This window comes from Conexibacter sp. DBS9H8, from assembly GCF_023330685.1.
In the GTDB taxonomy this organism is placed as follows: domain Bacteria; phylum Actinomycetota; class Thermoleophilia; order Solirubrobacterales; family Solirubrobacteraceae; genus Palsa-465.
In genome coordinates this window covers 1752884-1809708 of record NZ_CP097128.1, presented here as the reverse complement: position 1 = coordinate 1809708, position 56825 = coordinate 1752884, and the positions used below count along the sequence as shown (strand labels likewise).

At 72.6% G+C, this 56825-nt stretch carries 52 protein-coding genes (1 of these 52 cut by a window edge); 27 read left to right on the top strand and 25 right to left on the bottom strand.

Annotated features, from left to right (window positions below):
* Positions 1–35: 35 nt before the first annotated feature.
* Both M3M55_RS08525 and M3M55_RS08520 read right to left on the bottom strand, forming a co-directional pair.
* The gene (locus M3M55_RS08525) at positions 36–1229 is read right to left on the bottom strand and encodes a HAMP domain-containing sensor histidine kinase (RefSeq protein WP_249012397.1); all 1194 of its coding nucleotides are present in this window, start codon (positions 1227–1229) and stop codon (positions 36–38) included.
* A complete protein-coding gene (locus M3M55_RS08520; protein WP_249012396.1) occupies positions 1229–1885 on the bottom strand; it encodes a response regulator transcription factor in 657 nt (218 codons plus the stop codon). Before M3M55_RS08520 ends, M3M55_RS08525 begins: the two co-directional genes overlap by 1 nt.
* 151 nt (positions 1886–2036) lie before the next feature.
* On the opposite strand from M3M55_RS08520, the gene M3M55_RS08515 reads away from it, so the two are divergent.
* The 3 genes from M3M55_RS08515 to M3M55_RS08505 all read left to right on the top strand — a co-directional run bounded on the left by M3M55_RS08515 (position 2037) and on the right by M3M55_RS08505 (position 5448).
* Entirely contained in the window at positions 2037–3335 is a 1299-nt protein-coding gene (locus tag M3M55_RS08515) for an acyl-CoA dehydrogenase family protein (RefSeq protein WP_371878757.1), read from the top strand.
* 5 nt (positions 3336–3340) lie between these two features.
* The gene (locus M3M55_RS08510) at positions 3341–4579 is read left to right on the top strand and encodes an acyl-CoA dehydrogenase family protein (RefSeq protein WP_371878756.1); all 1239 of its coding nucleotides are present in this window, start codon (positions 3341–3343) and stop codon (positions 4577–4579) included.
* Between the two features lie 239 nt (positions 4580–4818).
* Positions 4819–5448, top strand: a complete 630-nt coding sequence (locus tag M3M55_RS08505; protein WP_249012393.1) for a DUF2231 domain-containing protein — start codon at positions 4819–4821, stop codon at positions 5446–5448.
* 56 nt (positions 5449–5504) lie between these two features.
* On the opposite strand, the gene M3M55_RS08500 is transcribed toward M3M55_RS08505, so the two are convergent.
* The gene (locus tag M3M55_RS08500) at positions 5505–6710 is read right to left on the bottom strand and encodes a trans-acting enoyl reductase family protein (protein ID WP_249012392.1); all 1206 of its coding nucleotides are present in this window, start codon (positions 6708–6710) and stop codon (positions 5505–5507) included.
* A 108-nt stretch (positions 6711–6818) separates the two neighbouring features.
* Here M3M55_RS08500 and M3M55_RS08495 point away from each other — a divergent pair, with 108 nt between their 5' ends.
* A complete protein-coding gene (locus M3M55_RS08495; RefSeq protein WP_249012391.1) occupies positions 6819–7370 on the top strand; it encodes a GNAT family N-acetyltransferase in 552 nt (183 codons plus the stop codon).
* Positions 7371–7395: 25 nt separating this feature from the next.
* On the opposite strand, the gene M3M55_RS08490 is transcribed toward M3M55_RS08495, so the two are convergent.
* Positions 7396–9123, bottom strand: coding sequence for an AMP-binding protein (locus tag M3M55_RS08490; RefSeq protein ID WP_249012390.1), 1728 nt, complete (start codon positions 9121–9123; stop codon positions 7396–7398).
* Between the two features lie 58 nt (positions 9124–9181).
* Between M3M55_RS08490 and M3M55_RS08485 the strand changes: the two genes are divergently transcribed.
* Positions 9182–9967 carry a GntR family transcriptional regulator gene (locus tag M3M55_RS08485; RefSeq protein WP_249012389.1) on the top strand — a complete coding sequence of 262 codons (786 nt, stop codon included), beginning with the start codon at positions 9182–9184 and terminating at the stop codon, positions 9965–9967.
* 2 nt (positions 9968–9969) lie between these two features.
* Here M3M55_RS08485 and M3M55_RS08480 read toward each other — a convergent pair whose 3' ends face one another.
* Entirely contained in the window at positions 9970–11145 is a 1176-nt protein-coding gene (locus M3M55_RS08480; RefSeq protein ID WP_249012388.1) for a TIGR03364 family FAD-dependent oxidoreductase, read from the bottom strand.
* A gap of 53 nt (positions 11146–11198) precedes the next feature.
* Between M3M55_RS08480 and M3M55_RS08475 the strand changes: the two genes are divergently transcribed.
* The 3 genes from M3M55_RS08475 to M3M55_RS08465 are packed head-to-tail and all read left to right on the top strand — an operon-like array spanning position 11199 to position 14527.
* Entirely contained in the window at positions 11199–12500 is a 1302-nt protein-coding gene (locus M3M55_RS08475) for an alkaline phosphatase family protein (RefSeq protein WP_249012387.1), read from the top strand.
* A 6-nt stretch (positions 12501–12506) separates the two neighbouring features.
* Complete coding sequence (locus M3M55_RS08470) at positions 12507–13889, top strand: aldehyde dehydrogenase family protein (protein ID WP_249012386.1); 1383 nt, start codon at positions 12507–12509, stop codon at positions 13887–13889.
* Positions 13890–13945: 56 nt separating this feature from the next.
* Positions 13946–14527 (top strand): HD domain-containing protein, encoded by a 582-nt coding sequence (locus tag M3M55_RS08465; RefSeq protein WP_249012385.1) that lies wholly within the window; start codon positions 13946–13948, stop codon positions 14525–14527.
* Between the two features lie 55 nt (positions 14528–14582).
* Here M3M55_RS08465 and M3M55_RS08460 read toward each other — a convergent pair whose 3' ends face one another.
* The gene (locus M3M55_RS08460) at positions 14583–15209 is read right to left on the bottom strand and encodes a hypothetical protein (RefSeq protein ID WP_249012384.1); all 627 of its coding nucleotides are present in this window, start codon (positions 15207–15209) and stop codon (positions 14583–14585) included.
* A gap of 68 nt (positions 15210–15277) precedes the next feature.
* Between M3M55_RS08460 and M3M55_RS08455 the strand changes: the two genes are divergently transcribed.
* Positions 15278–15883: a glutathione S-transferase family protein gene (locus tag M3M55_RS08455; protein ID WP_249012383.1), complete on the top strand. Its 606-nt coding sequence runs from the start codon at positions 15278–15280 to the stop codon at positions 15881–15883.
* 7 nt (positions 15884–15890) lie between these two features.
* Here M3M55_RS08455 and M3M55_RS08450 read toward each other — a convergent pair whose 3' ends face one another.
* Positions 15891–16256: a hypothetical protein gene (locus M3M55_RS08450; RefSeq protein WP_249012382.1), complete on the bottom strand. Its 366-nt coding sequence runs from the start codon at positions 16254–16256 to the stop codon at positions 15891–15893.
* Between the two features lie 93 nt (positions 16257–16349).
* Here M3M55_RS08450 and M3M55_RS08445 point away from each other — a divergent pair, with 93 nt between their 5' ends.
* Together M3M55_RS08445 and M3M55_RS08440 are read left to right on the top strand one after the other, a co-directional pair.
* On the top strand, positions 16350–16859 hold the full coding sequence (locus M3M55_RS08445; protein WP_249012381.1) for a nitroreductase family protein: 510 nt from the start codon (positions 16350–16352) through the stop codon (positions 16857–16859).
* 10 nt (positions 16860–16869) lie between these two features.
* Entirely contained in the window at positions 16870–18135 is a 1266-nt protein-coding gene (locus tag M3M55_RS08440; protein ID WP_249012380.1) for a M28 family peptidase, read from the top strand.
* Between the two features lie 24 nt (positions 18136–18159).
* On the opposite strand, the gene M3M55_RS08435 is transcribed toward M3M55_RS08440, so the two are convergent.
* Positions 18160–18999, bottom strand: a complete 840-nt coding sequence (locus M3M55_RS08435) for a hypothetical protein (RefSeq protein WP_249012379.1) — start codon at positions 18997–18999, stop codon at positions 18160–18162.
* Between the two features lie 172 nt (positions 19000–19171).
* Between M3M55_RS08435 and M3M55_RS08430 the strand changes: the two genes are divergently transcribed.
* Both M3M55_RS08430 and M3M55_RS08425 read left to right on the top strand, forming a co-directional pair.
* Complete coding sequence (locus tag M3M55_RS08430; RefSeq protein ID WP_249012378.1) at positions 19172–19801, top strand: hypothetical protein; 630 nt, start codon at positions 19172–19174, stop codon at positions 19799–19801.
* A gap of 380 nt (positions 19802–20181) precedes the next feature.
* Positions 20182–21408, top strand: a complete 1227-nt coding sequence (locus M3M55_RS08425; RefSeq protein WP_249012377.1) for an MFS transporter — start codon at positions 20182–20184, stop codon at positions 21406–21408.
* A gap of 83 nt (positions 21409–21491) precedes the next feature.
* On the opposite strand, the gene M3M55_RS08420 is transcribed toward M3M55_RS08425, so the two are convergent.
* Both M3M55_RS08420 and M3M55_RS08415 read right to left on the bottom strand, forming a co-directional pair.
* Positions 21492–21902 carry an NUDIX domain-containing protein gene (locus M3M55_RS08420; RefSeq protein WP_249012376.1) on the bottom strand — a complete coding sequence of 137 codons (411 nt, stop codon included), beginning with the start codon at positions 21900–21902 and terminating at the stop codon, positions 21492–21494.
* A gap of 99 nt (positions 21903–22001) precedes the next feature.
* Complete coding sequence (locus M3M55_RS08415; RefSeq protein WP_249012375.1) at positions 22002–22520, bottom strand: GNAT family N-acetyltransferase; 519 nt, start codon at positions 22518–22520, stop codon at positions 22002–22004.
* Positions 22521–22713: 193 nt separating this feature from the next.
* On the opposite strand from M3M55_RS08415, the gene M3M55_RS08410 reads away from it, so the two are divergent.
* Positions 22714–24900 carry an MMPL family transporter gene (locus M3M55_RS08410; protein WP_249012374.1) on the top strand — a complete coding sequence of 729 codons (2187 nt, stop codon included), beginning with the start codon at positions 22714–22716 and terminating at the stop codon, positions 24898–24900.
* A gap of 83 nt (positions 24901–24983) precedes the next feature.
* Positions 24984–25433 carry an FHA domain-containing protein gene (locus M3M55_RS08405; RefSeq protein WP_249012373.1) on the top strand — a complete coding sequence of 150 codons (450 nt, stop codon included), beginning with the start codon at positions 24984–24986 and terminating at the stop codon, positions 25431–25433.
* Positions 25434–25491: 58 nt separating this feature from the next.
* Here the strand turns inward: M3M55_RS08405 and M3M55_RS08400 are convergent, their stop codons facing one another.
* On the bottom strand, positions 25492–27333 hold the full coding sequence (locus M3M55_RS08400) for an ABC transporter ATP-binding protein (protein ID WP_371878755.1): 1842 nt from the start codon (positions 27331–27333) through the stop codon (positions 25492–25494).
* 285 nt (positions 27334–27618) lie between these two features.
* Here M3M55_RS08400 and M3M55_RS08395 point away from each other — a divergent pair, with 285 nt between their 5' ends.
* The gene (locus M3M55_RS08395; RefSeq protein WP_371878754.1) at positions 27619–29523 is read left to right on the top strand and encodes a glycoside hydrolase family 15 protein; all 1905 of its coding nucleotides are present in this window, start codon (positions 27619–27621) and stop codon (positions 29521–29523) included.
* A 109-nt stretch (positions 29524–29632) separates the two neighbouring features.
* Here the strand turns inward: M3M55_RS08395 and M3M55_RS08390 are convergent, their stop codons facing one another.
* From M3M55_RS08390 to M3M55_RS08370, 5 genes are all read right to left on the bottom strand, one after another.
* A complete protein-coding gene (locus tag M3M55_RS08390) occupies positions 29633–30289 on the bottom strand; it encodes an HAD family phosphatase (protein WP_249012371.1) in 657 nt (218 codons plus the stop codon).
* A gap of 25 nt (positions 30290–30314) precedes the next feature.
* Positions 30315–30809: a MarR family winged helix-turn-helix transcriptional regulator gene (locus M3M55_RS08385; RefSeq protein ID WP_249012370.1), complete on the bottom strand. Its 495-nt coding sequence runs from the start codon at positions 30807–30809 to the stop codon at positions 30315–30317.
* Positions 30810–30823: 14 nt separating this feature from the next.
* A complete protein-coding gene (locus M3M55_RS08380; protein ID WP_249012369.1) occupies positions 30824–31534 on the bottom strand; it encodes an SDR family NAD(P)-dependent oxidoreductase in 711 nt (236 codons plus the stop codon).
* A gap of 4 nt (positions 31535–31538) precedes the next feature.
* Positions 31539–31802 carry a hypothetical protein gene (locus M3M55_RS08375; RefSeq protein WP_249012368.1) on the bottom strand — a complete coding sequence of 88 codons (264 nt, stop codon included), beginning with the start codon at positions 31800–31802 and terminating at the stop codon, positions 31539–31541.
* A 114-nt stretch (positions 31803–31916) separates the two neighbouring features.
* Positions 31917–33353: an acyl-CoA carboxylase subunit beta gene (locus M3M55_RS08370; protein WP_249012367.1), complete on the bottom strand. Its 1437-nt coding sequence runs from the start codon at positions 33351–33353 to the stop codon at positions 31917–31919.
* Between the two features lie 122 nt (positions 33354–33475).
* On the opposite strand from M3M55_RS08370, the gene M3M55_RS08365 reads away from it, so the two are divergent.
* A complete protein-coding gene (locus tag M3M55_RS08365) occupies positions 33476–34555 on the top strand; it encodes an LLM class flavin-dependent oxidoreductase (RefSeq protein ID WP_249012366.1) in 1080 nt (359 codons plus the stop codon).
* A complete protein-coding gene (locus tag M3M55_RS08360) occupies positions 34536–35003 on the top strand; it encodes a methylated-DNA--[protein]-cysteine S-methyltransferase (RefSeq protein ID WP_249012365.1) in 468 nt (155 codons plus the stop codon). The genes M3M55_RS08365 and M3M55_RS08360 overlap by 20 nt, the downstream gene beginning before the upstream one ends.
* A gap of 84 nt (positions 35004–35087) precedes the next feature.
* On the opposite strand, the gene M3M55_RS08355 is transcribed toward M3M55_RS08360, so the two are convergent.
* The 4 genes from M3M55_RS08355 to M3M55_RS08340 all read right to left on the bottom strand — a co-directional run bounded on the left by M3M55_RS08355 (position 35088) and on the right by M3M55_RS08340 (position 37676).
* Positions 35088–35528 (bottom strand): SRPBCC family protein, encoded by a 441-nt coding sequence (locus tag M3M55_RS08355; protein ID WP_249012364.1) that lies wholly within the window; start codon positions 35526–35528, stop codon positions 35088–35090.
* Between the two features lie 295 nt (positions 35529–35823).
* Positions 35824–36102 carry a type II toxin-antitoxin system VapC family toxin gene (locus M3M55_RS08350; protein ID WP_249012363.1) on the bottom strand — a complete coding sequence of 93 codons (279 nt, stop codon included), beginning with the start codon at positions 36100–36102 and terminating at the stop codon, positions 35824–35826.
* Positions 36103–36374: 272 nt separating this feature from the next.
* Positions 36375–37214 (bottom strand): SDR family oxidoreductase, encoded by an 840-nt coding sequence (locus M3M55_RS08345; RefSeq protein WP_249012362.1) that lies wholly within the window; start codon positions 37212–37214, stop codon positions 36375–36377.
* A gap of 6 nt (positions 37215–37220) precedes the next feature.
* A complete protein-coding gene (locus M3M55_RS08340) occupies positions 37221–37676 on the bottom strand; it encodes a hypothetical protein (protein WP_249012361.1) in 456 nt (151 codons plus the stop codon).
* 27 nt (positions 37677–37703) lie between these two features.
* Between M3M55_RS08340 and M3M55_RS08335 the strand changes: the two genes are divergently transcribed.
* Both M3M55_RS08335 and M3M55_RS08330 read left to right on the top strand, forming a co-directional pair.
* Positions 37704–38843 (top strand): hypothetical protein, encoded by a 1140-nt coding sequence (locus M3M55_RS08335; RefSeq protein WP_249012360.1) that lies wholly within the window; start codon positions 37704–37706, stop codon positions 38841–38843.
* A 106-nt stretch (positions 38844–38949) separates the two neighbouring features.
* Complete coding sequence (locus M3M55_RS08330; RefSeq protein WP_249012359.1) at positions 38950–39915, top strand: zinc-binding dehydrogenase; 966 nt, start codon at positions 38950–38952, stop codon at positions 39913–39915.
* A gap of 72 nt (positions 39916–39987) precedes the next feature.
* Here M3M55_RS08330 and M3M55_RS08325 read toward each other — a convergent pair whose 3' ends face one another.
* Complete coding sequence (locus M3M55_RS08325; RefSeq protein WP_249012358.1) at positions 39988–41040, bottom strand: ArsB/NhaD family transporter; 1053 nt, start codon at positions 41038–41040, stop codon at positions 39988–39990.
* Complete coding sequence (locus M3M55_RS08320) at positions 41041–41313, bottom strand: hypothetical protein (RefSeq protein ID WP_249012357.1); 273 nt, start codon at positions 41311–41313, stop codon at positions 41041–41043.
* Between the two features lie 173 nt (positions 41314–41486).
* Between M3M55_RS08320 and recC the strand changes: the two genes are divergently transcribed.
* From recC to M3M55_RS08295, 5 genes are all read left to right on the top strand, one after another.
* Positions 41487–44921 carry an exodeoxyribonuclease V subunit gamma gene (gene recC / locus M3M55_RS08315; protein ID WP_249012356.1) on the top strand — a complete coding sequence of 1145 codons (3435 nt, stop codon included), beginning with the start codon at positions 41487–41489 and terminating at the stop codon, positions 44919–44921.
* Positions 44918–48412, top strand: a complete 3495-nt coding sequence (locus M3M55_RS08310) for a UvrD-helicase domain-containing protein (RefSeq protein WP_249012355.1) — start codon at positions 44918–44920, stop codon at positions 48410–48412. Before recC ends, M3M55_RS08310 begins: the two co-directional genes overlap by 4 nt.
* Positions 48409–50367: an exodeoxyribonuclease V subunit alpha gene (gene recD / locus M3M55_RS08305; protein ID WP_249012354.1), complete on the top strand. Its 1959-nt coding sequence runs from the start codon at positions 48409–48411 to the stop codon at positions 50365–50367. The genes M3M55_RS08310 and recD overlap by 4 nt, the downstream gene beginning before the upstream one ends.
* Before the next feature lie 125 nt (positions 50368–50492).
* The gene (locus tag M3M55_RS08300) at positions 50493–50684 is read left to right on the top strand and encodes a hypothetical protein (RefSeq protein ID WP_249012353.1); all 192 of its coding nucleotides are present in this window, start codon (positions 50493–50495) and stop codon (positions 50682–50684) included.
* Positions 50685–50717: 33 nt separating this feature from the next.
* Positions 50718–51974, top strand: coding sequence for an MFS transporter (locus M3M55_RS08295; RefSeq protein WP_249012352.1), 1257 nt, complete (start codon positions 50718–50720; stop codon positions 51972–51974).
* 180 nt (positions 51975–52154) lie between these two features.
* On the opposite strand, the gene M3M55_RS08290 is transcribed toward M3M55_RS08295, so the two are convergent.
* Positions 52155–53618, bottom strand: a complete 1464-nt coding sequence (locus M3M55_RS08290; RefSeq protein WP_249012351.1) for a DHA2 family efflux MFS transporter permease subunit — start codon at positions 53616–53618, stop codon at positions 52155–52157.
* A 57-nt stretch (positions 53619–53675) separates the two neighbouring features.
* On the opposite strand from M3M55_RS08290, the gene M3M55_RS08285 reads away from it, so the two are divergent.
* Complete coding sequence (locus tag M3M55_RS08285) at positions 53676–54170, top strand: helix-turn-helix domain-containing protein (protein ID WP_249012350.1); 495 nt, start codon at positions 53676–53678, stop codon at positions 54168–54170.
* On the opposite strand, the gene M3M55_RS08280 is transcribed toward M3M55_RS08285, so the two are convergent.
* Entirely contained in the window at positions 54133–55371 is a 1239-nt protein-coding gene (locus M3M55_RS08280) for an RNA polymerase sigma factor (protein ID WP_249012349.1), read from the bottom strand. The genes M3M55_RS08285 and M3M55_RS08280 overlap by 38 nt on opposite strands.
* Positions 55372–55424: 53 nt before the next feature.
* A complete protein-coding gene (locus M3M55_RS08275) occupies positions 55425–56141 on the bottom strand; it encodes a YciI family protein (protein ID WP_249012348.1) in 717 nt (238 codons plus the stop codon).
* A gap of 407 nt (positions 56142–56548) precedes the next feature.
* Between M3M55_RS08275 and M3M55_RS08270 the strand changes: the two genes are divergently transcribed.
* Positions 56549–56825 carry the start of a bile acid:sodium symporter gene (locus M3M55_RS08270; RefSeq protein WP_249012347.1) on the top strand. 569 nt of this gene lie beyond the right edge of the window, so only the first 277 of its 846 coding nucleotides appear in the window; its start codon is at positions 56549–56551; the stop codon falls past the right edge of the window.

The window sequence follows — 56825 nt, the reverse complement described above, 5'->3', positions numbered from 1 at the left end:
GCGCACGCGGCGACCGACGACGGGGCCGACGCGCCTCAGCCGCGCACCGACACCGGGCGGACCCGCGCGTTGCGACCGCTCGGCTCGGCGGCGAGCTCGACGGTGACCTCGAGGCCACCCTCGTCGGGGGCGCGGAAGGCGAGCGTACCCCCGTGGGCGGCGACGACGGAGGCGACGATCGACAGCCCGAGCCCATATCCGGCGGTTTGGCGTGAGAGTCGCCGGAACGGTTCGGTGAGCGTTGCCACCTGGGCGGGCTCGATCAGCGCCCCGGTGTTGGCGACGACGAGCCGGACCCGGTCGGCGACCGTCAGCGTCGTCAGGGTGAGCCGACCGCCCTCCCGGTTGTGGCGGATCCCGTTGTCGATGAGGTTGGCGAGCAGCCGTTCCAGCAGCGCAGGGTCGCCGTGCACGACGGCCGGTTCGAGCCCTGAGCTGTCGATCGTGACCCCCGCCGCGGCGGCGCGGCGGCTGAGGTCGGTGACGCAGTCGCCGGCGAGAACGTCGAGCTCGACCCGCTGTTCGCTGCCGGCAACCGCCTCCGAGCGGGCGAGGGCGAGCAGCGCCGCGATCAGCCCCTCGGACCGGTCGATGCTCTCGCGCAGCGCCTCCCCCATCTCCCGCAGCTCCTCCGCGGTGGCGTCCGGGTCGGCGAGGGCGACATCGATCTCGGTCCGCATGATCGCCAGCGGCGTGCGCAGCTCGTGGCTCGCGTTGGCGACGAAGTGGCGCTGGCTGGCGAAGGCGCCATCGAGACGGCTGAGCATCCGGTCGATCGTGTCGGCGAGCTCCTTGATCTCGTCTTGGGGACCGGTGAGCGCGATCCGCTCCCCGAGGTTCTCCCCGGAGACCCGCCGGGCGGTCGCGGTGATCGCCCGCAACGGTGCGAGCGCCCGCCCGGCCAGCAGCCAGCCGGCGACGACCGAGAGCACGGTCAGTGCGGTGAGCGCGAGCACGTAGACGAGCAGCAGGTGCTGGAGCGTCTGGTGGATCCACTGGGTCCGCAGCGCGTTGTAGACGACGCGCTGAAAGACCCCGGTACCGGGATGGTGGCGATGCAAGCTGAGGCCGAGCTCACGCTGGAGGTCGACGCGGCGCAGCAGATTGCTGCGGACGAAGACGTAGCCGAGGGACAGCAGCACCGCGCCGCTGATCAGGAACACCACCCCGTACAGCAGGGACAGACGCGCCCGAATGGTGAACGACGACCGGGTTCTCAGCCGGCCCATCACGCCATGCGGTAGCCGACGCCGATCACCGTCTCGACCACCGGCGGATCCCCCAGCTTGCGCCGGAGGGTCATGATCGTCATCCGCACCACGTTGGTGAACGGGTCGGTGTGCTCGTCCCACACGCGCTCCAGGAGTTCCTCGGCCGAGACGGTCGCGCCGTCGGCTGACATCAGTGTCTCAAGGACCGCAAGCTCCTTGCGGGCGAGCTCGACGGGCTCCCCCGCCCGGGTGACCGAGCGGCGGGCCGGATCGAGCTCGAGGTCCCCGTGCACGAGCAGGGGTGGGCGGCTCGGCACCGCCCGCCGCGAGAGCGCGCGGATGCGGGCGACGAGCTCGGCGAAGCGGAACGGCTTGGCGAGATAGTCGTCGGCGCCGAGCGACAGCCCGCTGACGAGGTCGTCGAGCTCTCCGGCCGCGGTCACCATGATGATGCCCGCCTCCGGCCGGGCGGCGCGCACCTGCCGGCAGACCTCGTCGCCGTGGATCCCGGGGAGGTCCCGGTCGAGTACGAGCACGTCGTAGCGGACGATCCGCGCCTTATGGAGGGCCTCGTCCCCGTCCCCGGCGAGGTCGACGGCCATGCCCTCCCGCCGCAGACCGCGGGCGATCGCATCCGCGAGCCGCCGCTCATCCTCGACCACGAGCACTCTCATCTCGCCAGCATGATCGCCGACCCGTAAGAACCGCGTAATAGCTGACTCGTATACGCTCCCGGTTCAGGATTACATCAACTGACGTAACACCAAACAGGGATATCGTTCTTTCATGCCCCAGCAGAATCAGCCCACTCTGGCCGAGCGTGGGATGGCCTGGGGGCTCCAGGCCATCAACATGCTCGCGTCCTCGGACCTGCTCGACCGGCTCGGCGTCCGCGGGACCGCCGAGAAGATCCTCTTCACCGGCTCACGCCAGTCGGTCCGAGCCGCCGGCGCCGCCGGCCGCGCCTTCCAGGCGACGACGCGTCTCACCGCCGCCCAGCGCCAGCCCCGCGCGAGCCGCCCCCGCGAGCTCTTCGACATCACGCCCACGGAGGAGCAGCAGATGCTCACCGAGTCGGTGCGTGACTTCGCCCTCGCACGGATCCGTCCGATCGCCCGCGAGGCGGATCAGCAGCTGGCCGCTCCGCCGGAGCTGCTCGCCCAGGCCAACGAGCTCGGCGTTGCCATCGTCGGCGTGCCCGAGGCCCTCGGCGGTGTCGTCGAGGAACGCTCGGCGGTCACCGCCGTGCTGCTCGCCGAGGCGCTCGCCCAGGGCGATCTCGGCATCGCCGTCGCGGCCCTCGCCCCCGCCGGCGTCGCCACGGCACTCAGCCTGTGGGGCGACGCCGACCAGCAGGCGACCTACCTGCCCGCGTTCGTCTCCGACAATCCGCCGGCCGCCGCCGTGGCCGTCAGCGAGCCCCAGCCGCTGTTCGACCCGCTGCGGCTCGCCACGACGGCGACCCGTACCGCGGACGGCTACACCCTCTCGGGCGTCAAGTCGCTCGTTCCGCGCGCGGCCGAGGATGAGCTGTTCATCATCGCCGCCGACCTCGATGGCCAGGGACCGGCGCTGTTCATCGTCGAGTCCAAGACCCCCGGCCTCAGCGTCAGCCCAGAGCCGGCGATGGGCCTGCGGGCCGCCGCGACCGGCCGCGTCATCCTCGAGGACGTCCGCGTGCCCGCGGGCGCGCTGCTCGGTGACGGCGATCCGGATGTTTACCGAGAGCTGATCGCCCTCGGACGTCTCGGCTGGAGCGCCCTGGCGGTCGGGACCGGCCAGGCTGTGCTCGACTACGTGACAACCTACGTCAACGAGCGGGTCGCCTTCGGCGAACCGATCTCCAACCGCCAGGCGGTCGCCTTCAAGGTCGCCGACATCGCGATCGAACTCGACGCGATCCGACTCGTCACCTATCGGGCGGCGGGACTCGTCGATGCCGGCGAGGACTTCAGCAAGGAGGTCGCCCTCGCCCGCACGCTGACGGCCAAGTACGGAATGCAGATCGGCTCGGACGGCGTCCAGCTGCTCGGCGGACACGGATATACCAAGGAGCACCCGGTGGAGCGGTGGTATCGCGACCTCCGCGCCGCGGGTCTGATCGAGGGAGTGCTCGTCCTCTAATGCCCATCAGTCTCGAAGTTCCCAAGAAGTTCGGCGCGCTCGTCTACCAGGCCAACCAGGCCGCCGAGCACGTCTTCCGCCCCAACAGCCGCAAGTACGACCGGGCCGAACACGAGTATCCGAAGGAGCTCGACGCCCTCGCCGCGCTGCTCGACGGGATCGCCGCCGGCGACCCGGGGGCGATCGGCGGCGCCGGAGCGACCGCGGGGAGCAACGGCTCTGTCAGCGGAGCGGCTCCCAAGGATCCGAACGCGATCAAGAACGGGGGCAACCTCGCCTCCGTGCTCGCGGTCACCGAGATGAGCTGGGGGGACGTCGGCCTGTTGCTGACGATGCCCCGCCAGGGACTCGGCCAAGCGGCGATCGCCGCGGTCGCGACCCCCGAGCAGCTCGAGCGCTTCGGCGGCCGCTGGGCGGCGATGGCGATCACCGAGCCCGAGGCGGGCTCTGACTCGGCGGCGATCCGGACGACCGCCACCTTCGATGAGGAGGCCGGCGAGTACGTCATCAACGGCGAGAAGATCTACGTCACCTCCGGTGACCGGGCCGAGCTGATCGTCGTCTGGGCCACTCTCGACCGGTCCAAGGGGCGCGGGGCGATCAAGTCCTTCGTCGTCGAGCGCGACAACCCGGGCCTCCACCTCGACCGGCTCGAGGAGAAGCTCGGCTGCAAGGCCTCGGACACGGCGAACTTCTCGCTCGTCGACTGTCGGGTTCCGAAGGAGAACCTGCTCGGGTCCCCGGAGATCCAGACCGCCCGCGAAGGGTTCTCGGGTGTGATGAAGACCTTCGACAACACCCGTCCGCTCGTCGCGGCGATGTCGATCGGGGTCGCCAAGGCCGCCCTCCAGCGGGCCCGCGAGCTGTTCACCGACGCGGGTCTGGAGATCGACTACGACGCGCCGCTGCACGCCCAGTCGGCCGCGGCGGCCGAGTTCATCGAGCTCGAGGCCGAGTGGGAGGCCGCGCGCCTGCTTGCGCTGCGGGCGGCCTGGATGGCCGATAACAAGAAGCCGAACACGGTCGAGGCGTCGATGTCCAAGGCGAAGGCGGGCCGTGTGGCCACCGACATCTGCCTGCGCCTCGTCAAGCTCGCCGGCGCGGTCGGATACGCGGAGGAGGAGCTGCTCGAGAAGTGGGCCCGCGACGTGAAGATCCTCGACATCTTCGAGGGGACCCAGCAGATCCAGCAGCTCGTGGTCGCCCGCAACCTGCTCCACAAGAGCTCGGCGGACCTCAAGTAGCGATCGGCTCGGTGGCGGGGGTGGGTGGTCACCGGACCACCCACCCCCGGCGGGGCGCCCGGCCACCGGCGAAGCCCGCCGCCCGCACCGGGGGGCCCGCCCACCCGGCCACGCCGCCGCGAAGATTGGGTTCCTGATAAGGCAGAGTCGAAGAACTCAGTCGATTTGCAGGTATTCTGAGAAGTTATTCAGGTTTTCCTTACAACTCTCTTAGCCCCCTTCCCGAGACTCGCACGGCGATGACCGTCTCCACCTCTCCTGCGCCATTGCGGCTGACGGGCGTCAGTTGGCGCCGCGCCGAGTTCGTGCTCACCGGACTCGCCTTCCTCGGCTTCCTCACGGTGCCGATCAAGATCTCCACGATCTCCAACGACCTGCCCGCCCATCCGCTCTTCCTGCACGTGCCGGTCGTGCTCATCCCGCTGTCGATCCTCGGCGCGCTGATCATGCTCGCCCGGCCCCGGTTCTATGAGCGCCACGGGATCCTTCTCTGTCTGTGCGCGATCGTGGCGATGTCCTCGATCTTCCTGACCATGCAGGCGGGCGTCGCCCTGCTGGCGCTCCTGCACCTGCACGGCCAGGCGCTGACCCTGATCCTCAAGCACCAGGCAGCCGCCCATATCCTCGCGATCGTCTTCACCCTGTTCACCGCGGTTCTGATCCTCAACTTCGCCTCCCACCGGATCAGTGCCGGAAACCCGACCGGCCTGACGCTCGCCGACGCGCCGCTCGGCACGCCGGCGATCAACCTCGCTCTCAAGGGTCTGCTGCTCCTGCTCGCCGTCGTCTCCGCCTACTACGTCTTCCGGGTCGGCGATCTCGGCGCCCGGGCGGTGTGGGAGAGCCGGCTGCACGCGCTCGGCCGCTGAGGCGGTCGCGCCGGGCTCAGCGGGCAGGGGAGGCCGACACGCCGCGCCGCGCCGCGTCAGGCCGGCGTCGCCGCGGGCCTCGAGTCGGTTCCGAACTCGATCCCGGCGGAGATCAGCCGGTCGATCAACGGCCGCCCGAGCGCCTGGGCGGTCGTGACCTGCCCGGCACAGGCGGGCACGTCGTCGAAGGCGAGACACAGGGCCGCCTCCGCGAGCATCTTCGAGGTCTCGCCGTAGCCTGGGTCCCCGCCGGCGACCCAGGTGGTGAGGGTCTCACCGCCGCCCTCGGCGGCGAAGGTGACCCGAAAGCGTGAGCGGGCGCGGGTCGCCTCATCCGGACCGTCGCCGGGGAGGCGGAGCTTCAGCGCGAGCCGACGGGTCGGCCCGGCCTGGGCGGCGACCGCGAGGCCGCCTACGGCCGACAGGATGAGGGCGACGTTGGCGAGGGATCCGGCGGCGAGGTAGTGGCCGTAGCGGAAATCCGGGCCGTACTCGGGCAGCGCGCGGGCGGAGGCCAACACGATCTGAGCGTCGATCAGCGGCAGCGCGAGCACCCACCCGCCCGCCACCTCGACGCGGTGGGGCGGCCGTGCGGCTCCCCGCACGCGCCGCCCGTCAACGGGCGCGCCCGCCCGCTCCAGGGCTTGCCGCTGCCGGGCGATTCGGCCTGCCTCTCGCACCCGCGCAAGCGCCCCGATCGCCGAGTGGTAGGTGCCACCGGAGAACGTGCCGCGCGCCTGCACGTACCCGTTGACGGCAAGGGGAACGCCGGTCGGCATCTGGGCGACGGTGAAGAGGACGCCGAGGTCGTGGGGAATCGAGTCGAAACCGGCCGCGTGGATCAGCCGTGCCCCGGTGGCAAGCGCCTGGGCGTGGTAGCGCAGATACATCGTGTCGACGAACTCGGGTTCCCCAGTCAGGTCGAGGTAGCCGGTGCCGGCGGCGGCGCAGGCGGCGACGAGCGGCTCCCCGTAGCGCAGGTACGGCCCGACCGTGCTGATCACCACGCGGGCGTCCGCGGCGAGCCGCGCGAGGCTCACGGGGTCCCCGGCGTCGGCGGGGAGCAGCGCCGGCACCTCCACGCCCGGCGCACAGAGCCCGCCGAGTCGCTCGGCGACGGCGGCGAGCTTGGCCGGGTTGCGCCCGGCGAGGGCGATCCGGGTTCCCGCGGGAGCGTGCGCGGCGAGATAGTCGGCGGTGAGACCGCCGGTGAACCCGGTGGCCCCAAACAGGACGATGTCGTAGGCGCGCTCGGCGGGCATGGCCGCACTGTAGTGCCGCGGAGCCTCGTCCGGTCGAGCGGGCCTCACCCCGGGCAGACGCGGGTCCGCGGGGCCGGTGCGCGCGGCGTCCCTCTACCCTCCACACCGATGCAGATCCGCCATGCCGACCCGGACCGCGACGCCGCCGCCTGTGTCGAGATCTACCGGCCCTTTGTCATCGACAGCGCAGTCAGCTTCGACATCTCCGTCCCGAGCGTCGCCGAGTTCACCGCCAAGATCGCCCAGCTCTCACAGACCCACGCCTTCCTCGTCGCCGATGACGGCGGGACGGTCGCCGGGTATGCCTATTCGGGTCCCTACCGGGAGCGGGCGGCCTACCGCTGGTCGGCGGAGGTGAGCGTCTACGTGCACCCGGTGTACCGCGGTCGGGGAGTCGGCCGCCGGCTCTACGACGCGCTGCTGGCGTTGATGCGGGCCCAGGGGATGCGCACCGCGATCGCCGGTGTCACGCAGCCGAACCCGGCGAGCATGGCCCTCCATCACAGCTGCGGCTTCCGGACCGTCGGCGTTTTCGAGCGGGTCGGCTACAAGGCGGGCGCCTGGCGGGACGTGGCCTTCCTCTCCCTCGACCTCGCCCCGGAGCTCGACCCGCTCGCATCCCCGCCCGAGCCCCGCGCGGAAGTGCGTCTCGGCGACTGAGGACGCGCGGCCGCCCGTGGTCGCCCTAGCCGCCGGCGCCGAGTTCGCGGTGGAGCTCGCGGAGCCGGCGTTTGAGCACCTTGCCGGTCGGGTTGCGCGGCAACTCGTCGAGGAAGTGCACGTCCCGGGGCACTTTGAACCGGGCGAGGTTGCCCTTGACGTGGGCCTGGACCTGGTCGACGTCGAGGGTCGAGCCCTCAGAGCGGACGATGAACGCGGCGAGCCGCTGGCCGTACTCGGGGTCCTCGACACCGATCACTGCCGCCTCCTCCACCCCGGGATGGGTCGCCAGCAGCTCCTCGACCTCGCCCGGGAACAGGTTCTCGCCGCCGGAGACGATCATGTCGTCGTCGCGGCCGTCCACCCACAGCCGGCCGTGGGCGTCGAAGTGCCCGAGGTCGCCGGTACTCATCAGTCCGTCGATCACGGGCTTTGAGCCCCCGCCGGTGTAGCCGTCGAAGGGAAAGGAATTGCCGACGAAGATCCGCCCGACCCGATTGGGCTCCCGCAGCACGCGACCGTCGTCATCGTAGATCCGCACGACGGTGCCGAACGGCGGCCGGCCGGCGCAGCCGGGCGCGGCGACGAGGTCCTCGGGGGTGGCGAAGGTCGCGTAGGCGACCTCGGTCGAGCCGTAGAAGTTGTAGAGGACGCGGCCGATGCTCGCATGCGCACGGCGGACGAGCTCGGCTTCCAGAGCCGACCCGGAGACGAACACGATCCGCAGTGAGCTGAGGTCATAGAGGTTGAGGCGGCGCTCGAGCACCCCGACGATCCGGCGCAGCATCACCGGCACGAGCACGAGCGCGGTTGGCCGGTGGGCGGTGACGGCGGCGACGACCCGCTCGGCGTCAAAGCGGCGCTCGGTGATCAAGGTGCAGCCGAGCGACAGCGACAACAACATCTGCGAGAAACCGACCCCGTGGAACATCGGCGGGGCGAGATAGGTCGACTCCGCGGCCCGGTAGGGCACCTTCGACAGCATCGCCCCGATCGGGGCGATGCTGCGTGAGGCGCTCCGCGGCGCTCCTTTGGGGGTCCCGGTCGTGCCGCTGGTGAGCAGGACGATGCGGGCGTGCCGCTCGGGCGCACCGACAGCCGGCAGGGACAAGCCCGTCTGGATGAGGTCCTCGAGCGTGTCGCGGTCCTCGACGGGCCGGTCATGCCAGGCGATCACCGTCCCCTTCGGATGGGGGATGCTGGTGACGAGCGGGTCGTACTCCTCGTCGTGGACGAGCAGGCTCACCTGCTCGCGCCGGCAGACGTCGCGCAGCTGGGGTCCGCTGAAGTCGGTGTTGAGGTAGAGGATGCGCGCGCCGCGCTTGGCGGCGGCGAAGGTGATGTCGAGGAAGCCCCGGTGGTTGCGACAGAGCACCCCGACGGTGTCATCGCCGCCGATGCCCCGGCGGGCGAGCGCCGCCGCGAGCGCGTCCGAGCGGGCGTGCAGTTCGGCGAAGGTGAGCGAGCCGAGCTCGTCCACGAGACCGATCCGGTCCCCGTGCTTGAGGGCGGCGATGAGCACCGGCGCCCCGAGTTGCCCGTAGTCGTTGATCGCGCGCAGCTCAGCGAGCGTCTCAGCCGGATGGAGCCCGATCACCCCGGCCCGGCGGAGGGTCTGGACTGCGCGGGCCTCGCTGTAGCCGCGGCGGCCCAGGTTGGACATCCGCGTCGCGGCTCCGTGGAGGGTCTCGGCCGCCTCGGCGCCGATCAGGCGGTCGGTCCGCGCACGTATCCCCGCTGTCAGGCGTGCCATCGCAGCTGAATCTAGTACAGCGGCCGTCCGCGGGCCGGTGAGCGAGACTACGGCGGTGATGTCCGCCTCCCAACACGCCCAGATCGCCGCGCACCTGCGGGCGCGGATCGAGTCCGGTGAGATCCCGCCAGAGGCGGCGATCCCGTCGGAGGCCGAGTTGACCGCCCGCTTCGGGGTGAGCCGGGGGACCGTCCGCCAGGCGCTCGCGACCCTGCGCGCCGAGGGCCTGATCCGCGGCGGACGCGGCCGGCGCGCGGTCGTCGCCACCCCGGCCCTGTCTCAGAGCTTTGATGAGATGGTGTCCTTCACCGCCTGGGCGGACGCGCTCGGCCGGGTTCCGGGCGCCCGCACCCTCGACCTCGCCCACCGCCCCTGTCCCCCGGGCCTCGCCGGGCTGCTCGCAGTTCCCACGGGCGCTCCCGTCTTTCACTACCGTCGCGTCCGCCTCCTCGACGGTGAGCCGGTGATGGTGGAGGAGTCGACCTTCATCGAGTCGGTCGGGCGTCTCCTGCCCGACCTCGACCTGGACGGCGGGTCGGTGTATGGGCAGCTCGCCGCGCGCGGGGTCCGCCTCGCCGAGGCCGACCAGCAGATCTCCGCGACGGCCGCCGGGTCCGAGATCGCCGGGCTGCTCGGCGTCAGTCGCCGCGCTCCCCTGCTGAGCGTCCGCCGCCGGGTCCGGGACGGCGCGGGAACCCCCGTCGAGGTGTCGACGGACCGCTACCGGGCCGACCGCTTCAACCTGACCGTGCACCACCGGGTCACCCTGCCTCGTTCCGGGGTTTCCCTCACTGTCCGGGACGGCTCCGACGACCGCCCGCGCGGATGCGCGGCGGGCGAGTGAGCTCAGCCGCCCGCCTCGACCCCGTTGAGGACCTCGGCGGCGAATCCCATCGCGAGGGTCATGCCGATCCCGGCGACGTTCTCGACGACGCGTACGCCCCCGAGCGGGGCGGTGACCCGGAAGGGAGCGCCCGCCCCGCCGCTGCCCGCGGCGACACTCGGGTAGACCCCCAGCCACCGCTCCCGTACCGACAGGCGCTCGACCCCGAGCAACCGGGCCGCCTCGGCGAGCAGCAGCACGTCAATCGTCTCCTCACCGAAGGCGGTGAGCGTGTCGGCGTAGGTGTGGCTGTCTCCGACGATCAGGTCGCCGTCGGGCAGTTGGGTGACGAGCAGGTGGATGCCCCGCTCGATCAGTTCGGGCCGCTCGGCCTCCAGACGGGCCCGGAGAGCCGCCGTCTCGGGCCGATCGGCGAACGCCGGATAGCGGATCAGGCTGAGGCCGGTGGCCAGCGCGGGCGCGTACCGCCGTCCCGCGGGGGCGCCGACTCGCAGCATCTGCAGCCGGCAGCGGGTGAGGGGCTCGAGACCGGCGGCCAGTTCGGGCGCGAGGGTGCGGTAGTCCGGTCCGGGACAGACGATCACCCGCGGTGCGGTCACCTGCACGCGGGTCCGGGCTCCGTCGGTCGTCCACCCCTCCACCACCCCGGAGGAGACGGCGCCGAGCGTCGTGCTCCAGCACAGCGTCACCTCCGGGTCCCGGTCGAGCCAGTGGGCGAGGCGGGCGACCGCCGTCCGCGGATCGACCCGCAGGTCAAGTGGGGAGTGCAGGGCGCCGCTGAGCCCGTCGATGGGCAGCGGAGCGAGCCGGCCGGCCTCGATCGGGGTGAGCAGGCGGGCCCGGCGGGCCGGCTCGGCTGCGGCCGCCGCGGCGAGGACGGCGAGCTCGTCCTCGGCCCGGGCGACGATCAGCGTCCCGGCCGGGATCAGCGTCAGGCCCGCCGCGCCGGCGACCTCCAACCACCGTTCCCGCGAGCGGAGGGCGAGGCTGAGAGCGGGTCCGTCGGGTTGGGAGGCGAAGAAGAGGTGGCCGAAGTTGCGCACGCTCGCGCCGACGGCGGCGCTGTCTCGCTCGAGAACGACGACGCGGAAGCCGCGGCGGCGCGCCTCGATCGCGTGGGCCAGTCCGACCATTCCGGCCCCGATGACGCAGACGTCGGCCTTGAGATGTGTCAGCACATCCGGCATCTTGTCTATACAACCACACTCGGGAAACTTGTATAGTCATGTTCGTGAGCCCGTCGTGCTTCACCGCCAACGGCCGGCGTTACCGGATCCCCGAGACGCCGGTGCTGGCCGTCTGTGCGGACGGGTGGGACCCGGCCTACGTCGATGACGCCCTCACCCGCGGGCTGATGCCGCGGCTGAGCGCCGTGATCGCAGCGGGGGGACTGCACACGCACGCGCGCGCCCAGGTGCCGACCTTCACCAACCCCAACAACGTCGCGATCGTCACCGGCGTCAGCGCGGCCCACAACGGCGTCGCCGGGAACCACTACCGGACCAGGGACGGGACGGAGGTCCAGGTGACGGACCCGGGGCTGCTGAAGGCCGAGACGATCCACGCCGCCGCCCGGGCGGCCGGGGTCGGGGTGCTGTGCGTCACCGCCAAGGACAAGCTGCGCCGTCTACTCGCCAGCGGCGAGGTCCCGTCCTTCAGTGCGGAGAAGGCCCATGAGCAGCATCTCCCCGACGGCACGGAGGTGATCGCCGCCGCCGGCCTGGGACCCAACCCCGACATCTATGACTGGCGGCTCTCCCCCTACACGATCGATCTCGCCGTCGCCCTCGGGGTGCGGATGGGCGCCCGGATCGTGTACGCGTCGCTGACGGACTTCGTCCAGCACACCGCCGCGCCGGGGGATCCGCTCGCCGACAGCTTCTACCGGGCCGTCGATGTCTCGATCGGGGCCGCCCTGGAAGCGGGGTTCACCGTCGGGCTCGTCGCCGATCACGGCATGAACGCCAAGACGGACTCAGACGGTCGCCCCCGGATCCAGTTCCTCGACGACGCCCTCACCGCCGCCGGCGTGCGCTCCGCCCATACCCTCTGCCCGATCACCGACCCCTACGTCGCCCACCACGCCGCACTCGGCTCACTCGCCTGGGTTCACCTCGACGACCCGTCCGAGCGGTCCCGAGCCGCGGGGGTGGTCGCCGGCCTGGAGGGGGTGGAGGCCGTCCTCGATCGCAGCGCCGCCGCGGCGGCCTTTGACCTGCCCCCCGACCGGATCGGAGACCTGATCGTGCTCGGGGATGCCGGCACCGTGCTTGGCCGCTCCGCCGCCGGCCACGATCTCAGCCAGCTGCACGGGGCACTGCGCTCCCACGGGGGCCTGCACGAGCGCCGGGTTCCGCTCATCATCAGCCATCCGGTCGCCGCGGCGGGCCTCGAGGGGCGCGAGCTGCACAACCGCGACCTCCATGACCTGCTGCTCAACCACACCGCCCTCGCCGTGTCCCCCCACCCCGGGTCGACCCGCGGGACCGCCGTCACCGGCTCGACCGCAATGACCAGCGCGACCGCCGCCTGAGCGCCGATGGCCTCCCCCGCCACCCTGACGGTGAGCAATCCCCACACCGGCGAGCCGGTCGGGGAGGTTCCCGTCCACTCCCCGGAGGCGCTCGCCGCCGCACTCACCCGCGGCGCCGGCTATGTCAACGCGCTCACCCGCCACGAGCGCTCAGAGATCCTCTTCACGGTTGCCCGGCGGATCGCCGAGCGCGCGGACGAACTCGCGGCGCTGATCACCGCGGAGTCCGGGGTGTGTCTCAGCGACAGCCGTCATGAGACCGGACGGGCCGTCGACGTCTTCCGGTTCGCGGCGATGGAGGCCCTGCGCGATGACGGGGAGACCTTCTCCGGGGACATCTCCGCCCACGGCCAGCGGCGGCGGGCCCACACCCTCCGGGTTCCCGTCCGGCTCGTCGGCGCGATCACCCCGTTCAACCATCCACTCAACCAGGTCGCGCACAAGCTCGCGCCCGCGATCGCCGTTGGCGCCCCGATCGTGCTCAAGCCGTCGGAGAAGACCCCGCTCACCGCGCTCGCACTGTCGGAGATCATCACCGCCGCCGGTCTCGCACCGGCGGCCTGTCAGGTGCTCTGTGCCGAACCCGCGAGTGTGCTCGATGCCTTCCTTGCCGACCCGTCCGTCGAGCTGATCTCCTTCACCGGCGGCGTCGCGGTCGGCAAGCTGATCGCCTCCCGGCTCGGCTACCGCCGGGCGGTCCTCGAGCTCGGCGGCAACGACCCGCTGATCGTGCTCGCCGACGCCGACCTCGAGCAGGCCGCCGCCCTCGCCGTCACCGGTGCGTTTGCGAACTCCGGCCAGCGCTGCACCGCGGTGAAGCGGATCATCGCCGTGGAGGCGGTCGCGGACGAGCTCGCCGACCGGGTCCGAGCCGGGGCGGCGGCGATCCGGGTCGGCGATCCGGCCGACCCGGCCACCGGGATCGGCACCGTCATCGACGAGCCCGCCGCCGTGGCGATCGAGGCCCGGATTGCCGAGGCGATCGCGGACGGCGCCGCGCTCCTGTACGGCGGGGAGCGCCGCGGGGCCCAGCTCACCCCGGCGGTCCTCGATCACGTCTCGGTCACCACCCGGCTCGTGGCGACCGAGACCTTCGGGCCCGTCGCCCCGATCATCCGGGTCGCCGATCTCGACGCGGCGATCGCCACCGCCAACGCGACCCCGTACGCCCTGTCGGCCGGTGTCGTCAGCTCGCACTGGCCGTCGATCCAGCGCTGCGTCACCGAACTGCGGGCCGGGACGGTCAACGTCGGCGAGGTGCCGGGATGGCGGACGGAGCTGACACCCTTCGGGGGGATCGGGGACAGCGGTCTCGGGGTCAAGGAGGGCGTTCGGGAGGCGATGCGGGCGATGAGCTTCACCAAGCTCTACACACTGCCGTGGGGCTGAACCGGCACGCCCCGGCGCCGGGCGGCCCGGCAGGCTGCGGGCGAGCGGATGCGACGGTGTTCGAGACGCTCGCGGCGTGCGCGTCGATGGCCGGCCTCCCCTACGACGGTGAGCCCGTCGACCAGCTCGAGCACGCTCTCCAGTGCGCCACCCTCGCCCTCACGATGACGGGTCCCGGAGACGCTCATTCCCTCGGCGCCGCCGACCCGGAGTTCGTGATCGCCTGCCTGCTGCATGACATCGCCCGCGCCCCCGCGGTCGCCGGCATGGCCACCGACGCGCCCGGCGAGCACCACGGGGCGGCCGCCGCCCGCTGGCTGACCCCGCGCTACGGCGCCCGGGTCGCCTGGCTCGCCGCCGAGCACGTCCCGGCCAAGCGCTACCTCGTGACCACCGACCCGACCTACCGGGACTGTCTCAGCCCGGTCTCGGCGCGGACCCTCGCCGCCCAGGGCGGCGCGATGTCGCCGGCAGAGATCGCCGCCTTCCGCGCCCACCCCGACCACCGCCTCGCCGTCGCTCTGCGCCGCTACGACGACCAAGCGAAGGTTCCCGGGGCCCGTGTCTCCGGCCTTGACCGCTACCGACCCCTGCTCGCCTCGGTGGCGGCGGGCGGCATCAGTCGGACGCGGCGATAGCCGGGCTCGAGCGGACCCTGGCCGAGCACCGCCCGGGAGGGCAACGTCGCCGCGTTCATCGACTGGTACCTGCACCGGCTTCGGCGGCCGGCGTCCAGCTGAACGGCTCGGGCTCGCCGGTGTCCTCCCAGCGGATCGCAGGGCCGACCCGGTCCGGCGCGACCGTGAGCCACAGCGTCTGATCGGGATCCCAGCCGGCGAGCACGGTGTGGCCGGCACCCGCCGGGAGCGCCCGGCCGGCAGTGGTGAGGTACCCGGAGACGGTGAGGTGGAGGGCGTCGTAGCGCTCGGCGAGCCGGGCGTAGTCGGGGATGAGCCAGTCGGCGTCCTGCCCGGTGGCGCGCCACCAGTCCTGGCGGCGGCCCGAGGCGGGAGCGCGGCAGATCGCCTCCGCCACGGGGCCGAGCGCCTCGGCGACCGCGCGATCGCACAGACGGCGGTCCCACTCGTCGGGCTCCTGCCAGTACGACGCCCAGGTGACGCTGTCAGCGAGCGCGGCGAGCAGCGAGTCGGCTGCGCGGGCGACCGCGAGCGGGCCGACGTCGGCGCGGGCAACGGCGCCGGCGATTTCCCGAGCCAGCGGGGGCCCCTCCCACCCGCCTGCCCACGCCATCCGCGCAGGCGGCGTGTTCCCCGCCCAGGCGCCCGTGCGGACGTGAACCGGCACGGGAGTGTCCTCCACTCTCAGCGCGAGCCTAACCGACTCCCGAGCGGTTGGGCCGCCCGATTCGGACCGGAACGATCGCTTCAATGCTGGCCATGCGCCTCTACAACAGCATGGTCTCCGGGAACTGTTACAAGGTCCGGCTCGTCTGTGCCCAGCTCGGACTCGATCTGGAGCTGCACGAGCTCGATGTCGTCGACCGCTCGAACCGGCCGGAGGTGATCGGGGCCCTCAACCCGGCGCTGCGGGTGCCGACCCTCGTGCTCGACGACGGACGCCCGCTGGCGGAGTCCAACGCGATCATCGACTTCCTCGCCGACGGTACGCCGCTGCTGCCCGACGATCCCTACGACCGTGCCCGTGTGCTCGCCTGGCAGTTCTTCGAGCAGTACGAGATCGAGCCGAACCTCGCGGTCGTCCGTTTCTACGCGATCTTCGGCCTGACCGCGCCCCCCGGGCTGGTCGAGGCGCGCACGAGCGCCGGGGTGCGGGCCCTGCAGGCACTCGAGCGCGGCCTCGACGACCGGCGCTTCCTCATCGCCGACCGCTACAGCGTCGCCGACGTCAGCCTGTATGCCTACGTCCACGTCGCCGGAGAGGGCGGCTTTGACCTGACAGGGTTCCCGAACGTCGAGGCGTGGCTGGCCCGGGTGGCCGAGCAGCCCGGCCACATCCCGATCACTCAGGCCTGAGAAGCACTCACGTCGGCGGGGGCGGCGGCTTGGTGCCACTCATCTTGTTGCGCAGCGACGCGGGCATCCCAACCGGTGAGAGCCGCTCGCCCGCGGTGGCGAGGAACGCCCGCGGTTCGAGCTTCTCGACGATCGCCGCCAGGTCACTGCGCTCGGTCTCGGTGAGGCTGCGCGGACGGCCCTTGGCCTTGGCGACAAGACGGACCATCCGGCCCCGCTCCGCCGGGGTGAGCCGGTCGAGGTGGTGCTTGCCGATCAGCAGCACCTCGGCGGCCATCACGAGCCGGACGACAGGGAGGTCGCGCAGGACCGGGACCTTCTGGGCGACCCGGCCGGCCATCTGCAGGTAGAGACCATGGTTGTCCTGAGGCACCTGTCACAGGCTAGCGGCCACGCCGGGGCGGCCCACCGGTCCGGTCCGGGCGAGCGACCCGTCCACGCCTCCCATCGCTACCGTTCAGCGGACATGGAGCTCGAGGCGGCGATCCGGACACGCCGGACCCACAAGGTCTTCGGTGCCGAGCCGGTCGATCCGGTCCTCGTCCGCGAACTCGTCGAGCTCGCGACGTGGGCGCCCAACCACCATCTCACCCGGCCCTGGCGGTTCCGCCTGCTCGGCCCGAGTGCCCGGCAGCGCCTCGAGGCCGTCGCCGGGGATGGGGCGGCCAAGCTTCGCCGCGCCCCGACACTCGTCGCCGTCAGCGCACTGAGCACCCCGGAGGACCCGGTCCGCAGCCAGGAGGATCTGCTCGCCACCGGCGCGGCGATCTACGCCCTGTTGCTCGCCGCCCACGACCGGGGCCTCGCCGCCTACTGGCGCACCCCCGACCTGCTGCGCCGCCCCGAGGGCTGTGCCGCCCTCGAGATTCCCGCGACCGAGACGGTCGTCGGTCTTGTCTACCTCGGCCCGCTGCGCCAGCCGGCCGCCCCCCCCGACCGCGGACCGGTCGAGGATGTCCTGATCAGCCTCGACTGAACCGCCCCCCGTGCCCGAGCCTCCCACCACCTCCGCCCCATCAGCCCCGCACCCTCGCGACTGGCTCGACGCCACCGGCGCACCCGTCGCCGTGCCCGCGTCGGTCCGGGAGCTGCTCGAACACCTTGCCAGCCTGCCGCGCGCGCCCGGCTCCCCCGGGGAGGCGGAGGCGGCCCAGCTCTTCGCGGACCGGCTCGCCACCGCCGGGGCGGACGTGGAGGTCGAGTCGGCGATCTTCCAGGAGGGTTACGCCGGACCGATCGGCGCGCTCTGTGGCCTGGCCACGCTCACGGGGCTGCTCGGTCGGCGTGGCCGGCGCCGGCGCCTCAGCACCGCCGTCGCCGCCCTCGCCGCGGTCGGGATCGCCGACGACGTCTCCAACGGAGCGCGGTTCGTCCGCGGCCTGCGGGCTCCGCGGGCGACCCAGAACGTCGTCGCCCGGATCGGCGCCCCGGAGGCGGAACGGACCCTCGTCATCCTCGCCCACCACGACGCCGCCCCGACCGGTCGGGTCTTTGACGACCGCGCCCAACATTGGGCCGGGCAGCGGTTCACCGGGATCATCGAGCGGATGGACACGGGCCTGCCGTTGTGGTGGGCCGTGCTCGCCGGGCCGTTGCTCACCCTCGCGGGGCTGCTCTCCGGGCGTCGGCGGCTGATCACTTTCGGGACGATCCTGTCCGCGCTCGACACGGCGGCGTTCGCCGACATCGCGACGAGTCCGACCGTGCCGGGCGCCAACGACAACCTCAGCGCCCTCGCCGTCCAGCTCGCGCTTGCCGAGCGCCTCCGGGCCGAACCGGTCGCCGGGCTGTCGGTGCTGCTCGTCTCCTGCGGGGCCGAGGAGGTGATCCAGGGGGGGATCTACAGCTTCGCCGCCCGCCACTTCCCCACCCTCGACCGGTCCCGGACCTGGGTGCTCAACCTCGACACGGTCGGCTCCCCTGAGCTCGTCCTGCTCGAGGGGGAGGGCGCGATCGTGATGGAGGACTACCACCACCGCCCGTTCCGGGATCTCGTCTGCCGGGTCGCGGACACCGCCGGTGCGCCGATCCGCCGGGGCCTGCGGGCCCGCAACTCGACCGACGCGGTGATCGCGAGCCGGGCGGGCTACCCGACCGCCACCCTCGTCTCCGTCGACCGCTTCAAGGCGCTGAGCAACTACCACCAGCTTTCCGACACGGCCGCCAACGTCCACTGGCGGACCGTCGCTCACGCCGTCCTCGTCTGCGAGCAGGTCGCCCGCGAGCTCGCGGCGAACCTCTGGCTCAGCTGAGCCGACGCCCGATCGACCGCCGGCTCAGGCGGCGCTCACCCGGGGTGGCGCCGGCCCGCCCGGAGCGGTCCAGATCGCGTCGTCCCCGAGCGGGTGATAGTCGGCACGGCCGTCATGGAGCAGCGTGAGCAGGGCCGCCTCCGCGCCGGCCCGGTCGGGCGCGTCATTGCCGCGGGCCAGCAGGGCGGCGACCTCCTGGGTGCAGAGGCCGTGCGGGAAGAAGGCGAGCAGCTCCGCGACGTCCTCGGGCGGCTGGCGGCGCTGCAGGGTCGGGTCGAGGTTGGCGACGAGCACGTCGTAGGCCTCGACGGGCTGGAATCCCCCGGCCTCCAGCCGGAGTCCGTCGCGGACCCGGGTGAAGACGACCGACGGGGCGGTGTAGCGAACCGCGCCGTCGCTGTTGCCCGCCTTGCCCTGCAGCTCGGTCGCCGAGCCGGCCGCCGTGCGCGTCTCCGCCTTGTCGGACTCGTACTCGGCGACCACGGCCGGATCGTCGATCAGCGCGACGGTCGCGGCGGCGTCGACTCCCGGTAGGCCGCTCAGTGCCTCGACCATCTGCTCGTCGTGGTCGAAGAGCAGCGGCGTGCTGAAGTTCGCAAGGCTCAGGGCACGGAAGACCGCCCACTCGCTGCCGGGAACGGTCCGCCGAGCGGCAATCACTGCCCGGCAGGCGCGGCTGGAGGCGGCACGGCCGCGCTTGATCCCGGGCGCGAACGGCATCCCGTAGCGGTCGCGGAAGTGCAGGGCCGAGAGCGCCCCGCGCACCGGCGTGTATCCCATCCGGTCATAGCGGCTGAGGTCCTCAGAGAGCCCGACGAGGACGAGCCGCCAGGCGATCTGGGCGCCGTAGCGCCACTCGATCACGCGCAGGGCGGGATGCTCGGAGTAGCCCCACGGGCAGGCCGGGTCGCTGTAGAGGGTGGCGTTGATGACAGCAGATTCGTTGATGGGTCAATCATAACCGATCCGCTGAACGGCTCGAGCTGGGAGGACTCGTCCCGCCTGAGGTCAACGTCATCTCGATTAGGATCGCGCCGTGCGTGAGCTGCGCCCCGGTGTCTGGCATTGGCGAGCTCGTCATCCCGATTGGGACGAGCAGCAGTGGTGGCCCGAGCTCGTTTCCTCCTACGGGATCGCGATCGGCGACGACTTTCTCTTGTTCGACCCGCTCTGTGTACCCGATGAACTGCGCGAGCGCGCGACCGCGGTCCTCCTGACCGCTCCGCATCACGAGCGGGATGCTCGTCAGCTTGGCCTCCCCGTGTACACGCCACCTGCCGATACCTGGTTGGATTGGGTCGAGAAGTTCGGCGCCGATCCAGACCGTGTGCGCGGCATGGACAGCGACGATCTGGCGTGGTTGCGAGCCGGCGAAAGTGAGGGACACTTCCATGGCCCCGGGGCGTGGCCGTTCGGCATCACTGCCTATGCGGGCCGTGAAGACAACGATCTCATCTTCTGGCTGCCGTGGATCAACGCGATCGTCACCGGCGACTCACTCTCAGACTTCGGCGACGGGCTCGACATTCAGCTAGGTGGCCGCACCCACGTCACGCGTGACGATGTCGTCGAGAGGCTCCATCCGCTCCTCGATCTGCCGATCCAGGTCGTGCTCCCCGCGCACGGCACGCCAAGAGATCGCGCAGAGCTTGGACTCGTGCTCTGATCACGGTCTTGTGGACGGCGGCGATCGTCATCCAGCCGTGATCGCCGAAAAGCTTCCCGCCTCGCGGAGGTTCTGGAGGGTCGACTGCGCGCTTGCTTCCGGCGCGCGGGTTGCGGTAGGCGGATGGTCGGGATCAGGGCGAGCGCGAGCGAGCTCACGGCGAACGTGACGGCGTCACGCCGACTGCGGCACCGGGGCGCCTGACGAGCGTTCACAGACGCGCTGTACCGTCCAGCTCGTGCGGTTCCCGAGCTCGTCGAGCGGCTCGGGCGGCCGCGTCCGGAGATAACCTCCCGCGGGGGCAGAGTCCAACGGCGCGAGCGTGTCCCGCCGCGGGTCTGCTGGCGTGTGGACCGTCGCGCGGAATAGATTGATGGGTCGTGACCGCGCTCGTCGAACGCTTCACGCCGACCCGCCTGGGGCGCGGTTACCGCTGGCTGGTGAGCTCGTCGTGGGTCGGCAGCATCGGTGACGGCATCGCGCTGTCGGCCGGGCCGCTGCTCGTGGCCGGGGAGACCAGAAGCGCGTTTCTCGTCGCGGCGGCCGCGCTCCTCCAACGCCTGCCATGGCTCTTTCTCGGTCTCTACGCGGGCGTGATCGCCGACCGGATCGATCGCCGCGTACTGCTCATTGGGTCAGAGAGTTTCCGCGCGCTCGTGATCGGCGTGCTCTGCCTCGGTCTCTTCAGCACCCACGTCAGCATCGCGCTCGTCCTGATCGCGATGCTGCTGTTCGGGATCGCGGACGTGTTCTCCAACACAACCTCCGGCACGTTGCTGCCGATGCTCGTGGAGAAGGAGGAGCTCGGTTTCGCCAACTCGCGGCTGATGGGCGCAAGTGTCGTCGGTCAGGGACTCCTGGGTCCGCCGCTCGGCGCCTTCCTGTTCTCCATCGGCCGTGCCTGGCCGTTCCTCACCCAGGCGATCCTGGTGACGCTCGCGCTCTTGCTCGTGACGCAGATCGGATCAGCCCGGGCGAGCCGCGCCGAACCGACGCCGGGCAGCGTCCGGTCCGAGGTCACAGAGGGCTTCCGGTGGCTGATCGGTCACCCGCCGATCAGAACGCTCGCGCTGATCATCCTGTCCTTCAACATCACCTGGGGCGCGGCGTGGTCGGTGCTTGTCCTCTATGCGCTGCACCGCGTGCACCTCGGCGAGGTCGGATACGGCCTGATGACCACCTCGAGCGCGATCGGCGGAAGCTTGGCGATCGTCGCCTACCGGCGACTCGAAGCCCGATGGTCACTCGCGGCGATCATGCGCGTCTGCCTGACCCTCGAGGTGTTGATGCACCTGTCGCTCGCAGTGAACCGGAGCGGGGTGATCGCGATCGTGATCATGTTCGTCTTCGGCGCCTACAGCTTCGTCTGGGGCACCGTCAGCCAGACCGTGCGCCAGCGCGCCGTCCCGCAGGCTCTCCAGGGTCGCGTCTTGAGCGTCTACCTGCTCTGCGTGTTCGGCGGGATCGTGATCGGTCAGATCCTCGGCGGTGTGCTCGCGAGCGAGTGGGGCATCGTCGCCCCGTTCTGGTTCGCCTTCGTCGGCTCGGGCCTGAGCCTCGCCGTGGTCTGGCGCCAGCTGGGCGAGATCGCCCACACCGGCACCTGACACCGTCGACACCCCATCGCGACCACGGGACCTGTCCCACCGTCGCCCGGGTAGACCGAACGGGCTCCGTCCAAGCCGCCCGATCAGGACATCTCCGCCGCCAGGTCCCGCTCGAGCCGATCGACGAGCGGCACCTGACCCGGGTTGAGCCGAACCCGGGCGTCCGCGAGCCCGAACCACTGCGCCCGGTCGACTTCGGGGACGCTCAGCGGCCGGCCGCGCACCGTCACCGTCACGGTCGCCGACACGATCGTGCTGACGTCGATGTCGGCCACCCCCAACGCCCAGGCGAGCACCCGCTTGCCCGAACGCAGCGTCACCTCCCCGAGCGGGACCGGCGTCCCGTCAGGAACCGCCAGCCCGAGCTCCTCGGTGAACTCGCGCCGGGCGGCGGCGAGGGGCTCCTCACCCGGATCGACCTCCCCCTTCGGGATCGACCAGGCACCCGCATCCCGCCGGGCCCAGAACGGACCGCCGGGGTGGACGAGGAGCACCTCAACGACCCCGCTTCGGCTCCGGTGACAGAGCAATCCCGCACTGAGAGCCGCCACGCTCAGGCCCCCACCGCCCGCGGGCCGGAACCGCACCCGTCCCTACAGGTAGGCAACGCGCCGCTGCAGCACGACGGCGCTGCCGTCCCGGCGCCACCCCGGGCGGGCCCGTTCAGAGACGACCGAGAAGCCGTAGGCGTCAAACAGGCGGCCGGCTCCGGCACACTCGGCACAGCAGTCGAGCTCGAGCCGATCGACTCCCTGATCCTCGGCGGTCTCCAGCAATTCCTCGAGCATCCGGCGGCCAAGACCGCTGCCGCGCAGCTCGAGCTCGAGCGCGAACCAGCGCAGTTCCCCGGCGTAGAGGCCGTCGCTCGTTTGACCCTCGAAGGTGAAGGCGAGCGAGCCGGCAACCCGCCCCGCGAGCTCGACGAGCCAGACGGCGCCCGCCTCGGGCCAGCCCCGGCTGGCGCAGAAGCGCACGTCCCGTTCCACCTCGACGACAAAATCCGGGTTAAATCCGTAGTCGGCGCAGAAGACTCTGCGATGTACTTCAGCGATCGCCGTCGCGTCGTCGGGATCGAGATGCCACCTCAGCTTAGGGTGCGCGGTTGTCGCCATCACCAACGCAGTCTGCCAACCCGTCTTCGCAGATGACAGTCCCCCCTCCCGCCCGGACCGACTTTGGTCCGCTCCCTGACCGTTCACGTGCCCGCCCCCGTCAGAGTGAGCGGTTGAGCGGCCCGTCGCTCCGGCCGAAGAGATGAGGGGAATGCGCAGTACGGCTTGCTGGTGCTCTGACCATCGTTGGCGGGTGATCTCGCTCTGGGTCATCGCCCTCGTCTCTCTCAACGGCCTCCACGCCGTCGTCGGCTCGCGTTTTGGCGACAACTTCACCCTCACCGGCACCCAGAGCTACCGGGCCGATCGGCTGTTGGCGACCCACACCCCGGCAGCCGCCGGGGACCGCGATCAGCTCGTGGTGGAGGTGCGGCACGGGTCCGTCAGCGCTCCCGCGGTACGGGCCCGCTTCAACGCGCTGCTCGCCCGGGTGCGCGATCTCCCCCACGTCAGCGGTGTGCGCTCCCCCTACGACCACCCGAACGAGATCGCCCGAGACGGCCGGGTCGCCTACGCGACGATCAGCTTCGCCGTCCCCGCCTCGGCGATCTCGGGGAGCGAGGCCGCCCGCTATGACCGGCTCATCTCCAGCGCCTCCGCGGCCGGGGTCCACTTTGCCGCTGACGGGCAGGTCGCCGAGGGCGGGAACCCGAGCGGATCGACCGGGGGAATCGCGATCGGCTCCCTCGCCGCCGGGGTCGTGCTGCTGCTCGTATTCGGCTCGCTCGCGGCGACCATGCTGCCGCTGCTCACCGCCGGACTCTCCCTCGGCACCGGCCTCGCGCTGATCGGCCTGCTCTCCCACCTGATCGCGATGGCCTCCTTCTCCGGGGAGCTCGCCCTGCTGATCGGGATGGGCGTCGGGGTCGACTACGCGCTGTTCATCGTCACGCGCTACCGACAGGGGCGCCTCAGCGGGCTCGATCACACTGATGCGGTGGTCGAGTCACTCGACACGACCGGCCGCGCGGTCCTGTTCGCCGGGACGATCGTCTGCATCGCCCTGCTCGGGATGTTCCTGCTCGGCGTGGGGTTCCTCTACGGCGTGGCGGTCGCCGCGGCCGTCGCGGTCGCCGCGACCGTCCTCGCCGCCCTGACGCTGCTGCCGGCCCTGCTTTCCCTGCTCGGGGACCGCACCCTGCGCGGCACCGAGCGCCGGGCGATCGCCGCCGGCCACCCCGCCCCGGCGCCTCAGCCTGGCGGCTGGGCGCGCTGGGCCGCCCGGCTGGACCGCCACCCGGCACTGCTCGCAACCCTCGCCGTCGCGCTGATGTGTCTGCTCGCCATCCCCGCCCTGTCGATGCGGCTCGGTTCGGCCGACTACAGCTCCGACCCTCCGTCGAGCACGACCTACCAGGCCTACGAGATGCTCGCCCGCGGTTTCGGCCCCGGCTACAACGGGCCCCTCGAGCTCGTCAGCCCGGTCGCTTCGGCCACCGCGCGCCGCCGGTTCACGGCGCTGCTGCGCGCCGTCGCCGACACCCCGGACGTCCGCCACGTCAGCGCCGCGACGTTCCTCCCGGACCGGACCGGCCCGGGCGCGGTCGCGCTCGCCACCGTCGTCGAGGCGGGCTCCCCCCAGGCGGCGTCGACGGCCGATCTGCTCGACACCCTGCGCACCCAACGGCTGCCCGCCCTCACCCGCCGCGAGGGGATCACCGTCCTCGTCACCGGCCAGACCGCCGTCTTCTCCGACTTCGCCGCCGTCCTGACGGGCAAACTACCGCTGTTCATCGGCATCGTCGTGCTCCTCTCCGCGCTGCTGCTGATGCTCGTGTTCCGCTCCGTGGTGATCCCGCTCACCGCCGCGCTGATGAACCTCCTCTCCACCGCCGCCGCCCTCGGCGTCGTCACCGCCGTCTTCCAGTTCGGCTGGGCCGGGTCGCTGCTCGGGCTCCACCCCGGGCCGATCGAGGCGTTCCTGCCCGTACTGATGTTCCCGATCCTGTTCGGCCTGTCGATGGACTACGAGGTGTTCCTCGTCAGCCGCATCCACGAGGAGTGGCAGCGCCGCCGGGACAACCGCGCCGCCGTCGCCCACGGGATCGCCGCCACCGGGGCGACGATCAGCGCTGCGGCGATCATCATGGTGCTCGTGTTCAGCGCCTTCGTCCTCGGCGGCGAGCGGATCATCGACATGTTCGGGATCGGGCTGGCGAGCGCCGTCCTGCTCGACGCACTGATCATCCGGGCGATCGTCATTCCCGCCGCGATGCTCATGCTCGGGGAGGTCAACTGGCGCCTGCCTCACTGGCTCGAGGCCCGCCTCCCCCATCTCAACGTCGAGGGCGCGAGCGCCCGCGCGGTTCTCACCGATGCCCTCGCCGCCACCGGCGAGGCCCTCCAGGCCCGGGCCGAGGCGGATCCGACGGGAGCCTGAGCCGGGTCTCCGCGTCCGCTTGCCCAGGTCTTAGCGAGTTCTTGGCCGTTTATCACCTTCGTCGGGCAGGATGATTTCCCATCATGGAATCGGCATCTCAGACACTCGACCGCCGCGGCTCCCGTTCGGACCCGAACGAGACTGCGATCCTTCAGGACACCCCGGGCCTGCGCGAGAACCCGTTCGGGCTGCTCGAGCACCGCGTCGCGACCGCGGCGATCAACGCCCGTGAGGCGCTTCCGGGCCACTATGTCGCCGTGCACGACGGAGATGGGGTCGCCCACCTGATCCCGCTGCGGGACGCGATCACCCACGTCGGCCGGGCAGTCGGCTCGGACCTGCGCTTTGACGACGTCCACGTCTCCCGCCGCCACGCGATCATCGTCCGCTACGGCGACCACGTGCGGGTGCTCGATGACCGCAGCTCCGCCGGCACGTTCGTCAACGGCCAGCGGATCGTCGCCACCGACCTGCTCGACGGCGACCTCGTCCGGATCGGACCGGTCGCCTTCACCTACCGCCACATCCGCTGACCGGCCGCCCGCGCGCGGACCGGCGTCGCGGAACGGGCCGGGCCGGGATCGGCCCGGATCAGCCGGTCGGCTCGGCCGCCTCCGCCGGCACGTCCCGGGCGACGAGGGCCGCGTAGAGGCCACCGCGCTCGAGCAAATCCTCGTGGGTCCCGCGCTCGACGATCGCACCCCGGTCGAGCACGAGGATCTGGTCGGCGTCCCGCACCGTCGAGAGCCGGTGGGCGATCGTCAGGGTCGTGCGCCCCTCCGACAGGCGCTCGAGCTCGGCTTGTACGGCCGCCTCAGTCTGGGTGTCGAGGGAGGAGGTCGCCTCATCGAGCACGAGCACCGGCGGGTTGCGCAGGATCGTCCGGGCGATCGCCATCCGCTGCTTCTCGCCCCCGGAGAACCGGTAGCCGCGCTCGCCGACGACGGTGTCATACCCGTCGGGCAGGGAGGCGATCAGCTCGTGGATCCGGGCCGCCCGCGCAGCCGCCTCGACCTCCGCATCGGTCGCGTCCGGCTTGGCGAACCGGAGGTTCTCCCGGACGCTCGCGTGGAACAGGTACGTCTCCTGGGAGACGACCCCGACGGTCGCCGCCAGCGAGGCGAGCGACACCCGACGGATGTCGACCCCGTCGATGGTGACCCGCCCCTCCTGGGGCTCATACAGCCGCGCGAGCAGGTAGCCGAGCGTCGTCTTGCCCGCGCCCGTCTCCCCGACGACCGCCGTCCGCGTTCCGGCGGGGATCACCAGGTCGATCCCGCGGACCGTCCAGGGGGGCGGCGCCTCGGTGCCGGGGGCTAGCGGGCCCCCGGCACCGCCGTAGCGGAACGACACCCCGGAGAACGCGACCTCTCCGACGACGGCGGCCGGGTTGAGCACGACGGGGTCTTCCGCTTCGATGATGTCGATCGGCAGGTCGACGTACTCGAAGATGCGGTCAAACAGGGCGAGGGACGCCTCGACGTCGGCGCCGACCCCGAGCAGTGAGTTGATCGGGAACAGCAGGCGGGTCTGCAGGGTGGTGAAGGCGACGACGGTGCCGATCTGGATCGAGTGGCCGACGAAGCTCTGACCGGCGAGCCAGTAGATGATCGCCGGTTGGACGGCGAAGACGAACTGGATCGTCCCCATCAGCCAACGGCCGGCCATCCGCGACTTGATCTCGAGATCGGCGATCTGCGCGGACTGGCCGGAGAAGCGGGCGGCGAGGTCGTCGCCGCGGCCCATCGTCTTGCCGAGCATGATCCCCGACACCGACAGCGACTCGGCGACGAGCGCGGACAGGTCGGCGAGTCGGCGCTGCTGTTCGGTGGTGATCGTCCGGCGGACCTTGCCGACCCGGCGGGTCATCCACACGCTCGGGGGCACGAACACGAGGGAGATGAGCGCGAGCTTCCAGTTCAGCAGCAGCATCGCGACGATCGCGGCGATCACCGTCGTCGCGTTGGAGGCGATCGAGGTCGCCGTCGAGGTGACAACCGAGTCGAGCCCGCCGATGTCGTTGGCGATCCGCGACTGGACCTCACCGGTGCGGGTGCGGGTGAAGAAGGCGAGCGACATCCGCTGGAGCCGGTCATAGACGGCGGAGCGGAGGTCGTGCATCACCCGCTGGCCGACGACGTTGGAGACGTAGGTCTGCCAGACGCTGAAGGCGTTGGAGATGAAGGCGACCCCGACCATCCCGGCGCACGTCTCCCACAGGGTGCTGAGCTGGTGCTTGAAGATCCCGTTGTCGAGGGCGGAGCGCAGCAGGAACGGGTTGAGCATGCTCAGGCCCGCGGACAGGGCAATCAGCACGCAGACCCCGGCGAGCCGCCAGCGGTAGGGGGCGAACAGGGCGAGAATCCGGCGGCCGTCACGCCGGCGCGTCGGGTCCATCAGCGGCGGCGGGGTGCCCGCGCCGCCGCCACGCATCGCCCGCATCGCTCCGGTTCCCGGTGTTCCCGCCTGGGCGGCGGCCCCCATTCCGCTCATGATCGTGTCCCTCCGCGGCGTCGCATCTTCGCCTCAATGATGGCGGGTCGGCGGCCGATGCTCCGGAGTGATGGACGGCGATCTCTCGCAGCGACAGACAGGTTTCCGAGCCCGGGCCGTTGACAGGGCCGGTTTGTTTGTCACCATCCCCGGCCAACCATGGAGCCGATGGACCTGAACCAGATGAGCGGGCCGCTGATGCCGGGCCTGCCCCAGGTCGCTGAGATGCAGCGGCTCGCGAGCGGACCCGGATTCGGTCAGAGTCCGTTCCCGCCGATCGCCGAGTACGCGTTCCTGTCGGACTGCGAGACGGTCGCGCTCGTCGCCCCGTCCGGGTCGATCGAGTGGATGTGCCTGCCCCGGGTCGACTCGCCGTCGATCTTCGGGGCGCTGCTGGACCGGGACGCCGGCTCCTTCCGCCTCGGCCCCAGCGGCGTGACCGTCCCGGCCGCCCGGCGCTACCTGCCGGGGACGATGGTGCTGGAGACGAGCTGGGGCACCGGCTCGGGGTGGATGATCGTCCGAGACGTGCTGCTGATCGGCGGCTGGCATCACGAGCACGACCGTTCGGGGACCCACCGGCGCGCCCCGACCGACTATGACGCCGACCACGTGCTGCTGCGGACCGTCCGCTGCGTCAACGGCGAGGTCGAGCTGACGATGGACTGCGAGCCGGTGTTCGACTACGGGCGCCAGCGGGTGCGCTGGGAGTACACCGGCCCCGGCTACACCGACGGGGTCGCGACCGCGCCGGGCTCCGATCTCCGGTTGCACGTCAAGACCGACCTGCGGATCGGTTTTGAGGGGGCGCGGGCGACCGCCCGGCACCGGATGAAGCTGGGTGAGACGGCCTTCGTCGCCCTGTACTGGTCGACGCACCCGCCGCCGATGGACTTCGACGCCGCCTACAAGCGCCTCGTCTGGACCGCCCACCACTGGCAGCACTGGCTCGACCGCGGCACCTTCCCCGACCATCCCTGGCGGACCTACCTGCAGCGCAGCGCCCTCACCCTCAAGGGGCTCACCTACGCGCCGACCGGGGCGCTGCTCGCCGCCGCGACGACATCGCTGCCGGAGACCCCCCAGGGCGAGCGCAACTGGGACTACCGCTACAGCTGGATCCGCGACTCGACCTTCATGCTGTGGGCGCTCTACTCGCTCGGTTTCGACTGGGAGGCCAACGACTTCTTCTACTTCATCGCCGACGTTGCCGGCGGGAACGAGGACCTACAGGTGATGTATGGGGTTGACGGGGAGCGCGACCTCGAGGAGCACGAACTCACGCACCTGTCCGGCTATGAGAGCGCCCGGCCGGTGCGGATCGGCAACGGCGCCTTCACCCAGAAGCAGCATGACGTGTGGGGGGCGCTGCTGGACTCCGTCTACCTGCACACCCGCTCCCGCGACTCCCTCGACGAGCGGGTGTGGCCGATCCTCTCCCGGCAGGTGGAGGCGGCGATCGCTCACTGGCGCGAGCCCGACCGGGGGATCTGGGAGGTGCGCGGCGAGCCGCGGCACTTCACCTCCTCGAAGATGTTCTGCTGGGTCGCCTGTGACCGCGGGGCGCGGTTGGCGGAGATCCGCGAGGACTGGGAGCGGGTCGAACGCTGGCAGGCCGCCGCCGATGCGATCCACGCCGACGTCTGCGAGCACGGGGTCGACGCCCGCGGAGTGTTCGTCCAGCACTACGACGGCACCGCCCTCGACGCCTCGATGCTGCTGCTGCCGCTGCTGCGCTTCCTGCCGCCCGATGACCCGCGGGTGCGGGCGACGATCTTCGCGATCACCGAGGAGCTGACCGAGAACGGGCTCGTGCTGCGCTACCGGACCGACGAGACCGACGATGGCCTCTCCGGGGAGGAGGGGACCTTCCTCATCTGTTCGTTCTGGCTCGTGTCGGCGTTCGTCGAGATCGGCGAGCTCCAGCGTGCCCGTGAACTGTGTGAGCGTCTCCTCGGCTACGCCTCTCCGCTCGGTCTCTACGCCGAGGAGGTCGACCCGCGCACCGGCCGGCACCTCGGCAACTTCCCCCAGGCCTTCACCCACCTCGCACTGATCAACGCGGTGATGCACGTGATCCGGACCGAGAACGCGGCGACGCCGCACGGGAACGGCGCGGGCTGGCGCTGAGGGCGGGCGGGGGCGCCCCCGCTGGGGCGCCCCCGAACGAAGGGCCTCAGGGCACATTTCTCCCCCGCCGTCGGACCGCAGTGCCCTGACCGGCTCCGCTCGGCGGGGCTCAGAGGGCGGCGATCAGCCCGGGAAGGTCCCGCATCTCGGCGAAGACAGTGGCACCGAGCGCCTCGAGGGTGGCGACCGGGGTCATCCCCCCGCCGGTGTAGGCGAACACCGGCATTCCGGCCGCCCGGGCGGCCGCCACCCCGTAGCGGCTGTCCTCGACGACCACGCAGCGCTCGGGCGCCACCCCGATCCGGTCGGCGGCGTGGAGAAACAGGTCGGGGGCGGGCTTGCCGTGGGTGACCTCACTCGCGCTGAAGATGCGCCCGGCGAGGCGGTCATGGAGGTCGGTCGCGGTGAGGTTCCGTTCCAGTGAGGCGTGGTTGGAGCTCGAGGCGACACAGGTGCGGTACCCGGCCGCGTGAAGGGCATCGAGGGTTTCTGAGACGCCGTCGACGGGCTCGAGCTCGGTCGCGAGCCGCGCCTGGAAGGTCTCATCCCAGCGGGCGACCCACTCCGCCGGCACCGGCTGGCCGAGAAAGCCCTCGATCTCGGCGAGCATGTGCGCATACGCCCGGCCCATGAACCGCTCGATCACCTCCTCCCGGCTCAGCTCCCAGCCGATCTCCGCGAGCATCGCCACGTCGATCTCCACGGCGATCCGCTCGGACTCGATCAGCACCCCGTCACAGTCGAAGATCACCAGCTCAATCGGCACGGGGGATGAGGCTAGCCCGTCCGGGCTAGTCGAAGTCGCCCGCCCCGGCCCGCTCAGCAGTCAGCAACGCGGTGAGCTGGGCGAGAGAGGCATCGTCCAGGGTCGTCCCGAAGCGGATGTCGTGGAGGGCCGCCGTCGCCGCCTCGAGACGCTCGTTGCCCGCGGCGGTGAGCCGGGCGAGGGTGAGCCGGCGGTCGCGGTCATCCCGGGCGCGGAGCACGAGGCCGTCCCGCTCAAGGCCGTCGATCAGGCTCGTCACGCTCGTCGGGTGGACCTGCAGGCGGGTGCCGATCTTGCCGAGGGGCAGCTCGCCCCGGCGACTGAAGCGCAACAGGGCGAGGACCTCATAGCGGGGGAAGGTGAGCCCGAAGTGGCCGAGCGCCTCGTTGCAACGGGCCAGCCACAGCTGCTGGACCCGCATGATCGAGGTGACCGCCATCATCGGCGTGGCGTGCTCGGTGGAGAAGTGCGTCCGCCACTGGCGGCCCGCCTCCTCGATCGGGTCAAAGGGCAGTGCCAAGAGCGGCCCGGCGCTCAGAGGGACTCGCCGGAACGGCCGATCACGATCTCGGACACGAGCGCCGCCGGGGAGAGCCCGAGCACGAACCGCATCGCCGCGACGATGTCAGCGGTGGAGATCATCTCCTCCCGCTTGACGACGTCACGGATGAAGGCGGTCATGTCCGTGTCGACGAAGGCGGGACAGAGGGCGACCGAGCGGACCCCGCTGGTGGCGAGCTCCCGGTTCATCGCCTGGGTGTAGGCGATCACCGCCGCCTTGGTCGCCGCGTACACGCTCAGCCACGGCTGGGGGATCTTCCCGGCGATGGAGGCGAGGTTGATCACCTGGGCGCCGCCGTCGCCGCGCAGCATCTCCAGGCACTCGCGGTAGAGGATCACGATCGAGCGCAGGTTGACGTCGAGCTGGAGGTCGATCGACTTGGTGGTGTGCTCCCCGGCGGCTGCCCCGATGCCGACGCCCGCGTTGTTGACGAGCACGTCGAGCCGGCCGTAGGTGCTTGCGTGCAGGGCGACGACGGCCTGCAGGTCGGCCTCGTCGGCGACGTTGGCGGCCCGGTGGACGACCTCGGCGCCCGCGGCGGTCAGCTCGGCGGCGGCCGCGGCGAGCCCGTCCGGCTTGCGGGCGGTGAGGGTGAGGGCGTACCCGTCCTCGGCGAGCGCCCGGGCGAGGGCGAGGCCAATCCCCCGGGAGGCCCCGGTGACGAGTGCGGCGCGAGTGGCCATCCGCCTAGGCCCCCACCGGCCGTCGGCCCCAGCGGAGGTAGGCGAGCGCCACCAGCGCGTTCGTCGACCCGATCCGCCAGGCGAGTTTGGAGCCGCGCACCGCCGGCGCCGGGCGGCCACTCAGGTCACGCTGGGCGACCGTGACGATGGCGAGAGAGCCGAGGATGACGCCAGTGGCGAGACCGCGGCGGAGCCCGGACCCGGGCACCGGGGCGGTCAGTCCGGGTACGGTCGCGGTCGGGCCCTGGGAGGTGTCCGGTGCGGGCATGGCGGCGATCTTAGCCGCGATCTTCCCCACCATGAGGCCCCGCAGACCGGAAGCTCGTGGAGGGAGCCACCGGCCCGCGTGGTCGAAACCGGCGATGGCCTGCGTGCGGGGTCGTCAGTGGGTGCGGAGCGACCGCAGCGCCCAGCTGAGCCGCCGGCGCGTGTCGACGGGCTCGATGATCTCGTCGATCGCTCCCATCGCCGCGGCGGTGCTCGGCGCGAGGTGCTCGCGGGCGTACTCGGCGGCGAGCTGTTCGCGCAGCCCCTCGGGATCGTCGGCCCCGGCAAGGGCGCGGCGGTGAATGATCCCGACCGCCGGCTTGGCGCCCATCACCCCGAGCTCGGACTGGGGCCAGGCGAAGACGTAGTCGGCGCCGAGCTCCTTGGAGTTCATCGTGATGTAGGCGCCCCCGAAGGATTTGCGCAGGATGACGGTGACCCGCGGCACGGTCGCGGCGGCGAACGCGCGAACGAGGGTCGCGCCGTGCCGGATCACCCCGGACGCCTCCTGGCGGGTGCCGGGCATGAACCCGGGGGTGTCGACGAGCACGATCATCGGAATGCCGAAGTCGTTGCACTGGGTGACGAACCGGGCGCCCTTGGCGGAGGAGTCCGAGTCGAGGACCCCGCCGAGGTAGCGGGCCTGGTTGGCGATGATCCCGACCGTGCGGCCGTCCAGCCGCGCGAAGGCGGTGACGAGGTTGCGAGCCCAGCCGCTGCACACCTCGAGGTACTCGCCGGCGTCGACGATCGAGGCGATCACGTCACGGACGTCGTAGACCTGGCGCGGGGAGGCCGGCACGGTCGCGCTCGGGTCGATCGCCATCCCCCCGGCAGCCGCCTCCCGGTACACGGTCTGCGTCGGCTCGCCGGCCCCGGCGCGCCGGTCGGCGAGCAGGCCGATCAGGTCGCGGGCGGTGCCCGCCGCGGCGAGTTCGTCGGCGACGACGAACTGGGCGACGCCGTTGCGCTCGTGGACACGGGGCCCGCCGAGCTCGTCGGCGCTCACGTCCTCGCCCATCGCCTCCCGGACAACGCCGGGCCCCGTGAGGAACATGCTCGAGGAGCGGGTCATGATGATGAAATCCGTCAGTGCCGGCGAGTACGCGCCGCCGCCGGCCGACAGCCCGGAGATGATCGAGATCTGGGGTACCTTGCCGGTGAGCGCAACGGTCGCGCGAAAGATCCGGCCGTACCCGGCGAGCGCGGCGACCCCCTCCTGCATGCGGGCGCCCCCGGAGCCGACGAACCCGACGACGGGCGCCCCGGAACGGCCGGCGAGCTCGAGGATGCGCACGATCGTGTCAGCGTGAGCGGCACCGAGGGAGCCCCCGAGGAAGCTCTGATCCTGGGCGTAGCAGAACACCGGGCGACCGCCGACGAGCCCGGCGCCCCCGACGACGCCGTCACCGGCCGCGGCCCGGTCGCCGAGCTTGAGCGAGGTGACCTCGGTGCGGATCAGCTCGACGCTGCCGGGGTCACAGAGCGCCTCGAGGCGCTCGCGCGGAGTGAGGTGGCGCGGAGTGAGGTGGGTGTCAGCGAGGACGGCCATTTGCAGATACATTCACCAACCGGTCCGGCTGGTTCCACCTGGGTGGAGGACAAACCCGCCGGTCGGGGGGTCCGCGACGTCGCGGAAGGGGTTCGACATAACCCTGCACTAACCTTTCGTAGGTGCGCGTCTCGGTTCTCGATCAGTCTCCGATCTCCGAGGGCCAGGCCGGTCCGGACGCCCTCGCCCACTCGGTCGAGCTCGCGTCCCTCGCGGACGAACTCGGCTTCCACCGCTACTGGGTCGCCGAGCATCACGGCGGCGGGATGCTCGCCGGCGCCTCCCCTGAGGTCCTCATCGCCCGCCTCGGCGCGGCCACCGACGGAATCCGGATCGGGTCCGGCGGGGTCATGCTCCCTCACTACAGCCCGCTCAAGGTGGCCGAGACCTTCACGATCCTCGCCGGCCTGTTTCCCGGGCGGGTGGACCTCGGCATCGGACGGGCGGCGGGGACCGACCCGCTCACCACCTACGCGCTCCAGCGCGACCGCCGCCAGGCCGCCCCCGACGACTTCCCCGATCAGCTGAGCGAGCTGCTCGCCTACCTCAACGACGACCTGCCCGCCGACCATCCCTTCGCACGCCTCGCCGCCACCCTGCCGGGCCTGCCCGAACGGCCGGAGCCGTGGCTGCTGGGCTCCTCCCCCCAGAGCGCGATCTGGGCGGGCCAGCTCGGGCTTCCGTATATGTTCGCGGACTTCATCAGCCCCCACTCGGAGGCGCTCGCCGCCACCTACCGGGAGCACTGGGCCGCGGCCGGCCATCCCGCCGACCGCCAGCCCCGGGTCGGCGTCGCCGTCTGGGCGGTGTGCGCAGACACCGAGGCGGAGGCCCGCCGGCTCGCCGCCTCCTCCCGGATGACCTTCCGTCTCCTCCGCCAGGGGCGGCTGATCAAGGTGCCCACACCGGAGACCGCTCTCGCCTACCTCGAGCGCCAGGGTGAGGGCGACCAGGCGTGGATTCCGGGACGGCGCGCGATCATCGGCACACCCGACCAGGTCCGGGCGGGCCTTGAGAGCGCCGCCGCCGGCTACGGCGCCGACGAGGTGATGGTCGTGACGATCACCTACGACCACCTCGCCCGGCTGCACTCCTACGCGCTCATCGCCGAAGCGTGCGATCTCACACCTCGGGAGGGTTCCGCCGATCTCACACGGTCGGTATCTCCCGCGTTGGTGGGACATGATCTCCACGCTGATTGATTCCCCCGTCGGTCCGCTCACCGCCCGCGCCCGGGACGGGTGGCTCGTCGGGCTCGCCTTCGGGGCGCAGGGGGGCGCTGAAGACGACGGCGCCCTCCCCGAGGTCCGCCGCCAGTTGCGTGAGTACTTCTCCGGTGAGCGCCGCACCTTCACCCTCGAGCTCGATCTCGCCGGAACCGACTGGGAGCGGCGCGTGTGGTCCGAGTTGGTGAGCATCCCCTACGGAGAGACCCGCAGCTACGGGCAGATCGCCGCCCGGGCGTGCGAACGCACCGGCGTGCGGGCGGCCCGCGCGGTCGGGGCGGCGAACGCCGCCAACCCGGTCGTCATCATCGTCCCCTGCCACCGGGTGATCGGCGCGGACGGCCGACTGGTCGGCTTCGGCGGCGGGCTGGAGACCAAGCGGCGACTGCTCGACCTCGAGGCGGGCCGGCTCGCGCTCGTCTGAGTCGTTCGTGCCGACTCGCCCGCCGGCCGGGGCTCCACCAAACGACGCCGCCGCTCGGGTCTCCCCCAGACGATCCGGTTCGGTTCAGCGGTTGAGGGCCGCCAGGGCCGCGTCGAGGAACCCCTGGGGGATCGCCCGTTCGACGCCGCCGAGCGGAAGCCAGCCGGGGATGGACAGGCGGGCGGCGAACTCGGCGCTCAGCTCCGTCTCGGCCCCGCCCGCCCGCGGCTCCAGGCGCCAGGTGACCGCCAGCTGCTCCCGGTCATCGGCGCTCTTGGGAAGCCGCCGCAGCGTGATCGACGACTCGGGGATCGTCTCGATCGCCATCTCCATGTCAAAGTCGCGCTGGATCGGGCCCTGAGTGAGGGCGAGCACGCACCGGCCCCGGTCGGGGGCGGTGAGGTCGGCCGTCTTGACCCCGCTCGGATACCAGGCGGGGTAACGGCTGAAGTCGGCGAGGAAGGCGTAGACCGCGGACGGAGCCTGGCGAGCGGTGCCCCGGACGGTGGCGTGCAGATCTTTCATGGGCCCAGACACTATTGGCTCGCAGGTCGCCCGTGACGGTGGCCTCGGCCTCCCACCGGGCCGGCTCGGCGGCGAGGGGGCTCTCGACCCGGGGGTCGGGGGCAAACCCGATTGGCGCGACGATCATCTGGACCGGCGGCCCCGAGGAACCGGTCGGCGAAAGCGTGATGAGGATCGCGATCACCCCGTCACTGAATGCCTCCGCCCGTCCCTTTCCCACGGATTCAGGCGAGCTGGGCAGGCGGATCCGCCTGCGCGGCTCGGCCGCGTCCCGCCCCCCCGGGGGCCGGCGGGGTTAGGCGCCCAACACCCGGAAGCCACACCCCGCCCCGGCCGCGGTGGCGAGCCGCCGGTCGGCAGTGAGCAGCTCGCAGTCGAGGATCTCCGCGAGGGCGACGTAGGCTGCGTCACAGGGCGTGATGTTGGCCCGCAGTTCGTAGGCGCGGGGCATGAGGGGGAGGGTCGGGAGCCGTTCGATGTCGAGCTGGGTGAGGTCATCGACGGCGAGCTGGAAGCGCCGCTGTGACAGGCCTCCCGCCAGCCACCGTTTGCGCAGGACCGCCGCCGTCTCCACGTCGAGGAGATCCGGGGCGGCGAGGTTGCCGTCGGTCCCGCGCAGCTCATTGTGGGCGCGACGGCCGGCGTCAAATCACCGGCGTCACCGGCGTCACCGGCGTCACCGGCGTCACCGGCGTCACCGACCACGGTGGCGAGGACGGAGGCGTCGCTGACGATCAAGCGCGATCTCGCTCGCGGGCGAGATCCTCAACGGCCTGAGCGGATCCGACGGAGCCGCCGCGGTGGCGATCGATGCGATCCGCACCGCCCGCCCGGCCCCGCCCGTCCTCAGGACGGGTTGAACCGCGCGGCGCTGCGACTGACGATCTGCTGATACCCCGGCCCGAGCACCCGCACGAGCAGGTCGAGGGCACGGGCGTCATTGCCGACGAGGATCCGCGGCGAGCCGCGGCGCACCCCGCGGAGGATGATCGCGGCCGCCTGCTCGGGGGTGAGCTGGGCGATCTTCTCAAAGCGCCGGCCCATCTCCTCGGCGCTGACGCCCGGCTGGGCCCGCGCCGAGCGGGCGATATTCGTCTTCACCCCGCCCGGATGGACGCAGTGGACCTTGACCGGCTCCTTGGCGATCAGCATCTCCTGGCGCAGTGCCTCGGTGAAGCCGCGGACGCCGAACTTGGCGGCGTTGTAGGCCGACTGGGTCGGGACGGCGAGCAGGCCGAACAGGCTGGAGATGTTGACGAGGTGGCCGTCCCCGGAGGCAATCAGCGCCGGCAGGTAGGCGTAGGTGCCGTAGACGACCCCCCAGAAGTTGATCCCCATCAGCCACTCGAAGTCCTCCAGCGGCATCTCGAGCACGTTCTTGGACACCGCCACCCCGGCGTTGTTGATGACGAGGTGGATCGCGCCGAAGCGGGCGATCACCGCCTCGGCGCTCGCGAGGTGCGCGGCCTTGTCGGCGACGTCGAGGGCGTAGGCGTGCACCTCCGCCGCACCGGCCGCGGTCGCGCGGGTGGCGGTCTCCTCGACGGCGGCGAGGTTGATGTCAGAGATCGCGAGCCGTGCCCCCTGGGCGGCGAGGGCGAGGCTGAGGGCCCGGCCGATCCCCGATCCGGCGCCGGTGATCACGCACACCCGGCCGGTGAACTGCGCGTGGGCGGAGTCGGCCATCGGTGCTCAGGCCTGGGCGGCCGGGGTGGACCGGGCGGCGGCGAGCACCCAGGCGATGAAGGCCGCCTGCAGCGGCAGGCGCGCGATCAGGGTGCGCTTGCCACCCGGGATCTTCGGGAACCGCTCAGGATGGAGGGCCATCTCCACATTCGCCGGGAAGACGGCGATCAGCGTCGCGATCAACAGGCGGGCGGCGAGCGAGCGGGTCGGCGGAACCATCAGCCCGAGCCCGCCGGCGACCTCCGCCACCCCGCTGGCGTAGACGAGCTCACGGTGGGCGGGCAGGTAGCGGGGGACGATCTGCTCGAACGGCTCGGGCACGGCGAAGTGGAGCAACCCGATGAAGACGAAGCTGGGGCCACAGAGGGAGCGGAGGGTGCGCATTCCGGGGAACGTAGTCGATTTGTCGCAGTCCTGTAGCCAGACGCGCACCCCGGCGATCCCCGCAACGATCCGCCCCACCACCCGTTAGCGTCAGAGAAGCCCGCCATGCCACGTCACCTGCTCCCCGTCCGTCCCGCCCGCCTCCGCCCACCGGTGCTCACCCTGGCCCTGCTGCTGGCGCTGCTCGCCGGCGTGGGGGCGTTGACGGCAGCCGCCCACCCCCTGCGACGGCCACCGGAACGGGCGCTGCTCAGCCTCTCCCCCGGCCACTTCAGCGTCTCGGTCGGCCCGGCGGCCCCAGAGTGGTTGCCCGTCTCCGGCCGTCCCGAGACCCTCACGCTGATCGCCGGCCGGCCGCGGTCCCGCGGCGCCGCGGGCGCGAACGCCTACGTCGGCGTCATCTCAGCCGGCGGGCATTGCGGAGCCACCCCGGCCGCCTCCCACCGCCCGTTCCTCACCTTCGGTGCGTTCTTTTCCGCCGCCGACTCGGCCCGCCAGGTCACACCGTTCACCCCCGACGGCGGCGGGGCGGGCGGCACCTTCCTCGCCTCCGGGAGCGGGGTCCGTCTGCCGGCCGGGCCCGCCGCCCGTGCCTGCATCTGGCTGGGATCCTCCCCGGGCACCGCGCCGGCGAGCACCCACCGTCACCGCCACCATCGCAGTCCCGTCCGGGCCGGCGCCCGGCTCGTCGCCAGCCCCCTGATCCCGGTCCTCAACGGCGTCTTCGCCGCGTCGGTGTCGAACCTCACCGGCGCCGGCGCCGGCCACGGTGGGCTGATGATGACCGCGATCTCCGGTGGACACCGGTTCACCTACACGACGACCCGCCTCGCCTGCGGCAGCACGAGCACCGAGCCGCCCACCGCGGTGCCGGCGGGCACCCCCGCCTCCGAGACGATCTCGCTCAGCCCGTCCCCGTGCACCTCGGACGCCACCACGTTCCGGTTCAGCGTCCCCGGCCTGGGGGCCCGCACGCTCACCTACCCGGTCACCGACGCGCTCGCGAACCCGCCCGTCAGCGTCGTCACCGGCGGCTGTGAGCTCGATCCGCTCACCGGCGTCACCGTCTCCGCCGCGCTGGCCTATCTCGCCGCTGACGGGTGCCGTCTCTCCGGGCTGCAGGTCAGCCCGTTCCAGCGGCCCCTCGGCCGCGGAACGGTCGCGTGGGCGGCCGTCGACGGCGGGGTCGCCGAGCTCGCCCCGAGCGGCACCGCTGTGACGCTCGTGCTGAACGGCCGGCCCTGACAGCGCGGACCGGGCGAGGCCCGCGTGGGGCTCCCATCCCCGGCCGGACCCGCCGGCCGTCCGGCACCGCGCGCGAGGCGCCCGCGATCTCGCTAGCGTCCCCCCCATGCTTGCCGTCTACGCAGAGTCGATCAACCCCGAGGATCCCCTCTCCGGACTCAGAATCGGAGAGCGACCCGACCCCGAACCCCCGGCCGGCTGGCGGACCGTCACCGTCCGCGCCGCCTCGCTCAACCACCACGACCTCTGGTCCCTGCGCGGGGTCGGCCTCCCCGCCGAGCGGCTGCCGATGACCCTTGGCTGCGATGCGGCCGGCGTCGATGAGGACGGCAACGAGGTGATCGTCCACGCGGTCATCTCCAGTCCCGGGTGGAGCGGCGATGAGACCTTCGACCCGCGCCGGTCGCTGCTGTCGGAGATCCACCCGGGCACGTTCTCCGAGCGGATCGCCGTCCCCGCCCAGAACCTCATCCCCAAGCCGCCGGAGCTGTCCTTCACCGACGCCTGCTGTCTGCCGACCGCGTGGCTGACCGCCTACCGGATGCTGTTCACCCGCGGCGGGGTCGTCCCCGGCCAGACCGTCCTCGTCCAGGGCGCCTCCGGGGGTGTCGCGAGCGCGCTGATCGTGCTCGGCTCCCGGGCGGGCGCGCGGATCTGGGTGACGAGCCGGACCGAGGCGGGCCGCGAGCTCGCCCTCAGCCTCGGCGCCGACGCCGCCTTCGACAGCGGCGCGCGCCTCCCCGAGCGGGTCGATCTGGTGATGGAGACGACCGGCCGGGCGACGTGGGGCCACTCGATCCGCTCGCTCAAGCCCGGCGGCACGCTCGTCATCTCCGGGGCGACGACCGGGGACGCGAGTCCGGCCGAGCTGAGCCGGATCTTCTTCCTGCAGCTGTCGGTCGTCGGCTCGACGATGGGCACCCGGGACGAGCTCGCCCGCCTCATCCGCTTCTGCCTCGAGCGCGACATCCGCCCGGCGGTGGACCGGGTGCTGCCGATCCGCGAGGCGCGGGAGGGGTTCGCCGCCCTCGCCGCCGGCGGTGTGAACGGCAAGATCGTCTTCGAGTTCTAGGCGCGCCGCCGACACGTTCTGTTGTGGGGACCGCCCCGTGAGGCGGTCCCCACACCCCGGCGCCCGGCCGTTTCAGCCCCCGGAGACCGCGAGGGCCCCGGCGATCGCCACCGGCGCGAGCACGATCCCGATCCGGCTGAGCGTGCGCGCGCTCGTGGGCGCCTCGATCCGGGCGGCGGTGCGCATCCACAGGAAGGCGGCGAGTGCCCCGGTGACGGCGAGGTTCGGGCCGAGGTTGAGGCCGATCAGGAGCGCCTGGGGGTGCGGGATCGGCTGGGCCGACAGCATCACCGCGGCGGGCAGGTTGTTGACCAGGACGCTCGCGAGCGTGGCGATCGCAGCCGTCTCGGCCCGGCCGGCGTGGGCGAGCAGGTGGGCGGGCCCGTTCCAGGCGCGGGCGAGGACGCCGAGGCCGACCGCGACGGTGAAGATCGCGGCGAGCACGTGCGGGGAGGCGGCGGCCACCAGTTCGCGGGGTGCGAGCCGCCGCCGGGCAGCGGTCAGCGCCGACAGGAGGACGGCGAGGGCGAGGACGGGGAGGGCCGGGTTGGTGAACAGCACCATCAGCGCGGCGGCGAGCAGCGCGCCGAACGCGCCAAGCCCGGTGAGGGTGCCCTCGGCGGCGTGGACGACCGAGCCGGCGGTCCGGTCGCGCCGTCGCTCGCGGAGGTCGGCGCGGAAGAGGACGGCGAGCCCGCCGGCGCTGAGCAGCGTCGCCACGAGCGCGGGGGCGAGCATCCGGGCGGCGAAGGATCCCGGCAGCGACTGGCCGGCGAGGACGAGCAGGTTGGTGAGGTTCGAGCCGGGCAGGTACAGGGAGGAGGCGTTGACCATCACCAGGGCCGCGTAGATGAACGGCCGCTCGGGGAGGCCGCGGTGGCGGGCGGCGAGGACGACGACGGGCATCACGAAGACGACGGCGGTGTCGAGGTTGAGCAGCGCGGTGACGATCGCGATCAGCAGGCAGGCGGCGCCGAACAGGACCGGGGCGGGCCCGGGCAGGGTCTCGAGGCGGGCGCCGAGGCGGACGAACACGCCGTCGCGATGGGCGATCGCGCCGAGGACGAGCAGCGCGGCGACGAGCACGAACGGCGGCCACGCCTGGCTGAGGGCGGCATCGAGCACTCAGCCGGCCGCGTCGGGGCTCGGCCGGTCGGTGAGATCGAGCTCGAGCTGGAGGACCTGGGGCTTGAGCGGCTCGGTGCTCGTCACCGGCCGGCCGCGCCGGGACCAGTGAGTGACGACCTCGCGGGCCCGGCAGCTGCGGTAGCTCACGCGCCGGTCCAGTGGCTGGATCGCCAGTCCGCCCGGCGCGTTGCCGGAGACGAGGGCGTGAAAGCGGCGCCCGAGCCGGTCAACCTCGACGATGTCTCCAGTCTCGATCCCCTCGAGCCGCATGGTCGCTGAGGGTAGAGGCGCGGTCGGGCGGTCCGCACGGGGGTCACGGGAACGAGGGGGGACAAATGCGTCGTGGGAACGCATTTGTCCCCCCTCGTCGGCCGCGTCGGGCCGGTGGGGCGGGGAACCGGTCACAGACGACCGCCGCGTGCGCCACGCTCTGGGGCGAACCGATGCTCCTCCTGCACCGCTCCGACCGAGCCGACGCGCTCGTCGACACCCTCGCCAAGCTGCTCGCCGACACGCCGGCTGACCCGTTCGCCCGCGAAGTCGTGGCCGTTCCGACCCCCGGGATGGAGCGGTGGCTCACCCAGGAACTCTCCCAGCGGCTCGGGACCGCACCGGGGCGCGCCGACGGGGTGTGCGCCGCCGTCGACTTCCCCACGCCGGGGCGCCTGCTGCACGCCGTCCTCTCCGCCGCCGGCGGAGAGGACGGCGACGCCGACCCGTGGCCGCCCGAGCGGCTCATCTGGCCGCTGCTCGGGCTCGTCGAGGAGCTCGCAGAGGAGCCGTGGCTCGCCCCGCTGGCCCGACATCTGCACGGTGAGACGTCGAACCGGTATCTGCGTGTCGCCCGGGTGGCGGCGCTGTTTGACCACTATGGCCTTCACCGCCCCGAGATGGTCCGCGCGTGGGCGGCGGGGTCGGGCGGGGAACACTGGCAGCCCGAGCTGTGGCGGCGCCTGCGTGACCGGCTCGGGGTCCCGAGCTTGCCCGAGCGACTCGCTGACGCGTGCGCGCGGCTGCGGGAGACCCCGGAGATCGTCGGACTGCCGCCGCGGATCGCGTGCTTCGGTCTCACCCGCCTCGCCGGGACCCACATGGCCATCCTCGAGGCCCTCGCCGCCGGCCGCGCCGTCCATCTGATGCTGCTGCACCCCTCCCCCGCGCTGTGGCGGACCCTCGCGGGCACGTCCCCACCCCGTCCTCTGCGCCGCGCCGAGGACGGCTCCGTCGACTCCGTCGCCCACCGCCTCCTCGCCTCCTGGGGCCGCGATGTCCGTGAGCTGCAGCTCCTCCTCAGCGGAGTCGAGTCCCGCGACCTCACCCCGGAGACGGGCACGACCGAGACGGGCACGACCGAGACGGGCACGACCGAGGCGGACGCGCCCGGCTCCGGAACGCTGCTGGGCCGCCTCCAGGCCGACATCCGTGCCGACCGGTCCCCGCCGGGCCCGCCGCCGCATGCGGGCGCCGTGGACGGCCGGATCGTCCCGGCGATGGGGGACCGCTCGATCCGCGTCCACGCCTGTCACGGGCGCGCCCGCCAGGTCGCCGTCCTGCGGGAGGCGATCCTGCACCGGTTCGCTGCCGATCCGACCCTCAAGCCGCGGGACGTGATCGTGATGTGTCCCGACGTCGAGGAGTTCGCGCCGCTCATCCAGGCCGTCTTCAGCGATCCCGAGCCGGGCGGGCCGACGCTGGCGGTGCGCCTCGCCGACCGCAGCCTGCGCCAGACCAACCCGCTGCTCGATGTCGCCGCCCGTCTACTGGAGCTCACCGCCGCGCGGCTCACCGCCTCGGAGGTGCTCGACTTCATCGACGCCCCCCCGGTGCGGCACCGCTTCCACCTGGACGGAGAGAGCGTCGCGCATCTGCGCAGCTGGGTCGTCGCCGCGGCGATTCACTGGGGCCTCGACGGCGCGCACCGGGAACCGTGGGGACTGGGCGCGATCGAGGCGGGCACGTGGGCGCAGGGGCTGAGGCGGCTGCTGTTGAGCGTCGCGGTCGCTCCCGGCGGCACGGACCGGGTCGGGCCGGCGCTGGCGGTGGCCGAGATCGACAGCGCCGAGATCGGACTCGCCGGCACGCTCGCGGAGATCGTCGAGCGGCTCCGGGTCGCGGTCACCGACCTCCGCGGCCCCCACTCACCGGAGGGGTGGGTGCAGGCGCTGATGACCGCCGTCGACCGTCTCGCGCTGCCCGCCGACGGTGCCCCCTGGCAGCGGGAGGAGCTCAGCCGGCTGCTCGACCGGGCGCTCGAGGACGCCGGGGGGGCCGACCTCCCCCTGTCGGCCGGGGAGGCACGCGCTCTCCTCGGCGCCCGCCTGCAGGGCCGGCCGACCCGGGCGAACTTCCGCACCGGGCATCTCACCGTGTGCACGCTGCACCCGATGCGCTCGATCCCCCACCGGGTCGTCTGCCTGCTCGGCCTCGATGACGGCACCTTTCCCCGCCACGGCACCCATGACGGGGACGACCTGCTCGCCGCCGATCCCCACGTCGGAGACCGGGACGCCCGCTCCGAGGATCGCCAGTTGCTGCTCGACGCTCTGATGGCCGCGGAGGAGGCGCTCATCATCACCTACAGCGGTCACGACGAGCGCACCAACGCGCCGCTCCCCCCCGCCGTCCCGGTCGGCGAGCTCCTCGACGTGATCGAGGCGACGGCCCACGGCGGGCGCGACAGCGTGCTGATCCGTCACCCGCTCCAGCGCTTCGACCCGCGCAACTTCCAGGCCGGTGCGATCGACCCGGCGCTCACCGGAGGCGCGACCGGCACGGCGACCCCAGCCGGCACGGCGGCCCCAGCCCGCGCGGGGGGGTCAGCCGACCCGGGGGGGTCGGTGCCGCTCGACGGGGCGTGGAGCTTCGACGCGGACGCCCTCGCGGGAGCGTGTGCCCTCAGCCGGGGGCCGGCCACGGCGGCCCCCGGGTTCCTCCCCGCCCCGCTCCCGCCACCCCCGGTCGAGCCGGTGGTGAGCCTCGAAGACCTCGTCGCCTTCGCCCAGCGGCCGGCCCGCGCCTTCCTGCGCCAACGCCTTGGCGTGTCGGTGTCTCGCTGGGAGGACGAGATGTCCGATGCGCTCGCGGTCGAGTTCGACGGGCTCGACCGCTACGGGGTCGGCCAGCGGCTGCTGGAGGCCGCGCTCGCGGGTGCCGACCCGGCGGAGGCGATCGACGCGGAGATCGCCCGCGGGCTCCTTCCCCCCGGGGAACTCGGTCGCCCGGTGGTCGAGCGAGTCAGCGGGCATGTGGCCGTCGTCGCACAGCGGGCGCGCGCCTCCGTGAACGCGGACCCGCGGACCTTCCAGAGCACCGTCCCCCTGTCCGCCGACCGGCGGCTCACCGGGACGGTCGCCAACGTGCACGACCGCACGTTGCTGAGCGTCACCTACGCGCGGCTGAACGCGAGGGCGCGGCTGGCCGCCTGGGTGCGCCTGCTCGCCCTCACCGCCGCCCACCCGGACGTCGCCTGGGAGGCGGTGACCATCGGCCGGGCCGAGCTGGGCTCGGCCTCGGGGGCGGTGACGATCGCCCACATCCCCGCTCTCGGTGCCGACCCGACCCGCCGACGGGCGGTGGCGGTCGCCGAACTCGAGCGTCTGCTCGCCCTGCGCGAGGAGGGTCTCACGCGGCCGTTCGTCGCCCCGGCCGCCACCGCCGACGCCTACGTCCGCGCCCTCGCGGCCGGCACCGACGCCGACCAGGCCGCGCTCGGGGCGTGGACCTCGGGCTGGAGCAACAACACCAGAACCCGCGGAGAGGACGCCGAGCCTGAGCATGCCCGTTGCTTCGGGGCGGAGCTGCCGCTCGCCGGCCTCGCCGCCGACGCCCCCCGCCTGTGGGAGGGCCTGTCCACCCGCGAACGCATCGACACCCAGTGACCGACCGACCCGCCGCCGAACCGACGGTGGACCGATTCGACCTGCTCGCCGAGATCCCCCCGGGGGTCACGGTCCTGGAGGCAAGCGCCGGCACGGGGAAGACGTACACGATCGCCGGCCTCGCGACCCGCTTTGTCGCCGACGGTGTCCCGCTCGAGCAGATGCTGCTCGTCACCTTCACACGGATGGCGACCGGCGAGCTGCGCGAGCGGGTCCGGGAACGACTGACCCTCAGCGAGCAGCGGCTCGTCGCAGCTCTCGCCGCCGCGACGGGCCCGGTTGGGCGCGCCGCCGTCACCGGTGGCGACGAGCTCGACCGGATGCTCGCCACGGGCTCTCCCGAGCTTCTCGAGAGCCGGCGGCGGCGGCTCGTCCGGGCGCTCGCCGAGTTCGACGCGGCGACGATCGCCACGACGCACGGCTTCTGCCATGAGGTGCTCACAGGGCTGGGCACCCTCAGCGACCTCGAACCCGAGGCGACGCTCACCGAGCACGTCGATGATCTACTCGAGGAGGTCGTCGACGATCTCTATGTCCGTCGCTTCCTCACCCACCGGGGCAGACCGCCGTTGAGCCGCGCGGAGGCGGGGACGATCGCCCGGGCGGCGGTGAGACACCCGGACGCGGTGCTGTATCCGCTGCAGGAGCCGACGGACCGGGACGCGGGGATGCGCTGGCGGCTCGCCGTCCGCGTCCGGGCGGACCTCGAGCAGCGCAAGCGTCGCCTGGGCGTGATCACCTACGACGACCTGCTGAGCCGCCTCTACGCGACCCTCACTGGGCCGCACGCCACCGCGGCGAAGGCGCAGCTGCGCGCGCGCTACCGGATCGTGCTCATCGACGAGTTCCAGGACACCGACCCGACCCAGTGGCGGATCGTCGAGGAGGCCTTCGGCGACGGTGAGCGCCGCCTCGTACTCATCGCCGACCCCAAGCAGGCGATCTACGCCTTCCGCGGCGCAGACGTCCACACGTACCTGCGGGCGGCCCGGACCGCCCGCAGGAGCGCCACCCTGGGAGTCAACTACCGCTCCGACGAACGTCTTCTCGCCGGCTTCGACGCGCTCTTCAGCGGGGTCCGGCTCGGGCATCCCGACATCATCTATCGCCGGGTCGGGGCGACGGCAGCCCACCGCGGCGGGCGGCTCGCTGGGGCTCCCGAGCCGGCGGCTCTGCGCTTCCGGGTGCTCGATCGCAGCCACCTCACGCTGACGCCGACCGGCCTCGCGGTGACGTCGGCGGCCCGGACCGCGGTCGCCGAGGACGTCGCCGCTGACATCGTCAGGCTCCTCGACAGCGGGGCGATGATCGAACAGCGCGACCGGAACGGAGCCGTCACCGGGACCGTCCCCGTGGCCCCCGGGGACATCGCCGTGCTCGTCAACACGCACCGCAACGCCGCAGCGGCCCAGACCGCCCTCGAGGCGGCCAGCGTGCCGACGGTGATCGCCGGGGCCGGCAGCGTCTTCGGCACGGACGCGGCCGGCCACTGGCTGACTCTGCTGGAGGCACTCGAGCAGCCCACCTCGAGCCTGCGCGCCCGGGGCGCCGCGCTGACCCCGCTGCTCGGCTGGGACGCCGCGGCGCTGGCGGGGGCAACTCCGACGGCGATCGAGGGGCTGCATCGCGATCTGCACCGTTGGGCGCGCCGCTTCAGTGAGGCGGGAGTGGCGGCGATGACCGCCGCGGTCCTCACCGACGCTCAGGTGATGCCCCGCTCGCTCGGTCGGCTCGGCGGAGAACGGTTGCTCACCGACCTCCAGCACGTCGCCGAACTGCTGCATCGAGCCAGCGTCGAACAACCCTTCGGCCTCTCGGCGCTCACCGCCTGGCTGCGGGAGCGGATCGCCGTCGCCGACCGGGAGGGCGCCCACGGCGATGACCGGACCCGGCGCCTGGACTCCGACGCCGCCGCGGTCCAGGTTCTCACCATCCACCGCAGCAAGGGACTCGAGTGGCCCGTCGTCTACTGCCCGTTCCTGTGGGACCCGCGGATGCCTCCGAGGGACAAGCAGCCCGTGACGTTCCATCGCGACGACCAGCGTGCCGTCGACGTCACCCTCAGGGGACCGGGCTTTCTCGCCAATGAGCGGGTCGCGCTCGGGGAGGACAGCGGCGAGCAACTCCGCCTCGCCTACGTCGCCCTCACCCGGGCGCGGCACCGTACCGTCGTGCACTGGGCCGGTACGTGGGCCGCCCGCGATGCGGCCCTCACCCGCCTGCTGTTCGCTCGCGCCGCCGACGGGACGATCGCGGCCAGGAGCAGCCGGCCGACGCCGAGTGACGCGGAGGTGCGCAGCGCCCTGACGGCACTCACCGCCGCCGCAGCGGACCCGGCGGCGATCGCCGTCGAGTCCGCCGGGCCGCCACCGCTGGCCCCGAGCTGGTCCGCCCCCGGACGCCACCCGGGGGCCCTCTCACGCGCCCGGCCGCCGGCGCGGATCGACACGAGCTGGCGGCGCACCTCCTACTCGGCGCTCACCGCCGCCGCCCACGAGGCGTGCGTCGCCTCCGAGCCCGAGGAGGGCACGCTGACGGACGAGCCGACCCCCGCGGCGGAGGCCCGGGACAGGGGGCCGCTCACCGCCGGCGGGAGCGGACACGCGGTCCCGCCGGGCGCACCCGACGGCTCGGAGCCGGTCGAGGCGACGCTCCCCCTCACCGACATGGCGCTCGGACCCGCGGTCGGGACGATCGTTCATCGCGCCCTCGACCGCGCCGACTTCGCCGCCGCCGACCTGCCCGCCGAGCTCGCCCGGGCGCTGAGAGACGCCACGGGACCCCAGGGCCTTCGCAGCCTCGGCTGTCCCGTTGAGACGGTCGCGACCGGGCTCGCGACGGCCCTGGCGACGCCAATTCACGCCCTCGGCGGGATCGCCCTCGCCGAGGTCCCGGCGGCCGACCGGATGGATGAGCTCACCTTCGAGCTTCCCCTCGCCGGAGACGGCGCGCCCGGCTCGGCGGTCGCGGCGACCCTCGCCGCCGTCGGTGCGGCGATCACCGCCGCGGAGACGGCCCTTCCGGAGCTGGCGGGCTACGGTGCCCGGCTCAGCGACCGCCAGCTCGGCCCGACCGTGCTGCGCGGCTCGCTCACGGGCAGCATCGACCTCGTGCTGCGCCTGGCGGGGCCCGGCGGGCACCCCCGCTTCGCCGTGATCGACTACAAGACGAACTGGCTGGCCGCCCCCGGGGTGGCGCTGAGCGCCCGGGGCTACACGCCCGCTGCGCTCGCGCTCGAGATGCAGCGCAGCCACTACCTGCTCCAGGGCCTCCTCTACACGGTCGCCCTCCACCGCCTTCTGCGCTGGCGCCTGCGGGACTATGACCCGGCCCGGGACCTCGCGGGCCTGCACTACCTGTTCCTCCGCGGGATGACCGGGGCGACCGGCACCGGCGGCGTGTTCTCCCTCCGGCCACCGGCCGCGCTCGTCTGCCGCCTCAGTGATCTCCTCGACGGCGCCACGACCGGCGAACCGGAGGCCGGCCGGTGACCGCGGAGGAGCACGGCGTCACCCGGGCCGTCGCCGTCGGCGGCCTGCTCGAGATCTTCAACCGGTCCGGCGTCCTCGATGCCGCCGATGTCCGGATCGCCGCCACACTGATCTCCCTCGCCGGTCTTGACCCCAACGATCCCGCCACCGAGCCGGTGAGCCTCGCCACCGCCCTTGCCGTGCGCGCCCCCCGCCTCGGGCACGTCTACGTCGACCTCGCGACGATCGCGAGGACGGCGACCGCCGACCCCGACCCCGACACCGACACCCCACCTCCCCTCACCACGCTCCCGTGGCCCGACCCGGCCGCCTGGACGGCCGCGGTGGCGGCGTGCACCCTCCTCGTCCGCTCCGGGGAGGCCGACGCGGGGCCACTCACCCCGCTCCGGCGGCTCGGCTCGCGGCTCTTCCTCGAGCGCTACTTCCGCCAGGAGCGGACGCTCGCGGAACGGCTCGCCGAGCTCGATCACCAGCCGGTCACCACGATCGGCCTGCCCCTGTTGGCTGACCGGATCGCCGCGCTGTTTCCGGCCCCGGCCGACCCGGGTCAGCGCACCGCCGCCGCCACCGTCGCCCTCCGCGGTCTCACCGTGATCGCCGGCGGACCCGGAACCGGCAAGACGACGACGGTCGCCCGGAGCGTCGCGCTGCTGCTCGAACTCGCGGCCGACCAGGGACGCCCAGCCCCGCTGATCGCCCTCTGCGCCCCGACCGGCAAGGCCGCCGCCCGGCTCACGGAGGCGATCAGGCAAGAGACGGCCGGGCTGAGCCTGAGCCCGATCGCCGCGGCGGGGCTGGAGAACCTCACCGCCTCGACGATCCACCGACTCCTCGGGGTGCGCGGCCCCGGCGGCTTCCGCCACGACAGCGCCCACCCACTCCCGCACGACATCGTGATCGTCGACGAGACCTCCATGGTGTCGCTGTCCCTGCTCACGCACCTGCTCGACGCCGTCCGCGCCGACGCCCGGCTCGTGCTCGTCGGGGACCCGGACCAGCTCTCGGCAATCGAGGCGGGCGCGGTGCTGAGGGACATCGTCGGACCGGCCGCCGCGGGCCCCGTGGTCGATCCGGCGATGGCCGCGATCCTCACCAAGGTGAGCGCCGACCCGCCCCCGAGGGCCACGGTGCACGGCGGTTTCGGCAGCGGGGTGATCGTTCTCTCCCACAGCCACCGGTTCGGCGCGCCGGTCGCCGCCCTCGCCGCGGCGATCCGTCGTGGTGACGCCGAGGCGGCCCTCACCGCCCTCACCGCGGGCTCGGCAGCGATCACCTGGCTCAACCTCGACGCCGCCGACCTCGCCGCCCACCCCGCGGCCGAGGCGACGGTGCGTGACGCGGTGCTCGCCGCCTTCGGGACGCTCGCCCGCGCGGCGCGCTCCGGTGATGAGTCCGCCGCGCTCACCGCCCTCGGCCGGATGCGCATCCTCTGTGCTCACCGCCACGGCCCCTACGGGGTCAACGGCTGGACCGACCGCAGCGAGCGCTGGCTCGCGGACGCACTCGGCGGGAGCCCCGAGCCGAACTACCCGGGGCGGCCGCTGCTGGTCACCGAGAACGACTACGAGCTCGGCCTCTTCAACGGGGACAGCGGCGTGATCATCACGACGGCGGCGGACGGGCCGACCGCCATCTTCCCGTCCGCGAGCGGGCCCGTGTCGGTCACCCCCAGCCGCCTGGGTCCCGTGCAGACGGCGTTCGCGTCGACGATCCACAAGAGCCAGGGATCGGAGTTCGCGACCGTCCTCGTCGTCCTCCCCGACTCCGAGGCCCGGCTGCTGAGCCGCGAACTGCTCTACACCGCGGTGACCCGCGCCCAGCGGGAGCTGCTGATCCTCGGCAGCGAGTCGGCCGTGCGCGCCGCGATCGAGCGGCCCGTGCACCGAGCCACCGGGCTCGCCGCACGGCTGTGGACCCTCCCCGCCACGGTCACGGCCATGGAGCCGTCCTCGTGAGCGGACGATCCCTCACGTTCCCGTGATCGCGATCACTGTGAGATGCCACACAGATGGCCGCGATCGGGGCGATCGCACCCCTCCGGAGAACGCGTCCGACCGATGTCCGTACTAACGTCCCGTAAATGTTCGCTCCCCGGCAGCTCTTCACGCGCACCCACAGTGCCCGCGTTTCCGTCAGCACCCCCGCCAGCAAGGCTCAGGAGGCGGCACGGGGTCCCGAGCGTCATCCGGCAATGCGTGGCATCGCCGTCTCCCCCGTTCACGGGCATCACTGCATCTGCGGGCGCTGTGTGCGCCCCGGCAGCGGCGCCTGAGCCTCGAGGGGCGCCCGCCCCGGCGCCCCGGCGATGAGCCCGACTCGACGGGCGCTGCTCGCCCTCGCCCTCGGCGGATTCGGGATCGGCACCGGCGAGTTCGTCATCCTCGGACTGCTGCCGAACGTCGCCGCGGGTCTGCACGTCTCGATCCCCCACGCCGGCTATCTCATCTCCGCCTACGCGCTCGGGGTCGTCGTCGGCGCACCCCTGTTCACGCCGGTCTCCGTGTGGATTCCCCACCGCCGCTTCCTCATCCTCGGCGCGGTATTACTCGCGGCCGGCAACGTCGCCTCGGCGCTGATGCCGAGCTTCGGGGCTCTGCTCGTCGTCCGCTTCCTCTCCGGCCTGCCTCACGGACCCTACTTCGGGGTCGCCTCCGTCGTCGCCGGACGGATGGTGAGCGAGGGCCGCCGCGCGAGCGCGATGTCGATCGTCTTCGCCGGCCTCACCGTGGCCAACGTGATCGGCGTGCCCCTCAGCACCCTCGTCGGCCAGCACTTCGGCTGGCGGGCCGCGTTCGCGCTCGTCGCCACGATCGAGCTGATCGCCGCACTCGCCGTCCTCCTCACCGTTCCCGCCGCGACGGGCACTTCCGACGGACCGCCGGTCCGTCTCATCCACGAGTTACGGGCCTTCGCCGACCGGCGGATCTGGCTGTCGCTGGCGATCGCGATCGTCGGCGGCGGGGCGATGTTCTGCACCTTCTCCTACATCACTCCGATGCTGACACACCTCGCCGGCTACCGCCCGGCGCTGATCACCCCGCTGCTCGTGATCTTCGGACTGGGCATGACCGCCGGGAACCTCGTCGGGGCGCGCCTCGCCGACCGGGCCCTGATGGCGACGGTCTACGCCGCCCTCGGCTCCGAGGCGGTGATCGCCGGGCTGTTCTTCTTCGCGATCCACAACCCGGTCCTCGCCCTCGGCGGCCTGTTCCTGTTCCCCTTCTGCGCCCTCGCGGTGCTCCCCGCGCTGCAGACGCGGATCATCTCCCTTGCCGGTGGGGCTCCGAACGTCGCCGCCGCCTCCCTTCACGCCGCCTTCAACATCGCCAACGCCGTCGGGGCGTGGGTCGGGGGTGCGGTGATCGCCGCCGGCCTCGGCTACGGCGCCCCGAACCTCGCCGCCGCCGGGATCGCCCTGCTCGGGCTGGGGATCGCCGTGATCGCGGGACGCCACGATCGGCCCACCCGCACCGTCGGGGGCGACGGCGAAGCGCGGAGGCCGACACGTGGGGGTCGGGACCAAGCCCGACCCCCACGCCAGCCGGTCAGGGATCACCACTGAACTACTACGTCCCAGGACTTGATTGAGTGTCTGCCTGGGCGGCGTGACACTCCCGACCACCGGGACTGGCCGCCCTCTCCGTGCGAACGGGGCGAGCGCGTGGCGCCGGTTGAACCCGAGGGCTCGTGGTCGAGTGGGCGATCCGCCGGTCCCTCAACCCTAGCGCGTCCGCCACGCCGGTCAGCTCACCCCCACCGACGGACCAACCGGAGCCGACACCGCATCGGCGGCGACGGCCGGGCGGGGCGCCGCGCCGAGGCCGAGTCGTCCGACGGCCGCCGACAGCACCGCCGCGCCGGCGATCACGAGCCACGCCCGCTCGAACCCGGCGGCCTGCGCGGACCGGCCCGCGGGGGTTCCGAGCACGGCGACGAACAGCGCGACCCCGACGGCGAGGCCGACCTGCCGGAGCATGTTGAGAACCGCCGACCCGGTCGCGAACGCCGCCGGCGGGAGCGCCGCCGATCCTGTCGCCATGAAGGTCGGCATCGTCAGGCCGACCCCGATTCCGGTCAGCAGCGTGCCGGGGAGGACCTGGCCGAGATAGTCGGGGTGCAGGCCCGCGCGGAGCGCCCACCAGACGACCCCGGCGGCGTAGAACAGCGACCCGACGGCGATCACCCGCCCGGGACCGAAGCGGGCGATCAGCCGACCGACGAGCAGGAACGAGCAGACGGGGACCATCAGCGGCCCCGGCGCGAAAGCGAGCCCGGTGTGCAGCGCCGACCACCCCCACACGTTCTGCATCCACAGGACGATCGACAGGAGCATCGCGCCGAAGGCGACCGAGAAGGTCAGCGACACCGCGGAGGCGCCGGAGAAGCTGCGCACGCGGAACAGCCCCGGATCGATCAGCGGATTTGGCCGGGTGCGGGTGTGCCGCGCGAACGCGGCGACGGCGACAGCGCCGAGGATGAGCGCGGCGAGGACGCGGGGAGAGCCCCACCCCCAGGCGTTGCCTTCCACGAGACCGAGCGTGAGCGCCCCGATCCCGGCGGTCACCAAGAGTGCGCCGGCGGCGTTCGGGGGGGCCACCGGGTGGCCGGGCACCCGCGGCAGACGCCACCACCCGACGGCGAGGGCGACGATTCCGACCGGCACGTTGACGAAGAACACCCAGCGCCAGCCGGCGGCGACGAGGAGACCGCCCACCACCGGCCCGAGCGCGGCGGCAAGCCCGCCGATCGCCGCCCAGGTGCGGACGGCGGAGTGCCGGCGCTCCGGAGCGGTGGTGGCGAGGATCAGCCCGAGCGAGGTCGGGGTCATCAGGGCGGCGCCGACGGCCTGGACGAGCCGGCAACCGATCAGCGCGCCGAGGGACGGGGCAAGCCCACAGGCGGCGGAGGCGGCGGTGAAGATGAGCACGCCGAGCAGGAACCCACGCTCGCGGTCAAAGCGCTCGGCGATCCGCCCGAACAGCACGAGCAGCGCGGCGTAGAGGATGGCGTAGCCGTTGAGCACCCAGGAGAGGGTCGAGAGGTTTCTCTGATGGAGGTCGCGGGCGATGCTCGGGAGGGCGACGTTGACGATGAACAGGTCGAGGCTCGCGAGGACGACGCCGGCGCAGACGATGACGAGGACGAGTGGGGCCGAGGCGTTGCGGGACGGTGCCGCTCCCCCAACCCTCTGACTTAGGGAGTTCATAGCCAGGACCCTACCACATGCTGACTTAGCTACGCAACTGTCAGCTAGACTGCGGCCATGGACGCATCACCCCCCGCCACTCTCCGGGTCTCGGCCGACACGCCGGCGCGCGAGAGCTGGCCCCCGATCGACGACCAGTGCCCGATCGGCCGGACCCTCGACGTCGTCGCGACCCGCTCGGCCTTCCTGCTGCTCCGTGAGGCCTTCTACGGAGCGACCCGGTTCGATCAGTTCACCGACCGCGCCCAGATCTCGGACCCGGTCGCCGCCGCGCGCCTGCGTGAGCTCGTCAACGCCGGGCTGATGGAGAAGGTGCCCTACCGTGAGCCTGGACAACGCACCCGGGCCGAGTATCACCTCACGGCCAAGGGCGCCGACCTCCTGCCGGCGCTGCTCGCCCTGTTTGACTGGGGGGATCGCTGGACCTTCGCCGGCGGCGCCCGGATCGGCCTCCGCCACGCCGGCTGCGGCGCGCCTGTACACGCCGCGCTCACCTGCGCAGACGGTCATCCCGTCAGTGCGTCGGAGATCGAGCTGCACCGCCGGCGGTGATGGTGGCGAGGCGGCGCTGGAGGAACCGGCGTTCGGGGCCGGCGGGAGCCTCGCCGATCGCTCGGCGGTAGGCGGCGGCGGCCTCCCGGTCCCGACCTGCCCGGCAGAGCAGATCGGCGCGGGCGGCGGGCAGCAGGTGGTAGCCGGTGAGCGTCCCGTCGGCATCGAGCGCGTCGAGGCGGGTAAGCCCGCCGGTGAGGTCCCCGGACAGCGCGACGGCGACCGCCCGGTTGAGCGCGACGACCGGCGTGTCGAGGATCCGAGCGAGCTGGCCGTAGAGGGCGGCGATCTGACCCCAGTCGGTCGCCGCGGCCGTCGCCGCCCGCGCGTGACAGCCGGCGATCGCCGCCTGAAGCCCGTACGGGCCGGCGGGACCGAGGGTGTGCGCGCGCTCGAGCGCGCGCTGGGCCTCCGCGATCATCGGTGCCTCCCAGCGGCTGCGGTCCTGATCCTCGAGGCGCACGAGCTCACCGGCGGCGTCGACGCGGGTGGCCCGCCGTGAGTGGTGAAAGAGCATCAGGGCGAGCAGGCCGAGCGGCTCGCCGTCACGGTCCCACAGGTCGGTGAGGATCCGGGTGAGCCGGATCGCCTCCTCACAGAGGCTGACGCGCACGAGCTGACCGCCGCCGGCGGTGAGGTAGCCGCCGTTGAACATCAGGTAGAGGACGGCGAGGACCCCGGACAGGCGGTCGGGCAGGTCGGCCTCGGCGGGGACTCGGTAGGGGATTGCCGCGGCGGCGATCTTCGCCTTGGCCCGGGTGAGGCGCTTGGCCATCGCCGCCTCCTCCACGAGGAAGGCGCGGGCGATCTCGGGCGTGCTGAGCCCGCCGAGCATGCGCAGGGTGAGGGCGACCCGCGCCTCGAGGGCGAGGGCGGGGTGACAGCAGGTGAAGATGAGGGCGAGCCGGTCGTCGGGGATCGCCGTGGCGCCGGGGTTCTCCAGGTCGGCGATCTCGTGCGCTCCGGGGCTCACCGTCGCCCGCCCCGGGTCGCGCCCGATCTGCTCGAGCAGCTCGCCGCCGCGCCGGCCCCGGCGCAGGCGGTCCCGGCCGCGGTTGACCGCCACCGTCGTGAGCCACGCCCCCGGCCGGTCGGGCACCCCCTCCCGTGGCCAGCGCGCCGCCGCCGCCGCGAAGGCGTCGGCGGCGCACTCCTCGGCGAGGTGCCAGTCACCGAGGCGGCGGATCGTCGCGGCAAGCACACGACCCCACTCCTCCCGGAAGGCAGTCTCGACCGGCGTCTCACGCGACGGGTTCAGGCCTCCGGAAACGGTCGCACCTCGACGCGATGGAAGGCGGCGAGCGGATGGGCGGCGGCGAGGGCGACCGCCTCGTCACGGTCGGCGCAGCGGAGGATCGCGATCCCGGCGAGGAACTCCTTCGTCTCCACGAACGGACCGTCGCTCAATAGGGTCTGACCGTCGCGTACCCGGACCGTCGTCGCCGTGTCCGCCGGCTGGAGAGGGCTTCCGAACACGAGCCGGTCCGCGGCGCCCTGTTGCTCGCCCCAGGCCCGGGACTGGGCGTGGATCGCCGCCTCGACCGCCTCGGCCTCCGGGATCCCGTCGACACAGAACATCAACAGGAACCGCTCACCGGGTTCGCCGACCGCGGCCGCGAGCGCCTCAGCGGCCCCGTCGAGGGAGACCTCGGTCGGGAACGGGCGCAGCTCGAGTGACCGGAACCGGGCGATCGGATGGGCGGCCGCGAGCGTCACGGCGGCGTCGAGGTCCGCGCAGGTGAGCAGGTCAAAGCCGGCGATGAACTCCTTGGTCTCCGCGTACGGGCCGTCGCTGATCAGGGTCATCGCGTTGCGCACCCGCACCGTCTTGGCCTGGTCGGGGGGAGCGAGCGGCTCACCGTAGATCCGCTGGGTGCCGCACCGTTCGATCCAGACGTCGATCTCCGCGCCGACATCGGTGCCGGCGGGGATCGGCTCCCCGTCACTGCAGACGAGCATCAGGTAGTTCATCGCCAGCCTCCGATCGGGGAGTGGCGAACGTAGATCGTTTCGCGGGCGCCGTCAACGCGCGACGCGATCCGGCGAGCGCGCGCGTAGAGGTGTGGGCGGGGTGTCCTCATCACTGTCTCCTTGGTCGTCTGTGAGAGATCTCACCCCTACGACGAACGGGCCCCCTTCCCCAGGACACCGTCACCTGACAGCGTGGGGCCACCATCGGTGTCCTGAGAACAGCCACCCGGCAGCTCACGCCGCTCGCCCTGGCGGCGGCCGCCCTCGCGCTCGTTCTCCCCTCCTCGCTGATCGCCGCCGACAGCGACCTCCTGCTGGCCATTCTCGTCCTGCTCACCGCGCTGGGCATCTCCGCCGCTCAGCTGCGCGGACTGCGCCGGCACACGCGGACGATCCTCGGGCTGTCGGTGCTCCCGCTGTTCGTGCTCGGGTTCACCGGGTGGGCGCTCGGGCGCCCGTTCTCACCGGCGGTCCAGCACGGCCTGCTCGGCACCGGCCTCTCCAGCGCGGAGGTCGCCAGCGTCGGGCTCGTCGGCCTCGCGAGCGCGGACGCGACCATCGCCCTCGGGGTGGTGACCGGGTCGCTCGTCGCCTCCGCGGTGCTCTCCCCCATCGCCATCGGTCTGCTCAGCCCCGGGACCCAGGTCAACGGGAGCGCGCTGCTCGGCCGCTTCGGGCTCGTCG

Coding starts and splice junctions, on each gene's coding strand:
- M3M55_RS08395 (WP_371878754.1), top strand. CDS start 27,619: ATGCAGCGGCTCGCGAGCGGACCCGGATTCGGTCAGAGTCCGTTCCCG.
- M3M55_RS08360 (WP_249012365.1), top strand. CDS start 34,536: ATGATCTCCACGCTGATTGATTCCCCCGTCGGTCCGCTCACCGCCCGC.
- M3M55_RS08495 (WP_249012391.1), top strand. CDS start 6,819: ATGCAGATCCGCCATGCCGACCCGGACCGCGACGCCGCCGCCTGTGTC.
- M3M55_RS08525 (WP_249012397.1), bottom strand. CDS start 1,229: ATGGGCCGGCTGAGAACCCGGTCGTCGTTCACCATTCGGGCGCGTCTG.
- M3M55_RS08355 (WP_249012364.1), bottom strand. CDS start 35,528: ATGAAAGATCTGCACGCCACCGTCCGGGGCACCGCTCGCCAGGCTCCG.
- M3M55_RS08500 (WP_249012392.1), bottom strand. CDS start 6,710: ATGCCCGCCGAGCGCGCCTACGACATCGTCCTGTTTGGGGCCACCGGG.
- M3M55_RS08290 (WP_249012351.1), bottom strand. CDS start 53,618: ATGAACTCCCTAAGTCAGAGGGTTGGGGGAGCGGCACCGTCCCGCAAC.
- M3M55_RS08445 (WP_249012381.1), top strand. CDS start 16,350: ATGGAGCTCGAGGCGGCGATCCGGACACGCCGGACCCACAAGGTCTTC.
- M3M55_RS08405 (WP_249012373.1), top strand. CDS start 24,984: ATGGAATCGGCATCTCAGACACTCGACCGCCGCGGCTCCCGTTCGGAC.
- M3M55_RS08380 (WP_249012369.1), bottom strand. CDS start 31,534: ATGGCCACTCGCGCCGCACTCGTCACCGGGGCCTCCCGGGGGATTGGC.
- M3M55_RS08505 (WP_249012393.1), top strand. CDS start 4,819: ATGACCGTCTCCACCTCTCCTGCGCCATTGCGGCTGACGGGCGTCAGT.
- M3M55_RS08455 (WP_249012383.1), top strand. CDS start 15,278: ATGCTGGCCATGCGCCTCTACAACAGCATGGTCTCCGGGAACTGTTAC.
- M3M55_RS08285 (WP_249012350.1), top strand. CDS start 53,676: ATGGACGCATCACCCCCCGCCACTCTCCGGGTCTCGGCCGACACGCCG.
- M3M55_RS08520 (WP_249012396.1), bottom strand. CDS start 1,885: ATGAGAGTGCTCGTGGTCGAGGATGAGCGGCGGCTCGCGGATGCGATC.
- M3M55_RS08275 (WP_249012348.1), bottom strand. CDS start 56,141: ATGAACTACCTGATGCTCGTCTGCAGTGACGGGGAGCCGATCCCCGCC.
- M3M55_RS08300 (WP_249012353.1), top strand. CDS start 50,493: ATGTTCGCTCCCCGGCAGCTCTTCACGCGCACCCACAGTGCCCGCGTT.
- M3M55_RS08375 (WP_249012368.1), bottom strand. CDS start 31,802: ATGCCCGCACCGGACACCTCCCAGGGCCCGACCGCGACCGTACCCGGA.
- M3M55_RS08485 (WP_249012389.1), top strand. CDS start 9,182: ATGTCCGCCTCCCAACACGCCCAGATCGCCGCGCACCTGCGGGCGCGG.
- M3M55_RS08515 (WP_371878757.1), top strand. CDS start 2,037: ATGGCCTGGGGGCTCCAGGCCATCAACATGCTCGCGTCCTCGGACCTG.
- recC (WP_249012356.1), top strand. CDS start 41,487: ATGCTCCTCCTGCACCGCTCCGACCGAGCCGACGCGCTCGTCGACACC.
- M3M55_RS08320 (WP_249012357.1), bottom strand. CDS start 41,313: ATGCGGCTCGAGGGGATCGAGACTGGAGACATCGTCGAGGTTGACCGG.
- M3M55_RS08335 (WP_249012360.1), top strand. CDS start 37,704: ATGCCACGTCACCTGCTCCCCGTCCGTCCCGCCCGCCTCCGCCCACCG.
- M3M55_RS08330 (WP_249012359.1), top strand. CDS start 38,950: ATGCTTGCCGTCTACGCAGAGTCGATCAACCCCGAGGATCCCCTCTCC.
- M3M55_RS08490 (WP_249012390.1), bottom strand. CDS start 9,123: ATGGCACGCCTGACAGCGGGGATACGTGCGCGGACCGACCGCCTGATC.
- M3M55_RS08345 (WP_249012362.1), bottom strand. CDS start 37,214: ATGGCCGACTCCGCCCACGCGCAGTTCACCGGCCGGGTGTGCGTGATC.
- M3M55_RS08370 (WP_249012367.1), bottom strand. CDS start 33,353: ATGGCCGTCCTCGCTGACACCCACCTCACTCCGCGCCACCTCACTCCG.
- M3M55_RS08400 (WP_371878755.1), bottom strand. CDS start 27,333: ATGCGTGGCGGCGGCGCGGGCACCCCGCCGCCGCTGATGGACCCGACG.
- M3M55_RS08415 (WP_249012375.1), bottom strand. CDS start 22,520: ATGGCGACAACCGCGCACCCTAAGCTGAGGTGGCATCTCGATCCCGAC.
- M3M55_RS08470 (WP_249012386.1), top strand. CDS start 12,507: ATGGCCTCCCCCGCCACCCTGACGGTGAGCAATCCCCACACCGGCGAG.
- M3M55_RS08295 (WP_249012352.1), top strand. CDS start 50,718: ATGAGCCCGACTCGACGGGCGCTGCTCGCCCTCGCCCTCGGCGGATTC.